The sequence below is a fragment of the Priestia sp. BR_2 genome, from assembly GCF_041954005.1.
Taxonomy (GTDB): Bacteria; Bacillota; Bacilli; order Paenibacillales; family Paenibacillaceae; genus Paenibacillus_AQ; species Paenibacillus_AQ lautus_A.
This window is the reverse complement of record NZ_JAVFHM010000351.1, coordinates 57,672-115,342: the sequence shown is the minus strand read 5'-3', so window position 1 is coordinate 115,342 and position 57,671 is coordinate 57,672. Positions and strand designations below refer to the sequence as shown.

General features: G+C 53.5%; 51 protein-coding genes (2 of these 51 cut by a window edge). 41 read left to right on the top strand and 10 right to left on the bottom strand.

Annotated elements, in window-relative coordinates; translation table 11 throughout:
- Both RB298_RS32290 and RB298_RS32285 read right to left on the bottom strand, forming a co-directional pair.
- Positions 1-215 carry the beginning of a proline dehydrogenase family protein gene (locus RB298_RS32290; protein WP_375120693.1) on the bottom strand. 763 nt of this gene lie to the left of the window's left edge, so only the first 215 of its 978 coding nucleotides appear in the window; it begins with the start codon at positions 213-215; its stop codon lies beyond the left edge, outside the window.
- A gap of 81 nt (positions 216-296) precedes the next feature.
- The gene (locus RB298_RS32285; protein WP_192569441.1) at positions 297-1,115 is read right to left on the bottom strand and encodes an AraC family transcriptional regulator; all 819 of its coding nucleotides are present in this window, start codon (positions 1,113-1,115) and stop codon (positions 297-299) included.
- A gap of 160 nt (positions 1,116-1,275) precedes the next feature.
- Between RB298_RS32285 and RB298_RS32280 the strand changes: the two genes are divergently transcribed.
- From RB298_RS32280 to RB298_RS32245, 8 genes are all read left to right on the top strand, one after another.
- A complete protein-coding gene (locus RB298_RS32280; RefSeq protein ID WP_015733844.1) occupies positions 1,276-1,593 on the top strand; it encodes an ArsR/SmtB family transcription factor in 318 nt (105 codons plus the stop codon).
- Positions 1,594-1,659: 66 nt separating this feature from the next.
- Positions 1,660-2,142: an SRPBCC family protein gene (locus tag RB298_RS32275; RefSeq protein WP_015733845.1), complete on the top strand. Its 483-nt coding sequence runs from the start codon at positions 1,660-1,662 to the stop codon at positions 2,140-2,142.
- A 129-nt stretch (positions 2,143-2,271) separates the two neighbouring features.
- Positions 2,272-3,303 carry a C45 family autoproteolytic acyltransferase/hydrolase gene (locus RB298_RS32270; protein WP_375120692.1) on the top strand — a complete coding sequence of 344 codons (1,032 nt, stop codon included), beginning with the start codon at positions 2,272-2,274 and terminating at the stop codon, positions 3,301-3,303.
- Entirely contained in the window at positions 3,296-3,886 is a 591-nt protein-coding gene (locus RB298_RS32265) for a hypothetical protein (protein WP_375120691.1), read from the top strand. The genes RB298_RS32270 and RB298_RS32265 overlap by 8 nt, the downstream gene beginning before the upstream one ends.
- 371 nt (positions 3,887-4,257) lie before the next feature.
- Positions 4,258-4,959, top strand: coding sequence for an ABC transporter ATP-binding protein (locus RB298_RS32260; RefSeq protein ID WP_009591627.1), 702 nt, complete (start codon positions 4,258-4,260; stop codon positions 4,957-4,959).
- A 10-nt stretch (positions 4,960-4,969) separates the two neighbouring features.
- Complete coding sequence (locus RB298_RS32255; protein WP_375120690.1) at positions 4,970-8,290, top strand: FtsX-like permease family protein; 3,321 nt, start codon at positions 4,970-4,972, stop codon at positions 8,288-8,290.
- A gap of 278 nt (positions 8,291-8,568) precedes the next feature.
- Positions 8,569-10,311: an ABC transporter ATP-binding protein gene (locus RB298_RS32250; RefSeq protein ID WP_375120689.1), complete on the top strand. Its 1,743-nt coding sequence runs from the start codon at positions 8,569-8,571 to the stop codon at positions 10,309-10,311.
- Positions 10,292-12,154 (top strand): ABC transporter ATP-binding protein, encoded by a 1,863-nt coding sequence (locus RB298_RS32245; protein WP_375120688.1) that lies wholly within the window; start codon positions 10,292-10,294, stop codon positions 12,152-12,154. The genes RB298_RS32250 and RB298_RS32245 overlap by 20 nt, the downstream gene beginning before the upstream one ends.
- 302 nt (positions 12,155-12,456) lie before the next feature.
- Here RB298_RS32245 and RB298_RS32240 read toward each other — a convergent pair whose 3' ends face one another.
- Entirely contained in the window at positions 12,457-13,851 is a 1,395-nt protein-coding gene (locus RB298_RS32240; RefSeq protein ID WP_375120687.1) for an MFS transporter, read from the bottom strand.
- Between the two features lie 120 nt (positions 13,852-13,971).
- Between RB298_RS32240 and RB298_RS32235 the strand changes: the two genes are divergently transcribed.
- The 11 genes from RB298_RS32235 to pepT all read left to right on the top strand — a co-directional run bounded on the left by RB298_RS32235 (position 13,972) and on the right by pepT (position 25,253).
- Complete coding sequence (locus RB298_RS32235) at positions 13,972-14,883, top strand: LysR family transcriptional regulator (RefSeq protein WP_192569434.1); 912 nt, start codon at positions 13,972-13,974, stop codon at positions 14,881-14,883.
- 301 nt (positions 14,884-15,184) lie between these two features.
- Positions 15,185-15,961: an ABC transporter permease gene (locus tag RB298_RS32230; RefSeq protein ID WP_036662442.1), complete on the top strand. Its 777-nt coding sequence runs from the start codon at positions 15,185-15,187 to the stop codon at positions 15,959-15,961.
- Positions 15,958-16,758 (top strand): ABC transporter permease, encoded by an 801-nt coding sequence (locus RB298_RS32225; RefSeq protein WP_375120686.1) that lies wholly within the window; start codon positions 15,958-15,960, stop codon positions 16,756-16,758. Before RB298_RS32230 ends, RB298_RS32225 begins: the two co-directional genes overlap by 4 nt.
- 15 nt (positions 16,759-16,773) lie before the next feature.
- The gene (locus RB298_RS32220) at positions 16,774-17,760 is read left to right on the top strand and encodes an ABC transporter ATP-binding protein (RefSeq protein ID WP_375120685.1); all 987 of its coding nucleotides are present in this window, start codon (positions 16,774-16,776) and stop codon (positions 17,758-17,760) included.
- A gap of 93 nt (positions 17,761-17,853) precedes the next feature.
- A complete protein-coding gene (locus tag RB298_RS32215) occupies positions 17,854-18,528 on the top strand; it encodes a response regulator transcription factor (RefSeq protein WP_192569430.1) in 675 nt (224 codons plus the stop codon).
- Positions 18,529-18,697: 169 nt separating this feature from the next.
- Positions 18,698-19,198, top strand: coding sequence for a DUF3995 domain-containing protein (locus RB298_RS32210; RefSeq protein ID WP_340964583.1), 501 nt, complete (start codon positions 18,698-18,700; stop codon positions 19,196-19,198).
- A 217-nt stretch (positions 19,199-19,415) separates the two neighbouring features.
- On the top strand, positions 19,416-21,386 hold the full coding sequence (locus RB298_RS32205) for a tetratricopeptide repeat protein (protein ID WP_096775264.1): 1,971 nt from the start codon (positions 19,416-19,418) through the stop codon (positions 21,384-21,386).
- A gap of 145 nt (positions 21,387-21,531) precedes the next feature.
- The gene (locus tag RB298_RS32200) at positions 21,532-22,293 is read left to right on the top strand and encodes a methionine ABC transporter ATP-binding protein (RefSeq protein ID WP_375120684.1); all 762 of its coding nucleotides are present in this window, start codon (positions 21,532-21,534) and stop codon (positions 22,291-22,293) included.
- Positions 22,286-22,984: a methionine ABC transporter permease gene (locus RB298_RS32195; protein WP_015733860.1), complete on the top strand. Its 699-nt coding sequence runs from the start codon at positions 22,286-22,288 to the stop codon at positions 22,982-22,984. The genes RB298_RS32200 and RB298_RS32195 overlap by 8 nt, the downstream gene beginning before the upstream one ends.
- A gap of 54 nt (positions 22,985-23,038) precedes the next feature.
- Complete coding sequence (locus tag RB298_RS32190) at positions 23,039-23,875, top strand: MetQ/NlpA family ABC transporter substrate-binding protein (RefSeq protein ID WP_096775266.1); 837 nt, start codon at positions 23,039-23,041, stop codon at positions 23,873-23,875.
- 145 nt (positions 23,876-24,020) lie between these two features.
- Positions 24,021-25,253 carry a peptidase T gene (gene pepT / locus RB298_RS32185; protein ID WP_096775267.1) on the top strand — a complete coding sequence of 411 codons (1,233 nt, stop codon included), beginning with the start codon at positions 24,021-24,023 and terminating at the stop codon, positions 25,251-25,253.
- 72 nt (positions 25,254-25,325) lie between these two features.
- Here pepT and RB298_RS32180 read toward each other — a convergent pair whose 3' ends face one another.
- The gene (locus RB298_RS32180) at positions 25,326-26,210 is read right to left on the bottom strand and encodes a helix-turn-helix transcriptional regulator (protein WP_096775268.1); all 885 of its coding nucleotides are present in this window, start codon (positions 26,208-26,210) and stop codon (positions 25,326-25,328) included.
- Positions 26,211-26,401: 191 nt separating this feature from the next.
- Here RB298_RS32180 and melA (RB298_RS32175) point away from each other — a divergent pair, with 191 nt between their 5' ends.
- Together melA (RB298_RS32175) and RB298_RS32170 are read left to right on the top strand one after the other, a co-directional pair.
- A complete protein-coding gene (melA, locus tag RB298_RS32175; protein ID WP_096775269.1) occupies positions 26,402-27,700 on the top strand; it encodes an alpha-glucosidase/alpha-galactosidase in 1,299 nt (432 codons plus the stop codon).
- 171 nt (positions 27,701-27,871) lie between these two features.
- Entirely contained in the window at positions 27,872-28,216 is a 345-nt protein-coding gene (locus RB298_RS32170) for a hypothetical protein (protein WP_096775270.1), read from the top strand.
- A gap of 67 nt (positions 28,217-28,283) precedes the next feature.
- On the opposite strand, the gene RB298_RS32165 is transcribed toward RB298_RS32170, so the two are convergent.
- Positions 28,284-29,537, bottom strand: a complete 1,254-nt coding sequence (locus tag RB298_RS32165) for a sensor histidine kinase (protein ID WP_228468782.1) — start codon at positions 29,535-29,537, stop codon at positions 28,284-28,286.
- Between the two features lie 246 nt (positions 29,538-29,783).
- On the opposite strand from RB298_RS32165, the gene RB298_RS32160 reads away from it, so the two are divergent.
- From RB298_RS32160 to RB298_RS32095, 14 genes are all read left to right on the top strand, one after another.
- Positions 29,784-31,607 (top strand): ABC transporter substrate-binding protein, encoded by a 1,824-nt coding sequence (locus tag RB298_RS32160; protein WP_375120683.1) that lies wholly within the window; start codon positions 29,784-29,786, stop codon positions 31,605-31,607.
- Between the two features lie 103 nt (positions 31,608-31,710).
- A complete protein-coding gene (locus tag RB298_RS32155) occupies positions 31,711-32,721 on the top strand; it encodes an ABC transporter permease (RefSeq protein ID WP_085981266.1) in 1,011 nt (336 codons plus the stop codon).
- Position 32,722: 1 nt separating this feature from the next.
- Positions 32,723-33,559, top strand: a complete 837-nt coding sequence (locus RB298_RS32150) for an ABC transporter permease (RefSeq protein ID WP_009591588.1) — start codon at positions 32,723-32,725, stop codon at positions 33,557-33,559.
- A gap of 7 nt (positions 33,560-33,566) precedes the next feature.
- Positions 33,567-34,577 carry an ABC transporter ATP-binding protein gene (locus tag RB298_RS32145; protein ID WP_015733868.1) on the top strand — a complete coding sequence of 337 codons (1,011 nt, stop codon included), beginning with the start codon at positions 33,567-33,569 and terminating at the stop codon, positions 34,575-34,577.
- On the top strand, positions 34,564-35,364 hold the full coding sequence (locus RB298_RS32140) for an ABC transporter ATP-binding protein (protein WP_009591620.1): 801 nt from the start codon (positions 34,564-34,566) through the stop codon (positions 35,362-35,364). The genes RB298_RS32145 and RB298_RS32140 overlap by 14 nt, the downstream gene beginning before the upstream one ends.
- Positions 35,365-35,771: 407 nt before the next feature.
- Positions 35,772-38,204: a sensor histidine kinase gene (locus RB298_RS32135; RefSeq protein ID WP_375120682.1), complete on the top strand. Its 2,433-nt coding sequence runs from the start codon at positions 35,772-35,774 to the stop codon at positions 38,202-38,204.
- A gap of 57 nt (positions 38,205-38,261) precedes the next feature.
- Positions 38,262-38,930, top strand: a complete 669-nt coding sequence (locus RB298_RS32130; protein ID WP_375120681.1) for a response regulator transcription factor — start codon at positions 38,262-38,264, stop codon at positions 38,928-38,930.
- A 219-nt stretch (positions 38,931-39,149) separates the two neighbouring features.
- Positions 39,150-39,272 carry a hypothetical protein gene (locus RB298_RS32125; protein ID WP_255250579.1) on the top strand — a complete coding sequence of 41 codons (123 nt, stop codon included), beginning with the start codon at positions 39,150-39,152 and terminating at the stop codon, positions 39,270-39,272.
- A gap of 6 nt (positions 39,273-39,278) precedes the next feature.
- Positions 39,279-39,593 carry a hypothetical protein gene (locus RB298_RS32120; protein ID WP_486050365.1) on the top strand — a complete coding sequence of 105 codons (315 nt, stop codon included), beginning with the start codon at positions 39,279-39,281 and terminating at the stop codon, positions 39,591-39,593.
- The gene (locus RB298_RS32115; protein WP_486050583.1) at positions 39,583-41,268 is read left to right on the top strand and encodes a methyl-accepting chemotaxis protein; all 1,686 of its coding nucleotides are present in this window, start codon (positions 39,583-39,585) and stop codon (positions 41,266-41,268) included. Before RB298_RS32120 ends, RB298_RS32115 begins: the two co-directional genes overlap by 11 nt.
- A 156-nt stretch (positions 41,269-41,424) precedes the next feature.
- Complete coding sequence (locus RB298_RS32110; RefSeq protein ID WP_486050363.1) at positions 41,425-42,342, top strand: AraC family transcriptional regulator; 918 nt, start codon at positions 41,425-41,427, stop codon at positions 42,340-42,342.
- A gap of 107 nt (positions 42,343-42,449) precedes the next feature.
- A complete protein-coding gene (melA, locus tag RB298_RS32105; RefSeq protein ID WP_375120679.1) occupies positions 42,450-43,949 on the top strand; it encodes an alpha-glucosidase/alpha-galactosidase in 1,500 nt (499 codons plus the stop codon).
- 291 nt (positions 43,950-44,240) lie between these two features.
- The gene (ald, locus tag RB298_RS32100) at positions 44,241-45,359 is read left to right on the top strand and encodes an alanine dehydrogenase (RefSeq protein WP_375120678.1); all 1,119 of its coding nucleotides are present in this window, start codon (positions 44,241-44,243) and stop codon (positions 45,357-45,359) included.
- 185 nt (positions 45,360-45,544) lie between these two features.
- The gene (locus RB298_RS32095; RefSeq protein WP_375120677.1) at positions 45,545-48,142 is read left to right on the top strand and encodes a TPM domain-containing protein; all 2,598 of its coding nucleotides are present in this window, start codon (positions 45,545-45,547) and stop codon (positions 48,140-48,142) included.
- A gap of 16 nt (positions 48,143-48,158) precedes the next feature.
- Here the strand turns inward: RB298_RS32095 and RB298_RS32090 are convergent, their stop codons facing one another.
- Entirely contained in the window at positions 48,159-48,719 is a 561-nt protein-coding gene (locus RB298_RS32090) for an SLOG family protein (RefSeq protein ID WP_375120676.1), read from the bottom strand.
- 125 nt (positions 48,720-48,844) lie between these two features.
- On the opposite strand from RB298_RS32090, the gene RB298_RS32085 reads away from it, so the two are divergent.
- Positions 48,845-49,726, top strand: coding sequence for a DUF6612 family protein (locus RB298_RS32085; RefSeq protein ID WP_375120675.1), 882 nt, complete (start codon positions 48,845-48,847; stop codon positions 49,724-49,726).
- A gap of 233 nt (positions 49,727-49,959) precedes the next feature.
- Here the strand turns inward: RB298_RS32085 and RB298_RS32080 are convergent, their stop codons facing one another.
- Both RB298_RS32080 and RB298_RS32075 read right to left on the bottom strand, forming a co-directional pair.
- The gene (locus RB298_RS32080; RefSeq protein WP_375120674.1) at positions 49,960-50,967 is read right to left on the bottom strand and encodes a DUF4871 domain-containing protein; all 1,008 of its coding nucleotides are present in this window, start codon (positions 50,965-50,967) and stop codon (positions 49,960-49,962) included.
- Positions 50,964-51,482, bottom strand: coding sequence for an RNA polymerase sigma factor (locus tag RB298_RS32075; protein ID WP_009591721.1), 519 nt, complete (start codon positions 51,480-51,482; stop codon positions 50,964-50,966). The genes RB298_RS32080 and RB298_RS32075 overlap by 4 nt, the downstream gene beginning before the upstream one ends.
- Before the next feature lie 154 nt (positions 51,483-51,636).
- Between RB298_RS32075 and RB298_RS32070 the strand changes: the two genes are divergently transcribed.
- Both RB298_RS32070 and RB298_RS32065 read left to right on the top strand, forming a co-directional pair.
- Positions 51,637-52,140 (top strand): LURP-one-related family protein, encoded by a 504-nt coding sequence (locus tag RB298_RS32070; protein ID WP_375120673.1) that lies wholly within the window; start codon positions 51,637-51,639, stop codon positions 52,138-52,140.
- 41 nt (positions 52,141-52,181) lie between these two features.
- The gene (locus RB298_RS32065; protein ID WP_096775285.1) at positions 52,182-52,697 is read left to right on the top strand and encodes a mismatch-specific DNA-glycosylase; all 516 of its coding nucleotides are present in this window, start codon (positions 52,182-52,184) and stop codon (positions 52,695-52,697) included.
- A gap of 216 nt (positions 52,698-52,913) precedes the next feature.
- Here the strand turns inward: RB298_RS32065 and RB298_RS32060 are convergent, their stop codons facing one another.
- Together RB298_RS32060 and RB298_RS32055 are read right to left on the bottom strand one after the other, a co-directional pair.
- Positions 52,914-53,771, bottom strand: a complete 858-nt coding sequence (locus RB298_RS32060; protein WP_375120672.1) for a 1,4-dihydroxy-6-naphtoate synthase — start codon at positions 53,769-53,771, stop codon at positions 52,914-52,916.
- Positions 53,768-54,478, bottom strand: a complete 711-nt coding sequence (locus tag RB298_RS32055) for a futalosine hydrolase (RefSeq protein WP_486050357.1) — start codon at positions 54,476-54,478, stop codon at positions 53,768-53,770. Before RB298_RS32055 ends, RB298_RS32060 begins: the two co-directional genes overlap by 4 nt.
- A 189-nt stretch (positions 54,479-54,667) precedes the next feature.
- Between RB298_RS32055 and RB298_RS32050 the strand changes: the two genes are divergently transcribed.
- The 3 genes from RB298_RS32050 to RB298_RS32040 form a co-directional block, all read left to right on the top strand.
- Positions 54,668-55,258, top strand: a complete 591-nt coding sequence (locus RB298_RS32050; RefSeq protein WP_486050355.1) for a TetR/AcrR family transcriptional regulator — start codon at positions 54,668-54,670, stop codon at positions 55,256-55,258.
- A gap of 244 nt (positions 55,259-55,502) precedes the next feature.
- Entirely contained in the window at positions 55,503-56,510 is a 1,008-nt protein-coding gene (locus RB298_RS32045) for a substrate-binding domain-containing protein (RefSeq protein ID WP_486050353.1), read from the top strand.
- Positions 56,491-57,671 carry the 5' portion of a cache domain-containing sensor histidine kinase gene (locus tag RB298_RS32040; protein ID WP_441007209.1) on the top strand. It continues 763 nt past the right edge of the window, so only the first 1,181 of its 1,944 coding nucleotides appear in the window; its start codon is at positions 56,491-56,493; its stop codon lies off the right edge, out of view. Before RB298_RS32045 ends, RB298_RS32040 begins: the two co-directional genes overlap by 20 nt.

The window sequence follows — 57,671 nt, the reverse complement described above, 5'->3', positions numbered from 1 at the left end:
GAAGTCCGATAACCTCGTGCATCCAGTGCATCCCGGCAGAACAAACCTCGATCCAGCACGTCTCCCGCGACAAAACGCTCCGCTGCACGCAGCAGGATCGGATACCATTCGGCGGATTGCCGGACGTATTGTTTGAGCTGCAGGTTACGGGCAACTGACTTCAGAGCGTCGGCAAAAGCCTGTTCAGATAAAGAATCAGATAAAGAATCGTTCAAGTTAAACACCTCGCAACATTGGGATCTTCATGATTCTATCAGCGTCTGCGCGAGGCGATATTGTATAAAATTGCGGTTAGTTTAAGATGACGCTGCTTTCGCATACCGAAGAGGCGTTGTCCCCACGCACCCGGCAAAAGCTCTCGTGAAATGGCTCTGATCGTAAAACCCGGACTCGGCAGCAACGTCGGCGATGGTCTTCCCCTGTAACAGCTGCTCTTTCGCATAATTGATGCGCAATAAATTTTGGTAGGCATGCGGAGCAAGATGATAGGTTTCCGTAAACATCCGAATGAGGTGGAATTTGCTGATCCCGGATATGTCCTGCAGGGTATCGAGTGTAATGCGGTCTTTGTAATGATGATCCAAATACTTCTTCGCTCGAAGCATAGCCCGGGATTCATGCACATTGCCGCCAGGCACCGAGGCGCTTTCCTCCTGAAGCAGGCCGGTTTCCCGCATTAATGCCATCAGCATGGATTCAATCTCCAATGGAGTGGCTTTTTGCTGAAGCCCAATTCTGCAGGAATGAACCAGATTTCGGCAGCGATCGTTTTGATATTTCGGCAGCAGGATGGGCATATCGGATTGGGAGGGATGATAGCGGGCAGGCGCAGGGTCGAGCCACCGGGGATGGATAAAAACCATCGTGTATTTCCAGTCGGCGGGATTCTCGGGATGGCAAGCATGAGGGAGCAGCGGCGGGAAATGCACAATATGTCCCTGAGCAGCCTCATACCGTTTCCCGGCAGACCATATGCGGGTAGCCCCTTGCTCAATGAGACCAATGGAGATTTCTTCGTGAAAATGCTTTTTATAGGCCAGATGATCCAAAGCATCGCATTGTTTGATTTCCAAAAACGGCAGAGCAGGGTCGCGCAAAAATATAATATCGGGCATTTTCGTCACTCCTCCTTTTTGACTGGGGCATTCCCGTATTACCGTGTTAAAACCGGACATCAATAGCTACATTATAAAGAAGGCGTTATGTTTGTTCAAAGACGGCGTGAGCCTATTATATAACTTTACGGAAATATAACTGTATAGTAATATAATAAACATGTTGAACGACAACCTTTTTGAAGTATTGGCAGAGCCGAACCGCAGGACGATATTGGACTACCTGCGCGTGAAAGAGTGTACGGTGGGGGAGATTGTAGATCTCATGCAGCTCAGCCAACCCGGCGTGTCCAAACATCTGCGCATTTTGCGGGACGCTGGCCTTGTCTCGCTGCGGAAAGAAGCACAGAGGCATGTGTACAGCCTGAATGCCAAGCCTCTGGAGGAGATCCACGACTGGCTGGAGCCCTATCGGCAGTTCTGGACGAACAAGCTGGATGATCTGGAGAGGCTGCTGGATGAGGATGAAGCTCCGTAATCTTCCTAAGGCCGCCGGATTGGATGATCCATTTTTGAATCAAACATTCCATGAGGAGGATGAGTGATGCTGGCTGTTGTACGGCAAGACGAGTTCGGAACGACCGTCCGATTTGAACGCCGCCTGAAGCATTCGGTTGAGAAGGTGTGGTCCTATCTGACGGATAATGACAAGCTGAAGCAGTGGTTTTCGGAGCTGAAGGTGGAGGATTTGCGCCAAGGCGGAAGAATTACCTTTGACATGCAGGACGGAACGTTCGAGGAGTTTGAGATTACGGACTATCGGGAGTTATCGGTACTGGAGTATACGTGGGGAGAGGACCGGGTGCGTTTTGAGCTGCATCCCGAGGCCGAAGGCTGCCGTCTGGTGTTGATCGAGACGATAACGAACATCACGGATCATACGCCGAAGGATATTGCCGGTTGGGACGTATGCCTGGACGTCATTGAGGCACTGCTGGATGGCAGGACGCTTGAATCGCGCAAAGACGCCTGGTCCGAAAAATACGAGCAATACGTTCACGTATTTGAACAATTGCCCCGAGCATAAATTTTGCTCCTTCCCAGCATGCAAACATGCGGGGTTGGAGCTTTTTTTATTGGAAGGAGGGTGAATTCCATCTATAATCGGATGAGGGATATATTCCCATATGGAATACGTCTGGGTGGAGGGATCAAAATGCCGGATTACAAGGTAAACATCTTGCAGCTTAGAGAAGATAACTATCATAACGGGCTTAAGCTGGGCCGCAGCCTGCGAAATCAGCCCATATTGAAAGCTTTCGAAGCGGCCACCAAACCGGAGATCGACACGGAACAGTTGAAGAGCATCTATAACGAGTTTGCCCCGCAGCTGCTAACGGAGCTTGAAGGACTGGCGGAAGGTTTGGAAATGTCCTTTCCCAAAGCCGCGGCGCTTTTGGGCGGATACGACGTCCCGAAAATCGCGGCCATGGGCTGCTCGGCGATGATCACGGCCTCGTATTACGTAAGAAATTACGATTTTACGCCTGCGTTTTACGATGGTTATTTTACTGTGGCTCAAGCCGATCAAGGCCTGGCAACCGCGGGCTATAATTTGCAGGCCATAGGCAGGCATGACGGGGTGAATGAGCAAGGGCTTGCCGCCGGGCTGCATTTTGTCAGCTTTGACGGATACGAGGCGGGACTGTCGCCTTGGGTCGGCGTTCGGATGATACTGGAATCGTGCAGTACGGCAGAAGAAGCGTCTTATATGCTGCGCCATATTCCCCATGCGGCTTGTTATAACTTTTCAATAGGAGATGCACGGGGCAACATGGCCGTTGTCGAGGCAAGCCCGGACCAAGTGATTTCCCGTGCGGGCGGGGAGGCGGCAATTGCCTGCGTTAACCATTATGAGGCGTTGACGGGCAAAAACAGGCCTGCCATCGAGCATTCCCTGCGGCGTAAACGTTACCTCGACAGCCTGGATGCGGAACGGTTAACCCAAACCGAGGCTTTCGGTTTGTTTAAGGATCCAAAGTCCCCGTTGTTTTTTACGGATTACGACGATTTGTTCGGAACGCTGCATACCTTTTCGTACGCCTTCGAAGATGGAAGGGTCATGACCTCGCTTGCTCAGGGCGGCGTGCTTGATTTTTCGTTCAGGGAGTGGATCCGGGGACAAGATATCCCCGAAGCGGCGTTGACGGGACATATCGATGGATATGAGGACGGACAGCGTGTTTAAAGCTCGGGCAGCAGGATTGCGCTTGGGTGCAATCGCGGCATTGTTAGTCCTCCTGCTGCTTTGTGCCGGAAAAGCCGATGAGGATATTACGCTTCAGAACGAGATCAACATTCCTTTTTTATATCGATTGCTAATGTCGTATGCCCCGGATTCATATACAGTAGAAAGCCAATACGGCAAACCGGATATCGTAAGAAAAGAACGGGACTATACGTATGAAATTCACGAAATGGCGGATGGCAGCAAGCTGGTTTCGTTCTTTTATCCCAGAGGTGGACATCTCACGGATCAATGGCGGCTTAGCCGCCTCCCGGAGCGGAGCGAGTTTGAAGCTTTGGTTCCAGGAGAAGCCCTTGCTCAAGAAGTCAAACGGATCGATCCCTATTTTAAGCTCATGACCGACGCGAGCCATGAGACGGGAACCAGCGAGCATCGTCTCCGAGATACCGGATTGGCCACGATTCAATACAAGCACGCAGGGGGCAGATGGATCGTGGATTCGATCGAGTACACGGCTCAGGACCCTTCCGGTTTCGTAACGAAGCTTCGTGCGGAGGACCGGGCAATCTTCTGGAAATCATAGGATGTTTATCATGGCTTTATTATGAGCGCTTCTTCCGGGTGAAGGAGCGTTTTTTGTGCCGTTCGTGCATGCCGAATTTGGAACATTCTGTGACTTAGCCGTCTGGGGCGGTTCAGCGTTTTCATTGGCGGATTTGTTTATGCTACACTGATTTTAAGGATGGATTCACGGATCAGGACAAGCCAAACAAGTGAATCTAACAACGAAGAACACGCAAATAGAATAGTCCGCTGCACAGGTTTAGGCAGACGCCGTATCCGTATAGACATTGACCATCTGCAGCTGACGCGCTTATAGACCGCTTGGGTTACCTAATTTTCTACATAACGTTCCAGGCCGATAAGGCAACGATGAGTTGGGAGTGGAGTGACATGGCTTTTGTGAGCATTAAGGATGGATATAAGCGCTATCGGATGGGCGAGACCACCATTGTAGCCAACGACGGAATCAACCTGGAGATCGAAAAGGGCGAGTTCGCGATTATCGTCGGTCCCAGCGGGGCAGGAAAATCCACGGTGCTGAACATATTGGGCGGCATGGACACCGCCGATGAGGGGCAAGTGCTGGTGGATGGAACGGACATAGCAAAGTTCAACAGCAAGGAGCTGACGGGATATCGGCGCAATGACGTCGGATTTGTGTTCCAATTTTACAACCTGGTTCCCAATCTGACGACAAAAGAAAACGTGGAATTAGCCTCGCAGATTTCGCCCCGAGCTCTGGATGCCGAGCAAGTGCTGCGGGATGTCGGCCTGGAGCAGCGCCTGAACAATTTTCCGGCACAGCTGTCCGGCGGCGAACAGCAGCGGGTGGCGATTGCCAGGGCGCTTGCCAAGCAGCCGAAGCTGCTTCTCTGCGATGAACCCACGGGTGCGCTTGATTACCATACCGGGAAGCAGGTGCTCAAGCTGCTCCAGGATACCTGCCGCCACACGGGAACGACCGTTATCGTCATTACGCATAATTCTGCCCTGGCACCGATGGCCGATCGAATCATCGAGATCAACAATGCCAAGGTTCGGAAGACGGTGGTGAATCCGAATCCCGTTTCCGTAGACAGCATTGAGTGGTAGGGAGACATCGATGATGAAGAAGAAAGCGTTATGGACTGATATTTTCCGGGAAATATCGCGGACAAAGGCACGGTTTCTGTCCATTTTTGCGATTATTATGCTCGGCGTTGGCTTTTTCGCGGGGATCAAGGCCACCGGGCCTGATATGCTGGATACGGCGGATCACTACTATAAGGATTTAAAACTGATGGACCTTAAGGTTCAATCGACCTTGGGTCTCGAACCAAGCGATATTGAAAAGCTGAAACGGGTTGCCGGCGTGGATGCGGTTCAACCGGGCTACGGCGCGGACGTATTTCTCGGCGACAGCGGGCGGATCGCGAAGGTGCTCTCCTATGACCCAGGTAATAATCTGAATCAATATGTGCTTACAGAGGGTCGAATGCCAGAGGCAGCAGGCGAAATCGTCATCGATGCAGGAGAGAGAGGAAACGAATTTAAAATAGGGGATCAGGTCACCTTTACCAATCCGGATCAGGAAGTGGATTTGGGGGAAACGTTTGATCATCTGACGTATACAGTCGTTGGAAGAGCGAAAAGCCCGCTGTTCATAAGCAGCATGAGCCGGGGAACGAGCGGTATCGGCAAAGGAACGGCGGATGTATTTGCCGTTATTCCGGAGAAGGATTTTAAACTGCCTGTTTATACGGAAGTCTACTTGACCTTTCATGACACGGCGGAACCTGCTCCTTATACAGCCGAGTATGACGAGAAAATCAGCCGGCACAAAGAAGCAGTTGAACTGGCGCTGGAGGCCATGCCGCAGGAGCGGCTGGCGGAAATCCGTGCAGAAGGTCAGAAGAAGCTGGACGAGGCGACGCACAAAATCGAGGATGCCAAGAGGCAGCTTGCCGATGCGGAGCAGGAGTTAACGGATGCGAGGCTCAAGCTGAATGAAGGCGAGCAAGCGTACCGCGATGGGGTGAACAAGCTTCAGGCCGAGCTGGCCCAAGGGCAGGCTAAACTCGATGCGGCGGAACAAGAACTTTCGCATGGCAGAGCGGAACTGAAACGCAATCAGCAGAAGCTGGAACAGGGCCGGAATCAGCTCAAGACGGGTCAGAGCCAATTGGATCAGCAAAAGGCGGAGCTTGCGCCGAAGCTGGCACAAGGACAGCAATTGGCGAAGGCGCTGCAGCAAATCTCCGGCTTGGACCCGGAGGTCATTCCTGACGAGCAGAGGCAAGAGCTGCTCTCGGCAGCTCAGTCAGCCGATCCGAAACTAGCGGTCGCCGTCGGCGGCTTCATGGACGGCGCATTGGACGGCGCTGCTTTGCGACAGGCGGCTTCCGCGTTCCAGCGTGGCCTGGGCGAGGCTTCGCTGCAGCTGGATCAGGCTGAGCAGAAGCTGGATGCAAGCGAAGCAGAGCTGAAGGACGGGCAGGCTAAGCTTCGGGAAGCCGAGCGTCAGCTCGCGCAGGGCGAGGCTTCGTTGAAGCAAGGAACCGAAGAGCTTGCAGCCGCCAGACGGGAGGGGGAAGCCAAGCTCGCGAATGCGAAAGCGGAGCTTGCCCAAGGACAGGCGGACTACCGGGAAGGTCAGGAGAAATTCAAAGAGGAAAAAGCAAAGGCTATGCGGGAGATCGCCGACGGCGAGAAGGAAGTGGCCGAGGGCCGGAAGGAGCTGGATCAGCTTGAGCTTCCCAAGGTCTATGTCATGGACCGCAGCGTCAACCCGGGATATACCGAGTACAGCGATAACGCGGACCGCTTATCTTCCATTGCGACCGCGTTCCCGGTTTTCTTTTTCCTGATCGCGGCCCTCGTCAGTCTGACGACGATGACCCGGATGGTTGAGGAGCAGCGGCTGCAGATCGGAACCCTGAAAGCCCTCGGTTACAGCAACCGGGACGTGATGAAAAAGTTTCTGGTCTATTCGACGCTGGCGAGCGTTGCCGCATCGGCTGCCGGACTGGCCGTCGGCTTTACCCTGTTTCCCGCCATCATCTATGATGCTTACGGCGCTTTGTATAATCTGCCCGATGTAAGAACCAGCTTCTATCTCAGCTATAGCATCGTCTCGGTTGTCGTGGCTGTGCTCTGTACCACCATGACGGCTTATGTGGCCGTGCGGGTGGAGCTTCGAAGCAACGCCTCGGTCCTGATGCGTCCAAGGGCGCCCAAAAACGGATCCCGCATATGGCTGGAGCGAGTGCCATGGGTGTGGAACCGGCTCGGCTTTATTGGAAAAGTAACCGCGCGAAATCTCTTCCGCTACAAGCAGCGGATGTTCATGACGGTCTGCGGCGTGGCCGGGTGCACGGCCCTCATTCTGACCGGTTTCGGTCTTAAGGACTCCATCGGGGATATCGCGCCGATGCAATACGGCAAAATCATGCAGCACCAGGCGACCGTGGTATTCCAAGAAGATAACGGCGAGAGCGGCGGGCTGGAGGACTATAACAAGCGCCTAGCGGGAGTTCCGGAGATTACGGGAATCCTGAACGTGACCCAGGAGGCGATGACCGCGGCGGCCCCCGGCGTGAACGGCCAGGATGTGAATTTGTTCGTGCCGCAATCGCCGGAGAAGATCGATTCGTTTATCGTGCTGAAGCCCCGCGAACAGGAGCAGACGCTGTCGCTGACGGATGACGGCGCGATCATTACCGAGAAGCTGGCCAAGCTGTTCGATCTCGGCATTGGCAGCACATTCACGGCTCAGAACAGCGATAATGAACCCTTTGAAATGCGCGTGGCGGGGATTACGGAGAACTATGCCTTGCACTACGTGTACATGACGCCGAAATACTACGAAGACATTTTTGACGCAGCGCCCGAAGCGAACAGCCAGCTGCTGACTTATGACCGTAAGGATCCGGGGTGGGAGGATCGGCTCGGGGAATCGCTAACCGCAAGCGAACGGGTCGCCATGGTGAGTTTCACGAGCGGCGTGAGCGACGCCTTCAGCGATACGATGGGCAGCATGAACGTCGTGGTGGTCGTCCTCATTGTGTCCGCTGCGGCCCTCGCATTTGTCGTGCTGTACAATCTGACGAATATCAACGTATCCGAACGGATACGCGAGCTGTCGACAATTAAGGTGCTTGGCTTCTACGACAAGGAAGTAACCATGTACATTTATCGCGAAAACATGATCCTGACCGTGCTCGGGATCATAGCGGGCAATCTGGCAGGCATATTCCTGCACCGCTTCGTGCTACTGACCGCAGAAGTGGATGCGATGATGTTCAGTCCCACCATCCATGAAATCAGTTATGGCTACGCGGCGCTGCTGACGCTACTGTTCTCGGCCATCGTCATGGCTTCCATGCATTACAAGCTGAAGCGGATCGACATGATCGAAGCGCTGAAGTCGTGGAATAACATATAGTTCGGCATGAGAGCCATTTTCGCGGGAGACGATCCTTGTGAACGGGCTCTCTTTTTCGCTGCCTGTTCATCCTGGTTTTTATGTTGCCGCCATGCGTGAAGAGGTATTGGAATGCGATTTCCGGCGATAATTTTCATCCGCCGGCAAGATCTAGGAGAAAATATATTATAATAGACATATCCAGCCATTGTACGAACTAATATTGCTACTACATGAAGACCTGTGGGTAAATGATGTAAGAAATAGGATAAGGGTCTTCGACACTCGGAGGAATGCATATGGGAATTGTCTTCTCGATCTTGAAAAAGTACCGCGTTGCAGCGATTGCGGCACTTGCCATGATGCTGATCGAGCTCACCGTCGAGCTGATTCAGCCGCTGCTTATCTCCAAAATCATCGACGACGGCATACAGAAGCAGGACATGTCCGTCGTATGGATGTGGGGAGCCGTTTTGACTGGAAGCGCTATTATAGCCTTCATCGCCGGGATATCCAGCTCTTTTTTTGCGGCGCATACGAGTCAGGGGCTCGGTTATGATCTTCGCGATCAATTGTATGACAAGGTGCAGTCTTTCTCTTATTCGATATTTAACCGGTTCGCCACTTCATCGTTGATTACCAGGCTTACGGGTGACGTCACCCAGATTCAGGACACGGTGTTCATGGGCTTGCGGTTCATGACGCGCGTTCCGCTGGTGGTGCTCGGCAGCATTATCATGGCACTGGTCGTGAATGTGAAGCTGGGCTTGCTGCTTGTGCTGACCGTGCCCGTATTGTTTATTTTCATCGCTTGGATCATGAAGCGGGCTGCCGATGCGTTCCGCAGCGTCCAGCAGCGGCTGGATGCGGTGAACGGCGTCATCCAGGAGAATCTGACCGGGATTCGATTGATCCGCGTATTCGTGCGCATGGGCCATGAAATTGAGCGCTTTGCCCGTACCTCCGGCAAGCTGATGAGCACCACCGTCTCGACCTTGCGATTAACGGAGACAACGATGCCGTTTATTCTCCTCGTCATGAACGCCGGGATCATGGCGGTCCTGTGGTTCGGCCGCAAAGATATTGCGTCCGGCAGTGCCAGCGTCGGCGAGGTGGTCGCCGTCGTCAACTATTCCCTGCGCTGCATCGGCGCCATGTCAGCCCTGTCTTGGGTCGTCGTTGCCTTTTCCCGCGGACGGGCTTCCGCCCAGCGTGCGCAGGAGGTGCTGGGCACGGAGGATATGGCGGCTGGCGCAAACAAGGACATAACCGGAAAAGTGGATATTCAGGGGGGCGTCAAATTCGAGCAAGTGAGCTTCAGTTATCCGGGCAGCGACATCGACGTCCTGACGGATATTTCCTTTGAAGCGAAGCCCGGTGAGCGCATCGCCATCATGGGAGCCACGGGTTCCGGCAAATCCTCGCTGGTCCAGCTGATTCCGCGGCTTTACGAGGAAGAGAAGGGGACCGTGCTCGTAGACGGCGTGGACGCCGCGTCGATCGATGAGGTGAACCTGCGCAGCAGCATCGGCTATGTGCCGCAGGAAGTGCTGCTCTTCTCCGGGACGGTGCGGGAGAATATTGCTTGGGGACGCGAGGATGCAACGATGGAAGAAATTCAGGAGGCGGCTCGCCGAGCTCAGATTCATGATACCATTGAGCATCTGCCTAACGGGTATGACACGATGCTGGGCCAGCGCGGGGTCAATTTGTCCGGCGGACAGAAGCAGCGCCTGTCGATTGCGCGGGCGCTCGTGCGAAAGCCCGCCATCCTCATTCTGGACGACAGCACCAGCGCTCTTGACGTCCGAACGGAAGGCGCCCTGCTGGATGCCCTCAAGGATTTATCCTGCACGACGTTTTTGATTACGCAGAAGATCAGCTCGACCACTTCTGCGGATTTGATTTTGCTGCTGGATGACGGGCGTTTGATCGGAAAAGGGAATCATGACGCTTTGATGAAAAGCTCCGCTCTGTATCGACGCATCTATGAATCCCAGTATGGAGAGGAGGCGCAGCATCATGCTCAAGGCATTCACTGAACCGTTTCGTCATCCGAAACCGAAGCTGGATCTTGACAAGAACAAGGATGGCGGCAGCCGTGGCGGCAAGCCGAAAGCCAAGGCGAAAAACTGGTCGGGCACCCTCTCCAGGATATGGACCTATCTTGCCCGGCGCAAAGGGAAACTCGCGCTCGTGCTGCTGATGGTGATGTTCAGCTCGGGCCTGGCGCTGCTGGGTCCCTATCTGCTCGGCGTCGGGGTGGACAAATTTCTGGATGATGTAAGAAATCCCGACAGCTCCATCGATTCCGCCTGGCTGTACTTTCTGGTTGGCCTGGCCGTCGTATATGTCCTCCAGGCCTTAACCACCTGGCTGCACAACGTCTGGATGATCGGCATCGCCCAAGAGACCGTGTACCGGATGCGGATGGATCTGTTCACGCATCTGCACCGGCTGCCGATTCCGTTCTACGGCAAGCGCCAGCAGGGCGAAATCATGAGCCGTCTGACGAATGACATCGAGAACGTGAGCTCGACGCTCAACAGCTCGGCCATTCAAATCTTCTCGAGCGTGCTGACCTTAATCGGCACGTTAACCGTCATGTTATGGCTTAGCCCGCTGCTTACGCTGCTGACGTTCCTGGTCGTGCCCCTGATGATGATGGGGATGCGCTGGATTACCCGCCGAACCGGCCCGCTGTTTAAAGAGCGTCAGCGCAATCTGGGGGATCTGAACGGTTACATTGAAGAAACGCTGTCCGGGCAGCGAATCATCAAGGCTTTTTCCCAGGAGGAACGGGTGGTCCGCGAATTCGATGAGCGCAATCAACGGATTCGTCTATCGGGCTTCTGGGCGCAGAGCATATCGGGCTTCATTCCGAAGCTGATGAACGGGCTCAACAATTTGAGCTTTGCGATCGTAGCAGGCATTGGCGGCATTCTGGCGATTCAGGGCCATATTACGATCGGCGTCATCATTATATTCGAAAGTTACGCGCGGCAGTTTACGAGACCGCTGAACGATCTGGCGAACCAATGGAATACGCTGCTCTCCGCCATTGCAGGTGCGGAACGCGTATTCGAAGTGCTGGACGAAGAGGTGGAAGCGAAGGATGAAGGAGCGGCTGTCACGCTGAAGAGCGTAGAGGGGGCGGTCAAGTTCGACAAAGTCTCGTTCTCTTACGATAAAGACGGGGACACCTTAGAAGGCATCAGCTTTGAAGCAAAGCCCGGCGAGATGATTGCGCTGGTCGGTCCGACCGGTGCGGGAAAAACCACCTTGATCCAGCTACTCTCCAGGTTCTACGATCCGGACAGCGGAAGCATTACCCTGGACGGCCGGGACATTTCTTCGATCCGCAGGGAAAGCCTGCGTTCGCAGATGGCTTTCGTGCTTCAGGATTCGTTCCTGTTTCAGGGCACCATCCGTGAGAATATCCGTTTCGGCCGGCTGGATGCGACCGACGAAGAAGTGGAGGAAGCCGCAAAATTGGCTAACGCCCACTCGTTCATCGTGCGCATGAAGGATGGTTACGACAAAATGCTCAAGCCTGACGGAAGCGGCATCAGCCAAGGGCAGAAGCAGCTGCTTGCGATCGCAAGGGCGATTCTGGCCAACCCCTCCATGCTGGTGCTGGATGAAGCGACAAGCAGCATCGATACCGTAACGGAGATCAAGATCCAGGAAGGGCTGCAGCGATTGATGAAAGGCAGGACGAGCTTCGTGATAGCCCATCGTCTGAATACCATCCGCTCCGCCGACCGCATCCTGGTGCTGAAAGACGGACGCCTGCTGGAGCAGGGCTCCCATGAGGAGCTGCTGAAGCAGGGAGGGTTCTACAGCGACTTATATCATGGACAGCTGAAGCGCGCCGCCATGTAATCTTAGAGTGGCACCATGAGGAAGAAGCGCATGTTCTTCTCTGCCCGCAGCCGCGTTTGGACGTATAAGGGTTACCAGGTATGGGCAGGCACCATAGTATCCACAGCATCGCCATCGCATTTAACAAATTAAAAGCATCAGGACATCATCAAAACCACCGGAGCGGCTTACAGCCAAGCGTTGCTCCGGTGGTTTTTGTGTCGGCATGCGCGGATCTGCGCAGCCTGTATGCGAATAGCCCCGATCATAATCGGATGGGCAGGCATATTTTCATCAAATGCCCCCGCATTGGCTGCCGTTCCTTATTTGGATCCGGTAGTTTGAACCTGCAGCTTATGCTGTGCCGTCCTGCCAAATTGCAGCATAAACAGCAGAAGGATTCCTGCTTGCAACGCCACCAAGACGATATAGATGTTGCTGTAGGTCGAAGCTCCCTGTACCATGTTCAGCGGGTTCCAGCGGGTGCCGGCGCCAAGGTCGACGGCTTTGCCGTAAACCCCGGTGGCAATCGCGCCGGACAGGAAGTTAAGCAGCGAGAACAGTCCCATGCCGACGCCGGTTTGCTCTTTGGGCAGCGATAAGGAGATCGTCTTGGAGAGCGAGATTTGCATAAACATGATACCGACATTGCCGAAGATCAGGAACAGTGCAATCAGGAGCGGCGATACGCCAGCAAAGGTGGACAACAGGGCAAAGCACAGCAGCAGCAGGGTGGAAGCCGCATAGAATAAATAGCGGGTTCCCTTGGTATCCGCGAGCTTGCCGCCTCTTCCGCCGAGCATGGCCGTGACGACGGCTCCGGGCACCATGACAAATCCGATCCATCCCGGTGCCAGACCGTTCAAATCCGACAGCAGCTGCGGAGTAAGAAAGGGCAGCGCATAGCCGACGCTCATGATGAACATGCCGAGGACAAGTCCGACCGTATAGCTTGGGTTGCGGAATAACCGGGGCTGGACAAAAGGCGCTTTAGCCGAACGAATGCGCAGAAGGAACGCAAGGAACAGGATCAGGCTGCCTAAACCGAATATCCAGCCGCCTTGGGTCACCGCCAGAAGCAGCAGCGCGACCGTTCCGGCCAGAAGGCCGCCGCCGAGCCAATCGATCCGTGCGCCCTGGCCCTGTTCATTGCCCAGATATTTGCGATAGAGAGGGAGGGTGACCAGGATGAGCAGCGGAATGAAAAAGAGCCATCTCCAATGGAACGTGCTAACGACCAATGCGGAAACCACCGGCCCGACCGCGTTGCCTATGGCGAGCCCGGTCGCCGTTATGCCGAGTGCGCGGCCCCGGTTTTCGGCAGGGAAGTAACGGACCGGAATGATCATGGCGATTGCCGGAATGACGGCTGCCCCCGCTGCCTGAAGGATCCGTCCCAGCAGCACCATCCAGTAGGCCTGTGCGGCCAAGCCCGTGATGGAACCGACAAAGAAGAGAAGCAATCCGAAGGTGACCAGATTTTTGAGTTTATAGGTGTCGGCCAATTTTCCGTACAGGACGGAGCCTATGGCATAGATGAGCATGTAAATCGACGATACCCAGCTGACCTGGGCGAAGGAAAGTCGGAATTCCTGGCTGATTTCCGGAAGCACGATATTAAACATGGTTGCGCTCATCGACGAGAGAATCATCGTAAACGCCAGAATGCGTATTAATTTTTCAGCCGGCGGCTGTTGCGGTTGTTGATGTTCGTTCATGTGATTTCCCCCTTTCCTTTGGTTACGATTTATTCTACAATCGATAGTTAATAAATAAAAATATATATTATGACATGCATTCATATACTCAAGGATATCAATGAAGGAGGAAGAACCCCCATGGAACTGCTTCAGCTGCATTATTTTCAGACGGTGGCCCGAATGGAGCACATGACCAAGGCCGCGAAGGAACTTCGTATTGCCCAGCCTGCGCTCAGCAAGACGATTGCCCGCTTGGAGGAAGATTTGGGCGTGCCTCTGTTTGATCGGCAGAGCCGGCAAATTAAGCTCAATTCATTCGGGAAGGCTTTTCTGAAAAGCGTCGATACGGCGTTATCGGCCCTAGAGGAAGGCAGGAGGGAAGTGTCCGATTTGGCAGGCATGGAGCGGGGGAGCATCCGCATAGCAACGACGGCATTGCCCCGGCTGTCCAAAGCCCTGGGCGCTTTCCGCGCGCGATATCCTGACGTGAATTTTCGCATCATTCAGATTCCGCCCGACTCCACGATGGAGATGGTGCAGATGCTGGAAAACGGAGAAATCGATCTGTGCTTTACCGCGGCGGCCCTGGACGAAGACCACATTCGGGAGATTCCGGTCCTCCATGCGGAGGTGTTCCTGGCGGTGCCTCACGGCCATCGATTGGCGGGACGGTCCCGCATTTCCCTTCAGGAGGTGGCGGGGGAGGCCTTCATCGAGTACAAGGCAGGCCATCCGTTTCGTAAAATGAACGAAGAGTTTTGCCGATTGGCCGGGATCAGCCGGGAAGTCGTATGTGAAGTAGATGAGCCGGCGGCATTGTCCAGCCTCGTATCGGCCGGGCTTGGAGCCGCATTTGTACCCGGATGCAAAGGGGACGACATGCCCCCGTACGCGATGGTGCGCATCGAGAAGCCTTCCTGCTACCGCACCTTTACCATAGCTTGGCTGGAGCGGCGCTACTTGTCCAAGGCCGCAACGGAGTTCCAGTCATTCCTGGTAGACTATTTCGGCGAGTTTCAGGAGCCGATGAAGCATAAAGACGTGATCTGACAAATCACGTCTTTTTTCTGTCCCGGCCGCCTCCCTTCTACATAAGGGGAGCATCCCCTTCATATGGTTACTCTTTATGACAATGAGGTCTTCGCACACCCATGACGGTTGTTCTCAACAGGCTTAGGGAGAAGAAGGCTTTATTTCATGCCGGATTTTCGGCCCGATGTTCACCCGATGTTCCTTGCGAAAAAATCCTTGCCTGAAATGGAACGTTCTGGTATGCTATTGTCCTTCTCTCATTTTCGCCTTGTCTGAAGTGGATGGGTCCGCCATCTAAAATGCTTATCGGAGGTGCTTCATGCTTTATTTCACATTGGCTTCCAAAGCCTATGCCCGCAATTTGCAGTACCGCGGCGCCCACATGGTGCACAATGTCGCCAGTGCGATGTTCGGCTTCATGTATGCCTGTATCTGGCTCGGTCTCGGCGCCGATTACGCGCTCGGAGATTACGGAACGCAGGGAATGGTCGGCTACATCGCCTTTACGCAAGCCGCGCTCTGGGTTTCCAGTTTCGTCACGAATGGCCTCGGCATCCCCCAAGCCGTGCGAACCGGCCATATCTCCCTGGATTTGATGCGACCCGTTCATTTGTTCAGTCATTTGATGGCCAAGGAATGGGGGCAAATCGCCTACCAATTCGTTTACAAATCAATCCCGATCTACCTGGTGTATTATTTTGCCTTCTCACTGCAGCTGCCTGGAAAAGCAGTCACCTTCCTCTACGTTGCCATTGCGCTCGCAGGCGCCGCCTACTTATCGATTTGCATCAACTATCTCATCGGCGCATCGGCATTATGGACAACGGAATCGTCTTGGTTGTATTGGGGCAACCACGCGATGATCAATCTCCTAGCCGGTTTCTTCATTCCCATCGAATGGCTGCCGGGCTGGCTTCAGGCGATTGCCTGGTGGTCGCCGTATCCGTATCTGCTCTATGTGCCGACCCGGATCTATCTGGGCTTCGATGACGTTTCCCATCTGTGGGGCACGTTGTCATGGTGCGTGCTGCTGACGCTGGCAAGCCTGCTGGCTACCGGATTCCTAAGGCGGAAAGTGGAGGTGCAGGGAGGATGACCGCGAGATCCTGGCTATCCCTGTATGCGCTGCTGATCCGTACGAGCATCAAAAGCCGCATGCAGTACAAATTCAATTTCATCCTGGCTTCGTTTCTTGCCGCATTGATCCAAATTTCCGAGTTTCTCATGGTCGCCATCGTCCTCTACAAATTCGGAGCCATTCAGGGCTGGTCCATGCATGAAATCGGGTATTTGTTTGCCGTCATGACGCTGTCGAAGACGCTCTACCGGACGTTTGGGGATGAAGTGCATCATCTTGAGAGTTATCTGGTCAACGGGGAGCTTGACCAGCTGCTGACCCGTCCCATGCCGGTGCTGCTGGCGCTCATGCCGCAGAAATTCCGGATCATGCTGGGCGAAGTGCTGCAGGGCGGTTTTCTGCTCTGGTGGTCGCTGCATGGCATGATGGCGGCAGGTCAGGTGGGATGGAGCGCGGTGCCGCAATCGCTGTACATTATCGTCACGGGTGCCGTCATCCTGTTCTCGATCGGCCTTGCGACCGCAACCTTCGGTTTTTGGACGACCCGGATCACCGAGCTTCAGAACCTGACGGAGGATGCGGCCCGGACGGCGGCCCAGTATCCGCTCACGCTGTATCCCAAATGGATGTCGTCGATCCTGCTGATCGTGGTCCCGGTCGGTTTGGTCAATTATGTCCCATCGCTATACATACTGCGGGGCGAGCTCGGAGCCTGGGTGCTGCCTGCGTTGGCTGGAGCGGCCCTGTTATGTCTCGGTTTAAGCCTGAGGTTCTGGCAGTTTGGTTTGACGAAATATCAAAGTACAGGGAGCTAAAGGAGGATTGCGTCCATGATTGAAGTGAGCAACATACGCAAGGAGTTCAAAACGCCGGTCGTGAAGGAGGGGCGCTTCTCCGGTCTGCGAACCCTGTTTACGAGAGAATACCGGACGAAGGAAGCCGTGAGGGGGATCAGCTTTCAAGTGGAGCCGGGGGAATTCGTCGGTTACATCGGTCCGAACGGCGCCGGCAAATCCACAACGATCAAAATGCTGACCGGCATTCTCCACCCGACCTCGGGCAGCGTATTGATCGGAGGTTTGAATCCGCACAAGGAACGGCGCAGCGTGGTGAACAATCTGGGCGTCGTATTCGGTCAGCGCAGCCAGCTGTGGTGGGACTTGCCGGTGAAGGATTCCTACGATATTTTGGCGAAAATGTACTGCGTGGATCAGGCGGACAAGGAGCGCAGACTCGGACAGTTTGCCGAACTTCTGGATTTACGGGCGTTCTGGGAAACGCCTGTGCGCAAGCTGTCGCTCGGGCAGCGCATGCGCGCAGACCTCGCGGCCGCGATGCTGCATGATCCGGACGTGCTGTTCCTGGATGAGCCGACGATCGGCCTGGACGTGAACGCCAAGCGGAACATCCGCCATTTTCTCAAGCTGGTCAACGAGCAATTCGGCAAGACCATCCTGCTCACGACGCATGACATGGACGATATCGAACAGCTCTGCAATCGCGTAATGGTCATTAACAACGGCGAGCTTTCCTATGATGGAACGGTGAAGTCCCTGCGCGAGACGATCGGGCTGCCTACGGTCATCACCGTGACCTTCCGCGGACCTTTTGTTATCCCTGAGCAGTTTCAGGGGGAAGGCAATCTTTCCGTCCCGATCCGCGTGACAGGTTCTCTGGATAACACCGTCACGATTGAGGTGAACCGCCGCGAGATGAACACGCTTGATATTTTTAAAGAGCTGGGCCGCTGGGGCGAGCTGGACGATATCGATATGGAAGATCCCGATTTTGAAGACGTGATTCATAAGGTATACTGACTAAATCAAGAGAGGGCTTCAAATAGGAGCCCTCGTTTCACTCCAATATGCTAAACTACCAGTATATCCCTCATAAGGAGTCAAACACAGACGATGAGTTTTACTATTTTATACATAGAAGACGATAAGGAGATCGGCGCTTGGTCCAAAGATTTTTTAATCGAACTTGGCTATAAAGTGATCTGGAGGACTTCAGGCCATGATGCTATGGAATCTTTTGAAACGTGCAGCCTGGTCATACTGGACATCATGATCCCAGGATTGGATGGCTATACGATCGGACAGCGGTTCAAGCAGCGCCGTCCGGATGTACCGATCTTAATGCTGACTGCCAGAACGTCAATGGAGGATAAACTGCAAGGGCTATCCTTTGCCGACGATTATATGACCAAGCCGTTTCATCCCGACGAACTGGCTGCACGCATTCAGGTGCTGTTAAGACGTTCTGGTTCAATGGCTTCGGATAACCTCCAGGTGAAGCATTTAAATATTGACCGGAGAACGAACCGTATATTAAATACGGAAACGATGGATGAAATCGTTCTTACGGGCAAGCAATTTCACATTTTCATGTATTTAATCGATCATTTGAATCAGATATTAACCCAAAAGCAAATCTACGAGGCCGTATGGAGGGAACCGTATATTCATGGCGACAAATCGCTTATGGTGCATATTCGCCATTTACGGGAGAAGATCGAGATCGATTCAAGCTCTCCTCAAATTATAGAAACGATCCGGGGGGTCGGATACCGGGTGTGCTCATGAATGTGGGTCGCTCGCTTATTCAGACAAAGGAAATGAACTTGCAATGGGAAGTGAAGTCCATTCTTAGCCGCACCTCAGCTATGGTTTGGGCGGAAATTTAAACGAAACTTAAACTCCGAGTCAACTTAATGCTCTCTTTAGATAGGTATGATGAGCTTGAGGTGATGAAATGAATGAATCAAGAATGAAAAAAGCGGGGGTTGTTGCTTGCATTGCTGCTGTGCTGTATGCCCTTCCCCATTATTGGTGGGGGCTTGGCTTCGGGTTTGCATTCCCCGGGGATTTCCAGGAGACGCCGGATGATTTTTGGTCACATGCGATCGGCTACTGGGGAATGGGAACCATCGCTATGTTGGCTGCCGTCTTCGCGCTTGCTTTCGCCAGGCCTTGGGGGAGACGACTGCCGAAATGGATGTTAGTTGTTCCGGCAACAGCCGGTTCGGTGTTGTTGTCATTATGGGGATTTATCTATTTCGCCCTGCAGTATCTGTTAGCGGTTGGACGCGTTCAGTCGGCCCCGATGCACGCTGCTCAAGATGCAAGCCCCATGGCGGCGTGGGGATACTTCTGGTATGCGCTCTTTCTGGTCTGGGGAATTTCGCTAGGCATTGCTGCATACCATGCCGGAAAAACCCGATGGCGCAAAATGGAAGAGCATTTCACTAAATAATCGGAAGTAATATTTTGGATTGCACATTTTTGGTATCTTTATACAATATAATAGGATACACACCGAAAGAGGAGCCTGCAGGAGGTTCCTCTTTAATTTGGGTGCAAATGGACATAGAGGAAGTATAATATAGAGATAAGGCGAAAGCTGCCCCGGCTCTAATCATAGGAGCCCAAGAAACCCAAGAATAACATCTACATACAAAGGATGAGCCACCATGAAGTTGATGAAGCGGATCTGGTTCCGTATCGGGAACCATTACAGGAAGAAGCGGGATTTTGAGCAAGCCCTTAAATATATGAGAAAAGGCGAAAGCGCCATTACAAGTTTTAATGACAAGCTGCACTATGCGGAACTGCTGCACAACAGCGGCTATTCGGATGAGGCCGTGGCTTATCTGGGACGCGTGATCGAAACGAGCGGCAGCCATCGCGCGTACGAGCGGCGCGCCCATATTCTGCGGGAGCTGAACCGGGAGCGCGAGGCCATCGAGGATTTGGATGAAGCGATTCGATTGAATGCGGACAATTATATGAATTGGTATACCCGGGGCATTGCGCACAAGGATCTGAACCAGTACGACGAGGCGATCCGGGATCTGAAGGAAAGCATCAAGCGGGAGGACGACAGCACGGTAATTTCGACCTACTATGAACTGGGCATGGCTTATTACGAGAGCGGGAATCCGGCGGAAGCGGCGCGCTATTTTCGTTTAAGCATCCAGAAGCCGGAGCGCGCCATTCCGATGTATTACTACATGCTGTCGGTTTCGCTGGATCTGATGGATCATGTGCAGGAAGCCGTGGGCGTCCTGCAGGAGGGAATCCAGCTGGCTGACCGGTATGAAGCGGAAGCGGATGGCGGATATGCGCTGTTCGCGGGAAGCACCAACTACAGCTATGGCGCCTTCCAGACGTTTCAGCGGCAAGCGCGCGAGGCGTATTCCTTCCGGAAGCCCATGGCGGATCTGTACGTGCAGCTGGGGGATTTGGGGCAGGCCGAGCACTATCTGTCGGAGGCCATTGAACGGTATCCGGATACGTACGAACTTTACTTAAAGAGGGCGGAGGTCTTGAACCGGTCCGGCAGCAAAGCTGCGGCCAAAGCCGATTTGGAGTGGGCGATCGAGGCGGAACCGGACGATTACCGCGCATATTTCGATTTGGCCCGTATCTACCGCGAGGATGCCCGGGAAGAGGAAGCCTTCGAGCTGATTTCGAAGCTGTATGCGAGACAGCCGGATTCTCCGCTGGCTTGCTACTGGATGGCCGACTGCTACTACCGGCTGGGTCGCCAGGAGGAGGCGCTGGCAATCAATGACAAGCTGCTTAAGCTTGAGCATGATGACGCGCCCAATTATGTTCAGCGTGCCGATATTTATATGGAGATGAACGATCTGCCGTCTGCGGAGCAGGCTTTGAAGGAAGCGGCCGCGCTCCAGGACGGGACCGAGATCCGCAACAAGCTCAGCTACGTGCTCTATCTTCAAGGACGCAACGAGGAAGCGCTGCTGGAGCTGCAGGAAGCGGTTAAGCAGGAGGAAGCCTTCTCGGAGCACCCGACGTACCTGGCGGCCAGCGGTCATATTTACAAGGAGATGGGCATGTGGGACCTTGCCATCGATGCGTATTCCCAGGCGATTCAAGCGCATCCGTCCAATCCGCGATTCTATGAATTCCGCGCCGTTTGCTTCGTGGAGACCGGCCAGCTCGAGCGGGGACTGGCGGACTGCGCTCAGGGGCTCAGCTTGAACCCGGGGCAGGGAAGCCTGTACAGCCTGCGAAGCGGAATTTATTATTCGATGGGAGACTACGCGCGCGCGAAGGAGGATACGCTGCAAGTGCTGGAGCTTTCGCCGGGTCACCCCGGGGCATATTTCAGGCTGGGGCAGATTTATTACAAGGATCAGGACGAAGATGCGGCATTGGCTGCATTTGACGAGGTGCTGAAGGTGGTGCCGGAGCATGCCGAAAGCTATCTGTACAAAGCGCATATCTATTACGGCCAGTTTGAGCATGAAGATGCGGTGCAGGCGATCGTGAACTGGAGTTTGCATCTTCAGAAGGAGATGCCGGCTGCGGAGAAAATTCAAGCCATCGAAGGCCTTGAGGGTTTTGAGGAAGGTTTGCTGGATAAGGCGGTTGAACGCTTAACGGGCATGTATGGACATCAGCTTTATTTATCTTGAGAGCATGCACTTTCTGGCAGCGGGCAAGGGGTGTCACATTTTGTCTAAAATTATGGTATGATTCAATTGTTGTTGCAGCATCATGTGCTCGCAGGCGGTATCGCCACGCGGGCTTTCTTCATGTGGCAAGGAGGGGGATTTTAGGATGATCTCGCTGCAAGAGGTCAGTAAAAGCTATGGCAACGGCGCGGACCGTTACCTGGCAATCGATGCCGTCTCTCTCGATATTGAAGAGGGCAGCATACACGGCATCATCGGCGCCAGCGGAGCCGGTAAATCGACGCTGCTGCGCATCATGAACGTACTGGAGAGACCGGACGCCGGCATAGTCTCGGTGAATGGACGGGAGCTGACCGCCCTTGGCAGCAGGGAGCTTCGGGAGGCAAGAAGGTCCATCGGCATGATCTTTCAGCTGTTCCAACTGGTCAGCAACCGGACGGTATGGGGCAACGTGTCCCTGCCGCTTGAACTGGCAAAGGTACCGAAGTCTGCCCGTGCGGAGCGCGTTCAGGAGGTCCTGCGCTTTGTCGGGCTGGAGGATAAAGCGAAGTCATATCCTGCTCAGCTTAGCGGCGGCCAGAAGCAGCGGGTAGCGATTGCCAGAGCTTTGGCCAATTCGCCGACCGTCTTGCTGTGCGATGAGCCGACGTCTTCCCTGGATCCGCGGACGACGGCGGATATTCTGGATGTGTTAAGACATATTAACCGGACGCTGGGGGTTACGATCGTCATCGTCTCGCACGAAATGGACGTGGTGAACGGCATTTGCGACCATGTGTCCGTGATGGAGGACGGCCGCTTGACCCGAACGTACCGTAATCGCCAACAGGATGGAGAGGTGCCTCGAGGTACCGGAACTCCAACTAACGGTGCTGAAGAAACGGGGGGACTGGGCTTCTATGAATGACATCATTCAATACGTGAACGATTATTTGGCCTATGTCCTCCAGTATCAGCATGAAATATGGCGGGCGATCGGCGAGACGTTCATTATGGTGGGCATTTCGATTGCTGCCGCTATAATACTGGGTCTTCCGGTCGGAACACTGCTATTTCTGTGCCGAAAAGGACAGCAGTATGAGAACCGGCTATTGTTCTCCATTCTGAATGCTCTGGTCAACGTTATACGGTCATTTCCGTTTCTGCTGCTTGTCGTTGCCATGATTCCGGTCACAAGGTGGATTGTCGGTACATCGCTCGGCACGGTGGCCGCTGCCGTGCCGCTATCCGTCGTAGCGGTTGCCTACTACTCCAGATTGGTTGAGCAATCCCTGCTGGAGGTGCCGAAGGAAGTGATGGAGGCCGCCTCTTCCATGGGGGCCTCCACGATCCAGATGATATTCAAGTTCCTGTATGTGGAGGCCAGGTCGGGTCTTGCGCTCGGACTGACAACCTCCACGATCAGTTTTATTTCGTACTCCACGGTCATGGGGATCGTGGGCGGGGGCGGCGTCGGGGATTTCGCGATCCGCTACGGGTACCAGCGATTCGAGGAAGAGATCATGACGTTTACGATCATCATCATGATCATTCTGGTACAATCGATCCAGTTCGGCGGGAACCTGGCTTCCAGGCTGCTGGACAAAAGAAAAGTATAATTGCGGTTTTGAACATGCTTGCACAGATTATTTTTTACCTGGAGGTAACCTAAAATGAATAAGAAATTATCGCTGCTTCTGCTGACCCTCATGCTTGCGCTTGCGGGCTGCGGACAGCAGCCAGCCAAGGACGAAGCCCCGGAGAGCGCGGCGCCCGAAGCGAAAGAAGAAGTGACGCTGAAGGTCGCAACGCTCATTCCGCCGATGACGGAAGTGCTAGAGCTGGTGAAGCCGATGCTGAAGGAAGAAGGCATCAATCTGGACATCCGGATTCTGTCCGATAATGTGCAGCCGAACAATGCGCTTGCCCATAAAGAGGTGGATGCGAATTTCTTCCAGCATGTACCGTACATGGAAGAGTACAATGCGAACAACGGGTCGGAACTGGTTCCGGTCACGCCGATCTATAATGCCGTTTTCGGCGCGTACTCCAAAAAATACAAAACCATCGAAGAGCTTCCGGACGGCGCAACGATAGCGATTCCCAACGATCCTTCCAACATCGGCCGATCCCTGGTGATGTTTGAGAAGAACGGTCTGATCAAGCTGAAGGAAGGCGTCGGCATCCAAGCGACGCAGGCCGACATCGTCGAGAACCCGCATCAATACAAGTTCACCGAGGTGGATCTGCTGATGCTGGCCCGCACCCTCGACGACGTCGATATGGTGGCCATGACGCCTGCCTATGCCAAACCGTTGGGACTGACGCCTAAGAAGGACGCCCTGGTAACCGAGGGCAACGACTCCGATTTCACCATTACGCTGGTGGCCCGCAAGGATAACGTGGATTCCGAGCCGATTCAAAAGCTCGCCCAGGCGATGACCAGCCCCGAAGTGAAGAAATTCTTCGAGGAGAACTATTCCGAGATCGCGCTGCCGGCTTTTGAATAAATCAACGTTTCATTTTGGCCATAGCCTGACCGTTCCCCTGGTTTTCGGGGAGCGGTTATTTTTTTGAGCGCAGGCAAATATGGTATACTCTTGATGGATTTGAGAGGTGCACCTTACATACCATACGTATTGGAGTTGAGAATTTATGAAAAAAGAAGTAGTCGACAGACTCATTACCTATGCGCAGATGGATACGCAATCCGACGAGAACAGCCACACTTGCCCTTCTACCCCGGGGCAGCTGACGCTGGGCCGGCTGCTGGTGGACGAGCTGAAGGGCATCGGCATGCAGGAGGTCACCATGGATGAGAACGGCTATGTGATGGCCACGCTTCCGGCTAACACGGATAAACCCGTCCCGACCATCGGCTTTTTGGCACATATCGATACGGCGACCGATTTTACGGGTGCCGGCGTCAAACCGCGGATCGTCGAACAATATGACGGACAAGACATCGTTTTGAATCAAGCGCAGAACGTGATCCTCTCCCCGCGCGATTTTCCGGAGCTGAGCGGTTACAAAGGACATACGCTTGTGACAACGGACGGCACAACGCTGCTGGGCGCCGACGATAAAGCGGGCATTGCAGAGATCATGACGGCGATGAATTACCTGATCCAGCATCCGGAGCTGAAGCACGGCAAAATCCGCGTGGCCTTCACGCCCGACGAAGAGATCGGTCGAGGACCGCATAAATTCGACGTGGAGGCCTTTGGCGCCAAATACGCGTATACGATGGACGGGGGGCCGCTGGGAGAGCTGCAATACGAAAGCTTTAATGCGGCGGCCGCGCTCGTGACTTGCAAAGGCAAGAACGTCCATCCCGGAACGGCCAAGGGAAAAATGGTCAACGCGGCGAAAATCGCCATGGAGCTGAACGGCATGCTCCCTGCGGAAGAAGCGCCTGAACATACCGAGGGATATGAAGGCTTCTTTCATCTCACTTCCATCGAAGGCGATGTGGAGGTGACCGAGCTTCGTTATATTATCCGCGACCATGACCGGGAGCTGTTCGAAGGCAGGAAAGCCAAGCTGGCTTCCATCGTCGAAGAGCTTCAGGACAAGTATGGAGCCGAGCGGATCGTGCTTCAGATGAAAGACCAATATTACAATATGCGGGAGAAAATCGAGCCGGTCAAAGAAGTGGTCGACATCGCGCAGACCGCGATGGAGAAGCTGGGAATCAAGCCGATCATCGAACCGATCCGCGGGGGGACCGACGGTTCCCAACTGTCGTACATGGGCCTGCCGACACCGAACATTTTTACGGGCGGGGAAAACTATCACGGACGATATGAATACGTGTCCGCCGACAATATGGTACTGGCCGTCAAGACGATTATCGAGATTGTCCAGCTGTATGAGGCGCAGGCATAAGTTAAAAGGCAGTTGTGTTATTAATAGAAGAGCTCCCGGCATTCATGCCGGGAGCTCTTTTCATTTGCAGGATCATGTTTTATTCGAGCTTTTTTCCAGGCTGTACTTATATTCGCTGGGGGTCATGCCTGTCCATTTGCGGAACTGCTTGGAGAAATAGAGAGCGTCGTTGAAACCGACGGAGGAGGCAATTTCATGGATGGAGAAGGACGATCTCATGAGTGCTTTGGCCTTCTCGATGCGTACCTTCATGAGGTACTGCATGGGCGAAAGGCCCGTATGCTGTTTGAACATCTTGGACAGATGGGCCCGGTGATAGCCGAGTGCCTTCGCCATCTGATCTATGGACAGCTGCTGGTGATATTGGGTCGAAATCCAGCGCTCCGTCTGTCTCACGCCCCGCTCAATATCCGGCACGTCATTGGAGCTCGACGGAAGAAACTCGCGGTTTAACATCGCCAGCTTATGGAGCAGCAATCGGAGCCACCCGGATGCCTGAAGATCCTCCAGCCAAGGGTGATCCGATTGGTTAAACCCGAGACGCAGATGACGGTACATCTCAGCCAGGGCGTTCAGTTCGGTTTCTTCCGTGCAGCGGATAATCGGCCTGACGGGTGTAACGCCCATATCAGCCAGCAGCAGGTTGGTGCCTTTCTCCTGCAGAGCCACCCAGTTGTAGTGCCAGGGATTCCGGTCGTCCGCTTCATAGCTGAACAGAACGCCGGGAAGGATCACGAAGGTATCGCCTGCCCGGCAGTGATGCACCGTGCCAGCGCATTCGAACACGCCTTGGCCTGTCAGGACGGTGTGAATAAGGCAGTAATCATGGATGATGGGCCCGATTTTGTGGCGGGGTACGGGCATGCCTTCGCCGCTGAACAGAATGTTCAGGTCATGGCCCCCGGGCGAAGGGTTCATGCCAATCGTGTAAAGGGTATGGTCCGGCAAAATGGACATCTTTTTGGCTCCTCCTTAAACGTATGCGAAATCGATCGATGAGCGGATATGAGATAGAGTTAGATTACATAATCGCACGACAAATGTCCATATGGCACTTGTTTTGCTCCATATTCAAAAAAGGCCGATTATCTTATAGTTAGTCATGTGAAAGCGTATTAATTTATGGAGTTTAAGGAGGGCATTTATTGATGTCTAAGATTACATTCATCGGAGCAGGAAGTACCGTATTTGCCAAAAACGTCCTGGGTGATTGCATGCAGACGCCGGCTTTGCAGGGGTTTGAACTTGCTTTGTTTGATATTGACCCCGTTCGTTTGAAAGACTCGGAGAACATGCTGAATAACATAAAGAAAACCAGCGGCAGCACCTGTGTCGTAAAATCATACGGCGACCGCAAGGAAGCGCTTCGCGGAGCAAAATACGTCATTAACGCGATTCAGGTTGGAGGCTATGACCCGTGCACGATCACGGACTTCGAGGTTCCGAAGAAATACGGGCTAAGACAGACGATAGCGGACACCGTGGGAATCGGCGGAATATTCCGCAACCTCCGCACCATCCCGGTCATGCTGGATTTCGCGGCTGATATGCGGGAGGTTTGTCCGAACGCCTTGTTCCTCAACTATACGAATCCAATGGCAGTGCTGACCAATGCCATGAACACGCTGGGCGGCGTGCAAACCGTAGGATTGTGCCACAGCGTTCAGGCATGCATCCCGCATCTGTTCGATAATTTGGGAATAGACAAGGAAGGCGTGCAGGCCAAAATCGCCGGCATCAACCATATGGCATGGCTGCTTGAGGTAACGAAGGACGGCGTGGACCTGTATCCGGAAATCAAGAAGCGCGCGGCGGAGAAGCAGAAGGAGAAGCACCATGATATGGTCCGTCTCGAGATGATGCTGAACTTCGGTTACTACATTACCGAATCGTCCGAGCATAACGCCGAATATCATCCGTATTTCATCAAGCGCAACTATCCGGAGCTGATCGAACGCTTTAATATCCCGCTGGATGAATACCCGCGGCGCTGCGTGAACCAAATCGAGGGATGGAAGGCGATGCGCGAGGATTTGGTCAACAACCAGGATCTGAAGCACAACCGTTCCCATGAATATGCCTCCTACATTTTGGAAGCAATCGAGACCAATAAACCGTTCAAAATCGGCGGCAATGTGATGAATACGGGACTGATCACGAACCTTCCGAAGGAAGCCTGCGTCGAGGTTCCGTGTCTGGTCGATGCCAGCGGCGTGACGCCGACCTATGTTGGCGATCTGCCTCCGCAGTGTGCCGCGCTGAACCGCACCAATATCAACACCCAGCTGCTGACGCTGGAAGCCGCGGCAACCGGCAAGAAGGAGCATATCTATCATGCGGCGATGCTGGATCCGCATACGGCAGCAGAATTGTCCATGGATGACATCAAGAGCCTGTGCGACGACTTGATCGAAGCGCACGGAGACTGGCTTCCTAAATACCAGTAAGGAAGAATGGATGAACGAAAGTAACGCAAGGAGCAGGGGATCCTCCCCGCTCCTTGCTTTTTTTTGAAGCGCAATGGATGGGCCGATGTTACACTAAACCTAATGATGACTCGTTTTGCCTGTCACTCTATGTTAATGAAAACTGCTTATGCAGGTATATGGGGGTGCGGTATGAAGCTGAGGCTATTTATGTGCCTGCTGTTCCTGTTTACGGCAGGATGTGCCCGTGATGTAACGGTGTTCGAGTCCGCGGTTTATTCGCTGGAAGACGACAGGATTGCCGTGGACTGCTCCGACAAAGTGAATCGTAACCGGAAGAATCACACGGATGAGGGGTACCACTGTGAGGTGCTGGTCACCGAATCGACTTCCCTGAAGGCAAGTGGAGGAGGAGCTATCACGCTGGATGAGCTAAAGGAAGGCGATCTTATCCGCATCACGTTAAAAAAGCCGTTGAACATAAGCAAGAACAACAGAAGTTTTGAGGCCAAAGAAATTATGCTGCAAGCCCAATAAAAGAGAGACGCTCTTTCGCTGCGAAAGACGTCTCTCTTTTTCGTTAACGGACCTCGTGCGTCATCCCTTACGGGTTCAGTTTCGCGCGCGGGAGCGTGATGAGAAACACGGTTCCCGATCTTGGCGAGCTTCGAACCGAGACGCTTCCGTTCATGGCGCGGATGGCTTGATAGGAGAAGGTGAGCCCAAGCCCGGTCCCGCTCATTTTGGTGGAATAGTAGATCGAACCGAGACGGCTTAGCTGCTCGGGGGTCATGCCGATCCCGTTGTCCTTGATTTCCACGGCCACCTGGTCCGTTTCTTCATAGACGGTAATGTTGACCATGCCGTTGTCGACGTCTTTGCACGCCTCGATCGCATTCTTAATAAAGTTGACCAGCAGCTGCTTGAGCTCTGCGGGACTCCCCGAAATGTAGAGGTTCGACTGGGGAGAGTCCGTGCTGAGGGTGACGTTGCTCATATTGGCATATGAAGTCATAAGCTCAACGACGGACTTGATTTGGGCGGTAAGCTCGATTCGCTGCTGAAACGGCAAGTGAGGCTTGCTGATCGAGAGGTATTCGGACAAGATCTGTTCGGTTCGGCGAATTTCCTCCATGCTGATTTCTAGGAATCGTTCGGTCTTTTCCGGAGGGAACGTGCCGCTTTTGATCAATTGCAGGAACCCCAGCACGGTCGTCAGCGGATTGCGGACCTCATGGGCAAGGGAGGCGGCGACATGATTCACGGCTTCGGCTTTTTCATTCTGGATATACCGCAGATAAAGCTCCTTGTCGGATACGGACTTGTTAAACAGGGTCACGAGAAGCCATATCCCGAGCGAGTTATGAACCGGCATGGCTAAAATATTAAAAACAAAGTAATTCATGATGTAGTCAGGCTTGGTTATATAGAGTACCAGGAGCGGAAGGACCGAGAAGCTGATGCCGGCTATAAAAATGATCCATAATTTGTGTTTGCTTCGGTGATACAGGAATGACAGCAGAACGGACAGCGGGAACGTAAAGATCAAGATTATAATGGCGTCGATCGTGCCGGATCCGCCAATGTACAATCTGTAGATTAGAAATTCCACGAGCAGAATTGCCCCAGTCAGGAACCCTCCGAACAGCATGCCGAAGAACATAATGACATACCGTACGTCAAAGATCAGACCGCTTTGGACAGACGAAGCAAAGGTCATGGACAGCAGCATGCACAGCGAACAAATGACAATGATGAAATTACGGGAATAGTTGACAGTCAGTTTTCTGTAATAGATGTTGTATGCAACAAAAGGCATCAATGCAAACAACAGCTGCAGCAAAACATCTTTGATCACAGGCAGTAGGCCCACCCCTTTGAAGAGTATCGGATCGTCCGCTAGATTACCATGTCCATTCAAGTTCGACGTCAAATGGAAAAATCCTTGAGGCTTGAATAAAAATGACAAAAAAAATAATTCGTACTCAGATTGAACCGAGGTACATATAAATCCATCAAGAAAGCGCTTGCAGACAACCGATGTTCGACTCGGATACTCAGCACTTAAGTGAGAACACATTTCCATGAATGGGAGGGTTCACAAGTGAAGCTGAAAACCGTTCTGAGACCCATGTTCATTCTATTGTTGGCCGCGTCTTTTTTTGTCGCGGGGTGCCAAAGCGTAACGCCGCCGCCGACAGCATCAGAAACACCGCCGCCTAATGAAGAAGTTAAGACGCCCGGAGGAAGCGAAGAACCGGCACCGCAGGGCGATGCGAAAGCAACGCCGAGAAACGAAACGCTTTACGTGAACGGCTTGCAATGGGGAGCGCCCACGAATTTCAACCTGCTTAGCGGAAACCCGGCGTTTCCGATCAACTACGGAAATTCGAGGGAACTGGTGTATGAAACGTTGTTTATGGTCAACCAGCTCACAGGCGAGTTAGAGCCGCTGCTTGGGACCAAGTACGAATGGACCGACGATCTCAACTTGCGGATCGAGCTGAACCAGGATGCCAAATGGAGCGACGGCAAGCCGTTCACCTCCGACGATGTCGTCTATACCTACCAGCTTGGCAAAAAGTATGACATCAACTGGAGCAGCTTCTGGACGTACATCGAGGACGTAACGGCAGACGGACCGCAAACGGTGAACATCACACTCAACAAAGACAATCCGAACAAGTTGACGGTGCTCGACAGCATTGAGATCATGCCGATGCTGCCTAAACATGTCTGGGAAGAGATAGAGAAGAAAGCCAACAACGATCTTGCCACCATTCGGAAGGAAGTCAACGAGGACCCGATCGGAACGGGGCCTTATAAAATGTATTTTTACAATGACCAGAAAATCACGATTATACGGGACGATAACTACTGGGGCCAGGCGCTCTTCGGCAAGCTGCCGGCTCCAAAGTACATCACCCATGTCATCTATAAAGATAATGCCGCGGGCGATCTGGCGTTCAAGAGCGGCCAGGTCGACGTATCGCAGCAGTTTATTCCTCAGGTATGGAAAATGTGGGAAGGCGGGGCTCCGGTCAAAACCTATATCAAAGAGGTGCCTTATTATGTGCCGGGCTCCATGCCGTCGATTTTCTTCAACATGACAAAGGAAGGGCTCGACAATGCGGATGTCCGCAGAGCGATTGCCATGGCAATTGACTACGGCAAAATCTCGGAGCTGGCCATCAGCGGCTACTCCGCCCCGATGGAGCCGTCATTGACGCTCAATACGGAGGCCGAAGCGAAATATGTGGACCAGGCGGCCATCAAACCGCTCCAGTGGACAACGGACGTGGAGGCGGCCAATGCGCTGCTCGATTCCATCGGCGCCGCGAAAGGGAAAGACGGCATCCGCGTTCTGAACGGTACCCGACTCGGTCCGTTTGAGATTGAATGTCCGTACGGCTGGTCGGATTGGAACGCTGCGCTTGAGATCGTCGCCCAGAACGCGAAAGCGATCGGCATCGAGATTCGGACCAAATTCCCGGAAGCGCCGGTATGGACCAATGATCTTCAGACCGGCAAGTTCGACATTATCATGAACACGCCTGCGGGCGGAGTCAGCCCGAGCCAGCCGTGGAACCGCGCCATGACCATCATGTACTCCAAAGGCGTTGCGCCAATGGGCGAAATGGCATTCTACAACTGGGGCCGATACAAGAACGATCAGGCGGATGCCATCATCGAGAAGATTCCTACCATTTCGGACGAAGCCGAATTGAAAGCGCTCTACACCGAACTGACCCAAATCTGGTTGAAGGATATCCCGTCGATTCCGCTCATGTATCGTCCATGGGTATTCGATACGGTTAATGAATCGGTCTGGAAGGGCTTCCCGACCGAAGGGGACGGCAGCAACATCCCTCCTCAAATTTCGATGGATGGGGCCGGCATCAAGTCGCTGTATCAGATTCATAACTGAGGATATAACTCAATGAACGAAGACCTGTATTGGTGGATTAGCACCCCTGATATAGGTCTCTTTTCCACCAAATTCGAAGGTGCGATTCATGGGGGTGAGCTGCTTGAGTGTTTACGGAAAATATATCGTCAAGAAGTTCTTCTGGTATTTTCTGACGCTGGTAATCGCCGTTACGCTGAACTTTCTGTTGCCCCGGATGATTGAGGGGAATCCGGTCAGCATGATCGTGTCCGAGATGACGCAGGGGATGACCGACAGCGATACGATTAAGCGGGTCTATGAGACCTTTCTCGTGGAGTTCGGCATCGACAAGCCTTTATGGGAACAATTCTTCATCTATCTGAAAAATTTGGCGACCGGCAACCTGGGCACTTCGTTCGGGCTGTATCCGAAACCGGTCACGGAGATTTTGGCCTCGGCAGTGCCGTGGACGATCGGTCTCCAGCTTCCGGCCATCCTGGTTGGCTGGATCATCGGCAACGTGCTGGGCGCCGTTGCGGCATACCGCAAGGGCGTGTTCGATAAAGTGATTTTTCCGGTGGCTTTATTCGTGAATTCCATTCCGTTCTTCACGCTGGCCATCATCATGCTGTACGTGTTCGCACTGTCCCTGAACTGGTTTCCGCTGCATGGCGGCTACGACTATCAGATGGTGCCGACGCTCAGCTTTGAATTCTTCGCTTCGGTGCTTCGGCATCACACGCTTCCTTTCCTGTCGATCGTGCTGGTGACCATCGGGGGTCAAGCCATCGGCATGCGCGAGATGTCCATCTATGAGCTCAATTCGGATTATGTGCTGTACAGCAAGCTGCTCGGGATACGGGATTCCAAGATCGCGAAATATGTATTCCGGAATGCCATGCTGCCCCAGATAACGGGACTGGCGTTATCCATCGGCACGATGGTAGGCGGCTCTCTGATTTGCGAGATCGTGTTCAGTTATCCGGGGATCGGAACCTGGATGTTCACGGCGATCCGTCAGCTCGATTATCCGTTAATTTCTGGCTGCACCCTCTTGATCGCCCTGGCTGTGCTGCTGGCCAACTTTACGATCGACTTAATCTACGGCTGGATCGATCCGAGAATCAAGGCCGCTCAGATGGAGGATCAATAATATGAACAGTTCCTTTCGCATATTGATCAAATCGCCAAAGTTTATGTTCGGAGCCTGCATGCTGCTGGCCATGATCGGCATGGTGCTGATCTACCCGCTCTTTAACCGCAATGACCCGCTGGAAATGATCGCGCTGGCATATCAACCGCCGGACTCGAAGCTGCTGCTCGGGTCGGATAACTTCGGCAGGGATTTATTTCTTGAATTGATCTACGGCATTCGGACCTCCCTGCAGGTAGGGCTGATTGCCGGCGTATTTGCTACCGTTATCGGCCTTGTGATCGGTTTAGCCTCAGGTTATATCGGAGGCATGATCGATAATCTGCTGACCGCGATCACCAACATTTTCATCGTGATTCCTTCCTTTGTCATCCTGATTTTGATCTCGGTCAGCATCGATTCGCGCAGCTCGTTTGTCACGGCGGTCATCATCGGCATCACCAGCTGGCCCTGGACGGCCAGGGCCGTAAGGGCGCAAACCTCCTCATTGCGAAACCGGGATCACGTGAACATCGCCAAAATATCCGGGTACAGCACGCCGCGCATCATTGTCTCGGAGATTTTGCCGTACATCGCCTCCTATGTCGTGATGGCTTTCGTGCTGCAGACGGCATCGGGCATTCTCTCCGAGGCTTCCATCTCGATGCTGGGACTCGGCCCTTACAACACGATTTCCCTCGGCATCATCATGAATTGGGCGCTCGTCTTCGAAGCGCCGGTTGCCGGGGCCTGGTGGGCCTTTATCCCGGCGGCGATTTCCATCGCCATCATCACCTTCTCCTTGTACATGATGAACACCGGCATGGATGAAATATTCAATCCGAAGATTAGGAGCTGATGGGGCCTTGAGCACAAATATACTGGAAGTTAACGAATTGAAAACCTTTTACCGTACCCGGCTGAAGGAGCATGTATATGCCGTAGACGGCGTGAGCTTCTCGCTCGAGAAGGGGAAGACGCTTGGCATTGCCGGCGAATCCGGCTGCGGCAAATCGACCCTTGCCCTCAGCCTGATGGGATTCTATTTTCCGCCGCTGCATTTCGGCAGCGGCTCGATTGTCATCAACGGCACGGACATTATGAAGCTCGGCAAGGAACAGCTTCGTTCCCGGGTGTCGGGAAGAGAGATATCGTATATTCCGCAAGCGGCCATGAATGCCCTGAATCCAACGCTCAAAATCATTCGATTCATCGAGGATATCATGAAGGAGCACCGCCCCGAGCTGAACAAGAAGCAGGTGTGGGATATGGCGGCGGAGCGGTTCGAGACCTTGAATTTGTCGACCAAGGTGCTGAACTCCTATCCGAACGAACTGTCGGGGGGCATGAAGCAGAGAACGGTCATCGCGATTTCCACCATTCTGAATCCGAAAGTGCTGATTGCGGACGAACCGACCTCGGCTCTGGACGTAACCTCGCAGAAAGCGGTTATCAAGCTGCTGAAGAGCCTGCTGGACCGCGGCTTTATCCAATCCCTTGTCTTCATCACGCACGAGCTGCCGCTGCTCTATCATGTAACGGATGACATCATCGTCATGTACGCGGGGGAAATCGTGGAGCGGGGAACCGCGGAGCAAATGATATTTGACCCGATCCATCCTTATACGAAAAAGCTGATGGGCTCCATCATCGTGCCCGAGGAGGGCATGAAGGGCCATAAGCTTGCCGCCATTCCGGGGACCCCGCCCAATCTGAAGAACGTGCCGGAGGGCTGCCGGTTCGCCGACCGCTGCTCCTATGTGCAGGATGCCTGCCGGAAGGGCAAGATAACGAGCCGGACCGTGGGGGATCGAATCTATCGGTGCATCGTGGAGCCTGATGTACTTAAGGAGTGGTATGCGAATGAAGGGGAATGACGTACTGATTCGGGGAGAGCATCTCACGAAGGTGTTCGGTTACGGGAAGCAGAAGACAACCGCCGTGGAGGATGTCAGCTTTACCTTTCATGAAGGCGAAATCATATCGATTGTCGGCGAGAGCGGAAGCGGCAAAACGACGCTGGCAAAAATGATCATGGGCTTGCTGAAAGAGAGCAGCGGGACGATTGAATATATGGGCAAGCCGAGACGGCTGAAGCGGCATGGAGACCGCAAGCGCTATTGGAAGAACATTCAGGCGATTTTCCAGGACCCGTTCTCTTCGTTCAACCTGTTCTACAAAGTGGAGAAGCTGCTGCTCGACTGCATTAAGCTGCAGGGAGATAAACTGACGAAGGAGGAGCAATTCCGCAAGATGAAGGAAGCGTGTTCCTTCGTCAATCTAAAATTCGAAGAGCTGCACAATAAATATCCGTTCGAATTGTCCGGCGGGCAGATGCAGCGCCTGATGATCGCCCGGATTTTCATGCTTCATCCGAAGCTGCTTATTGCGGATGAACCGACCTCCATGGTCGATGCGTGCTCGCGGTCCACGATCCTTGACATGCTCTTGAAGCTGCGGGATGAGAATAACATGACGATTATTTTTATAACCCATGACGTAGGGCTTGCTTATTATGTAAGCGATACGCTGTATATTATGGAACAGGGGAAAGTCGTGGAGCGCGGACCGGCGGAAGAGGTTATCCTGAACCCGCAGCATCCGTATACGCAGCAGCTGATATCGGATGTGCCCAAGATCCATTCCGAGTGGGATTTGGCATAAGGCCGTTAGCTATGGAACGCTTATGGAAAGCTCGAAGCGAGAAACCGCTTCGAGCTTTTATTTTTGGCAAGAGACAAGGAACGGGAGTATCTCCACAGGTTTACCCTCCTGAACACGCAATAAAACTCCCTTTGATACGTAGTCTGTCATCTTGGCATGTACGTCGATCAACCATTTTGACTTAGGGCATGCACTTCATAGGACTGCTGGCGCTTCGTGTATTTTCGCAGATATGACACTCAGAAACGTGACATAAAATTTCTTAGTCCCTGATCTTCGCATTTGTGAAGGATCTGCCGATAAATGATATGGCTGCCATTGGGTTCGTCCCGCAGCCTGCATTCGGCATAACGCAAAGCCCCTGACGTGGCTTGCGTGTATGCTTCATAAGGAGACTATCAAACATCATGCACAGCTACTTCTTGGGGGCAACCGTTTTGGTGTTGGCCGCCATGACGATTCTTTTCTTGATTATCTTATACAGATGTGGTTATCAGCGGAAGTTAAGCCATCGGGCCTTGGACATGGCCGAGAGCAGGTTCCGCATGCTTGACGATATGCTGCTTACGCTGGATGTCGGGATTTGGTCATACGATGTCGGCACCAGGACCATACGAAATACATCCTTGGCTTTTCATAAAATCACGGGTTATTCGCATCGCGATTTCTCGGACGGGCTCTCCTGGGAAACGATGATTCATCCCGAGGATATGGCGCTGTTCCGAACCTTGGTTGACAAGCTTCGGCAAGGCGAGGCGGTCCATACCGAATACCGCATCCTCCACGCGGAGGGCGACGTACGCTGGGTTCAGGTGAAAATGATTCCGACGATGAATGAGTCCGGGCAAATCGTCCGTACCGATGGCATTGCCATTGACATCACCACCCGATTCCGCATGGAAGAGGCACTGTATGATATGGCGGAATGCAAGAAGATGGAGCAGGCGCTCAAGGAAAGCATGAACCGGTATCGCCGCCTCGTGGAATTATCGCCTATTGCCATCGCGGTGTGCAAAGAACGCAAGCTGATGTACGTGAATCCCGCCGGACTTCGGATCCTTGGAGCCGCTGGACCCGACAAGATCCTGGGCACCGATCCTTGGGACTGGGTGTTTGATCCCTATGAGGAGTGGGCACGCAAACGGCTTACGCAGCTGATTCGCAGCAGGCGGGTCGTTCCCGAGGAGTTATCCATAAAGCGGGTGGACGGAGAGCGGGTCGATGTCGTGGCGACGGCCCTGTATGACGAGGAATCGGACGCCATTGAAATTTTCTTCGAGGATATTACCGCCCGTAAATCAGCGGAAAGGGCTCTGATGGAGAGCGACCGTATCAACCGCCACATTCTGGATATCGCACCGGTCGCGATGTTCCTGCACTCCGATTTTTCTTACATTTATGCCAATCCCGCTGGCTTATCCTTATTGGGAATTACGGACATCGCGCAATTGGACGGCACCTCCTTCCAGGACGTGATTCCTTCCGACCAGCTCGAGTTCGTGACGTCTGAGGTTGAACATGTGTACGAAAGCGGGAATACCTCCGAGCTCGCGGGAAATAAGCTGGTCCGGCTGGATGGAATGATCATCGATATCGAGGCCATCACGACACCGATCCCTTATATAGGCGATAATACGGCACTTACCATTATTCGGGATGTCACGGAACAGAAGCAGGCCGAACGCGAGCGGATTGCGGCAGAGCGCCTTGTCCGGGAGAGCGAGGAACGGTATTTCAGGCTTCAGATGAGTCTGGATCAATTCTCCTCGGATCTGTTCGGGATGGTGAAGATCAGCGAATTGAACGCCCGGATCGTGCAGGAGATCAGGAAAGTGCTGGGAACGGACCGGGTGAGCCTGATTCGGATCAACCACCACAGCCTGCATATCAAGATTCAAGGCGGCAGCAAAGAGCTGCCGCAAAGGGTGCTTCACTCGATCCATAAATGCGGCCCCGAGCATATTCCGCTTTGCAAGCTGTTTGAGACGTGCGACGGATATTTCGTCAAGATCGGGGAGATGAACGGGGACAGCAGCATCGTCTGCATCGCAGGCGAGGCTCCGCTGCTCATGATTCAGGCCAAGAAAATATGGCTGGAGACGATTACCCGCTATGCAAGCGTCCTGTACGATAATTTTCGCGTGATCGAGGACTTGACGAGGGAGCTGGAGAAGCTGGGATCCTCACAGCAGATCATGCCCCTTTGGCTGCTGCGGCTGATGCTGCATCTCTCCGAGAATGAGCGGAAGCGACTGTCCCAAGATCTTCACGATGCCGCGCTCCAGGAACAGATTATCTGGTACAGGAAATTGAATCAGATTACATCGGATCTTGATCTGCCGGAACATCTGCGTCCACAGCTGGAGGAGATTGAGCAGGGGCTTTTGGATGTCATTTATCAGATCCGAATCACGTGCAATGAGCTTCGCCCACCGCTGCTGAAGGAAGAGGGGCTGGAACGTTCGCTTGAGGCATTGTTTGAATTCACCCAGCTCCGCACCAATTACTCCATACAGTTCGACTGCTCGAACTTCGTTGATGATATCAGTGACGACCATTTGATCGGGTTGTACAGGATCGTTCAGGAGCTGCTGGCGAATGCCACGAAGCATTCCAATGCGACGGAGGTAAAGCTTCGTTTGTCCACCCAGTCGGATGAGGTCAATCTGAGTTATGAAGATAACGGAGTCGGAATGGATCCCAGCCAAAAGCCGGATCAATTCAACAGTATGGGAATCGGCGGCATGAAGGAAAGGGTGAGAAGCATGAACGGCAAAATCCAGTTCGACTCATCGGAGAGCGGGGGGCTCGCTGTCTATATATCGATAACGGCAAAGTAAGCATGGATACCGGCAAAGCAGCAAACAAGATACCAGACTAAAGGAGTCATGAGGGTTATGAAGATCGATATTTTATTGGTGGATGACCATCCCTCGGTGATGGAGGGAACCAAGGTGCTGCTCGAACAGGAAAAGGATATGTTCGTCAAGCTTGCGAATACGCCGGAGCGCGCGCTGGAGCTGGTCCATACGGAGCGCTTTGACGTGATGCTGATCGATATGCATATGCCGGGGATGAACGGAATCGATTTGGCCAAGCAGATCCTCCGGATCGCCCCGAACGCGGTGATGCTGATCTATACGGGCTTTGAAGTCAGCAATCATTTTAACCTGATCATGGAGGCGGGACTGGCTGGTTTTGTCTCGAAAACGTCAGGCAAAGAGCAGCTGGTGACGGCTGTTCGATGTGCGCTGCGAGGCGAAGTGGTTCTACCGTTGACACTTGTGAAGCAGCTCCGCCGCGTGACCGCGAATGGCCCGGAACGGACGACGGGTGCGCCGGCAGCCCAGTCTATAACCGATAAAGAATACAGCATTCTTAAGGAGATCGCTCGAGGAAAGAGCAATAAGGAAATTGCGGGGACGGTTATTATGAGCCAGCGTTCACTGGAGTACTGCTTAACCAACCTGTTTCAAAAGTTGAATGTGAAGTCGCGCATAGAGGCTGCGCTGAAAGCGAAGCAAATGGGGATTCTGTCGGATTCCGATTTTGTTCAGATGAGCTGATAAACTCGGTCTTTTTTCTATATGCTCAGACGATATCCAAAGCATGTTTCGACATGATTCCGATCATAACGCAATCATTCGACAATAAACCGCAAGGCATCCCGCAAAATTCTTGCGTGAGCACGCAACAGAATTTCGGTTACGAACGGTAAGCAAGTGTATATGCTTATGTTACTGGATGGATATAGTCTGTAAGTAGGAAGGGTGGTAACTTGCGGCATGACAAAGGACCTATTTGAATATGGCGTCGATGATCTCTTGTCACGGGAAGAGATTGAGGAAGTTTTGGCGCAGCTTGAAGAAGAGTGGAATGAATTTAACAGCCGGAAGAAGCGAGGGTGACTCATAATGAAACGATGGAAATCTCTGTTTGCGATGAAACTTCAAAGTCGCATGCTGCTTATTATTTTGGGAGCAATCACGATATTTTTAGGCAGCATGATGACCTATATCAGCATGACGACAACGGAAGAAGCTCTCGATTCGGCCAAGACGCTTGCAGTGACAACGAGTGAGAAGATCGGCGCGCTGGTTCAGGCCGAGCTTGACGATGTCATGAACTCTGCACGTACTTTGGCCGTAAGCTTCGTTGGCATGAAAGAGACCGACACAACGAATCGTCAAGCCGTTAATGAAATATTGAGAAAGAAACCTGGAGGATAATCCGTCCTGGAAAGGAATCTGGACGTTATGGGAGCCGGATGCTTTTGACGGCCGGGACAACGATTACCGAAACAAACTCGGCAGCGACCATTCGGGCCGCATGATGTCCTACTGGGCAAGGACAGAAGCGGGTCTGGAGCGTACGATTATAGAGGATTACGATCAGGAAGGGGAAGGCGACTTCTATCTTCTGGCGAAGAACAGCGGCAAAGAGATCATTATGGATCCGTACGAGTTCAAAGTAGGCAACGAGGATGTCATGATGACGTCGCTCGTCGTGCCGATTATCGATAACGGCAAGACCGTCGGCGTGGTGGGCGTCGATATATCCCTCGCACATCTGCAAAGCGTCATGGAGCAATTCCGGTTATTTGATACGGGGTATGCGCATATTTATTCGAATACCGGCGTGATCGTAACGTCGCCGGAGGACGGATTGATGGGACAGAAGCTGGAAGAAGCATATCCTGGCAAGACGGTTCCCCTTATACTGGATGCCATTCGGGAAGGGGATGTCTATACCGAGGAAGACTCCGCGCTGTACAAGCTGTATACGCCGATTAAGACCGGATTGACCGAAACGCCATGGTCGGCCGCCATCATTATCCCGATGGATGAGATTACGGCGAAATCGGATGCCTTGATCATCTCCATCATAGCGGCAGGCGTGATCACTTTGGCGGCCTTGGCGGTCATCGTGATCCTGTTAACGAGATCCATCGTGAAACCGCTGGGCGTTTCCGTAGCGATCGGCGAGTCCATGTCCAAGGGTGACTTCACGCAGGAGGTTCCCGCGGATTATCTTCGCAGGGCGGATGAGATCGGAACGTTGTCCCGGGTGTTCGCTCAGCTGCTGGAGAGCATGAGGGAAATGATCGGCAAAGTGAATATGAATGCATCCTCGGTTGCAGCCGCTTCGCAGCAGCTGTCGGCCGGTGCCGAGGAGCTTGCGGTGGGCAGCAGCAGCCAAGCTGAATCCGTGCAAACGGTCAGCGAATTGTTCCAGGAATGGTCCAATGCCATCAATTCCGTTGCAAGCGATGCATCGGCAGCGTCCGAGCTCGTGAACCAGACTTCCGGGATTGCAGCGGAAGGCAGCGGAATCGTCCAGCAGTCGGTGGAAGGCATGAATCGGATACGCGAGCATGTTGCCAAGCTTGAGACAGACTCCCAGCGGATCGGCGAAATCATCGAGGTTATCGACGATATCGCCAAGCAGACCAATCTGCTTGCGCTCAACGCCACGATCGAGGCTGCACGGGCAGGGGATCAAGGGAGAGGGTTCGCCGTGGTGGCGGATGAGGTGCGTAAACTTGCCGAACGAAGCGGAGGAGCCACGAAGCAGATTGCCGACATTATCAAAGGCATGCAGAAGAATACGGCCGATAGCGTGGAGGCGGTGCATCAGGGCGTCATCCATACGGAAAAAGCGGGCGAAGCCTTTGCTCATATTACAAGCATGGTGAATGAGTCGGCAGGCAAAGTCATGGATATTGCCGCCGCCAGCGAGGAGCAGGCGGCCCAGGCTGTAGAGGTGGCGACGGCTATCGAGACGATCTCTTCTTCCACGGAGGAAACGGCGGCTACAAGCGAGGAATCCGCTGCAACGGCACAATCGCTTGCCGAGCTTGCCGAAGAGTTGAACCATACCGTCTCCGCTTTCAAAATCTCGTAGCACCACTGCGATAATGATGATAAGCTTGGCCTAAGGGCCAGGCTTTTTTATATGCGCGTACCGTGGTCACCGAGTTCTGTAAGTTTGTGGCGTCGAGGGGCGTTTTTTATAAACCGAATGCTGTTCTGCTTATGACAAAGGGGAGGAGGAGTGGTTGTGAACGGCAGCTTGTTTCAGCAAATGCTGGAAGAGGGGGATTATGTCCCGCGCTTCTATGCCTATTATTATAAACAGTGGATGAATTATGAAATGCCCTACCATCAGCATGATTCAACCGAAATCATGTATATGATTTCCGGAGTATGCCGGATTGACCTGAAGGCAGGCGATACGGAGAAGAGCGTCATTTTGAAGAAAGGGGAGTTCATGGTGCTGGATGCCGGTGTTCCGCATCGGTTAATCGTGGATCAGGCCGCCTCATGCCGAATGCTGAACGTGGAATTCGGTTTTATGGAAAGTGAAGGGAAGGCGCCATCTTTAAGGCATATCGTCGGAGAAGAAGAAGAGGTATCTTTTCTCTTGAAGCGGCCGTTCCGCTATTTGGTGCTGGCTGATCAGGAGGAGGTATATCCGGTGCTGAAAAGCCTTGTGCTTGAGCTCGATCAGAGAGGTACTGACGGCAGGATGATGACGCATGCGCTGTTTATACAGCTGCTTGTATGCATCGCCCGTTTGTATGAAGAAAGAGAACGCAGCGACATGCAGCAGAGCGACTTCTATATTAAACGCAGCGTCGATTATTTACATCAGAATTATGACCGCCAGATTCAGGTGAAGGACGTAGCCGCGGAAGTGAATCTGCATCCCGGTTATTTGCACCGGGTATTCCGCAGAGGGACAGGCAGGACGATAACCGAGTACCTGACAACGATCCGAATGGAAAAGGCCAAGATGCTGCTGGAGCAGACGGACATCCCCATCCATGAAATATCGGATTATGTGGGTGTGGGCAGCAGGCAGTATTTTCATATGTTATTCAAGAAGTATACGGGCAGCACGCCGGTGGAATATCGTCTTCGGAAAGACCGGAATGCCTGGAACTACGGTGAAGACGATGTTGAAGATAAGAAGTGAGGATTTTTGACTCCGAAGGGTCCAAGAGGTCATGATTTTGATAACGCTTACCGTCCCTCCATTGCTACAATGGGTACAATCTAATTAGTAGCTTAGGAGAGGATGAAATGTCATTTAAGGTTGCTTTTATCGGAGCGGGAAGCATCGGCTTTACCCGGGGGATTCTGCGCGATTTGCTGACCGTACCGGAGTTCCGGGATATCGAGGTCGCTTTCACCGACATCAGCCAGCATAACCTGGAGATGGTCACGGAATTATGTCAGCGGGACATAAATGAGAACGGGCTGTCGATTGCGATCCAGTCCACCACGGATCGAAGGCAGGCACTGCAGGATGCCAAATACGTCATTTGCACCATCCGCGTGGGCGGTCTGGAGGCATTCCGCACGGATGTGGACATTCCGCTGAAATACGGCATCGATCAGTGCGTGGGCGACACGCTCTGCGCAGGAGGCATCATGTACGGCCAGCGGGGAATCCCCGAGATGCTGAACATCTGCCGGGATATTCGCGAGGTGTGCGCGCCCGATGTCCTGCTGCTGAATTACTCGAATCCGATGGCCATGCTGACATGGGCATGCAATCGGTATGGAGGCGTGCGGACGGTGGGTTTATGCCATGGCGTGCAGCATGGGCACCACCAGATTGCCGAGGTTTACGGTTTAAAGAAACAGGACGTCGATATTGTCTGTGCCGGCATCAATCATCAGACCTGGTATATTCAAGCTTCGCATCAAGGCAAGGACTTGACGGCCGGGCTGCTGGAGGCGTTCGAGCGCCATCCGGAGTACAGCAGAACGGAGAAGGTCCGCATCGATATGCTCCGGCGTTTCGGATATTACAGCACCGAATCCAACGGCCATCTAAGCGAATACGTGCCTTGGTACCGCAAACGGCCGGAGGAAATTACGGAGTGGATTGATCTCAGCAGCTGGATCAACGGAGAGACGGGCGGATATTTGCGAGTTTGCACCGAGGGGCGCAACTGGTTCGAGACCGATTTCCCGAACTGGATGAAGGATCCGGCAATGGAATTCAAGCCGGAGCACCGGGGAGAGGAGCACGGCTCCTACATCATTGAAGGCTTGGAGACCGGCAGGGTATACCGTGGACACTTTAATGTGGTGAATGAAGGCATCATCGCCAACCTGCCGGTGGATGCCGTCATCGAAGCGCCGGGATACGTTGACCGCAACGGCATTTCCATGCCGCTTGTCGGGAATTTGCCTCTTGGCCCGGCTGCCGTATGCAGCGTAAGCATATCCGTTCAACGGCTGGCGGTTGAAGCGGCGGTTCATGGAGACGACAAGCTGCTTCGGCAGGCGTTTATGATGGATCCGCTGGTCGGTGCGGTATGCAATCCGAAGGAAATCTGGCAGCTGGTTGATGAAATGCTGGTAGCCGGTGAAGCATGGCTTCCTCAGTATTCGGCTTCGATCGCCGAGGCGAAGGAACGCCTGGCGGCCGGCAATCTGATCCCGACCCGCTCGTATGAAGGCGCAGCCAGACTCAAGGTGAAAACGGTGGAGGAGATGCAGCTCGATCGGGAGAAAGCGAATAAAAACGCAGGTGAATCCGATAAAGGGAAAGATCGCGAAAAAGTGTAAGCCGATTGCACATCAGCGAAGGCAATCAGAGATTACAAGGCAAGTCTTTCATGTATACGCAAATATGGTATCACTTCTGGCAGAGGATGGTATAACGGACAAAAATCCGTTATAATCCGTCTGCCGGGAGTGATTTTTTTGCATGCCGTTCCTCTTGTACCGGCATATACTACGGATATATAGATAAAAATTCGGATGGACAATCCCTGACCTTAGACAGGTACACAGTTTGGGTAAAAATGGGTACAATGCAATTAGATAGGCAAAGCTGACCACGAAGGAGGCATGGGAATGATTATTGGGGTTCCCAAAGAAATCAAAAATAACGAAAACCGCGTAGGCATGACGCCGGGTACCGTTATCAGTTTCAAGAATGCCGGGCATGAAGTGCATGTCCAATCCGGAGCCGGTCTGGGGATCGGTTTTACCGATGAAGATTATGAGGCGGCCGGAGCCAAAGTGGTCGCAACGGCCGCGGAGGCTTGGAAAGCCGAGATGGTGGTGAAGGTAAAGGAACCCCTGCAGGAGGAATATGACTACTTCCAGGAGGAAATGATTCTATACACTTACCTGCACCTGGCCCCCGAACCGGAGCTGACCAAAGCGCTGGTGGACCGCAAGGTGAGCGCCGTTGCTTATGAAACGATACAGCTGGCGGACGGCAGCTTGCCGCTGCTGACCCCGATGAGCGAAGTGGCGGGAAGAATGTCCATTCAGATCGGGGCGCATTTCCTGGAGAAGGCGCATGGCGGCAAAGGCGTGCTGCTAAGCGGCGTCCCGGGGGTAGCTCCGGGCAAGGTCGCCGTCATCGGGGGCGGCATCGTCGGCACCAATGCGGCACGAATTGCGCTGGGACTCGGTGCGGACGTCAGCATTCTTGATATTAATCCCGTCCGGCTTCGACAGCTGGATGATCTCTTCCAAGGGCGGGTCAAAACGATCATGTCCGATCCGTATCACATTGCGGAAACGGTTAAGGCCGCCGATCTCGTCGTGGGTGCGGTGTTGATTCCCGGCGCCCGGGCTCCGCGCCTCGTCACGGAAGAGATGGTGAAAGAGATGAGCCCGGGATCGGTCATCGTGGACGTGGCAATTGATCAAGGAGGCTCGATCGAGACGATCGACCGGATCACCACCCATGATCATCCGACCTATGAAAAACATGGCGTCATCCACTATGCCGTTGCCAATATGCCGGGCGCCGTAGCCCGTACCTCCACCATGGCATTGACCAATGTAACGGCACCCTACGGGTTGAAAATAGCAAGCAACGGAATCCGGTCTGCCGCCCGCCATGACAAGGCGCTGGCCAAGGGCATCAATGTCATCGGAGGCAAAGTGACCTATGAAGCCGTGGCGGCAGCTCATGGTTATGCGCATACCAGCATTGACGACTATCTGCTGGCATAGAGAAAACATGAAAAGAGCCATTTTTCAAAAATTTGACACGATACCAAGGTTTATTGCGTAAATCTTGGGGGCGAACGATTTAGCCAGCGTGAGCAAAATTGAAAGATGGCTTTTTATGTTGGCCTGAATATCCGATATATATAGAAAGGTTTTTTGTTTGTAGCGAATGGGGGAGAAGGCTTGAAATGAAACGTATGCGATGGTTGATTGTTTTGCTGGTTCTGATCATAGGGACCGGCACATCGGTATGGGCTGCGGGTATTCCGTCCAAACTTGGGCTGGTGCGAGATACGGCCGGCCTGTTTGATTCGTCGCAGCGGCAGTATTTGAGTAAAATCGCCAAAGGGGAGCAGATCCGTGTCTTTGTTTTGACGGTTCCGAGTTTGGAAGGTCAAAGTCCGACGGATTATGCCAATGCAGCGTACGATGCATGGAATTTGGGCACGGCGGATGTTTTGCTGCTGATCTCTTCGGGAGACCGGAGCGTGGAATTCAATTTTAACAATCCGCGGCTGCAGCAAGCCATCGACGAATGGAGCAGCAATAAGGGGAAGGGTACCGGCAGTTCCGCCATAACCGCCATGCTGGACGCTTATTTCATACCGCATGCGAAGGAGGGAAGTTTCTCGAAGGCCAGCGCGAGCATGATCCACCAGGTCCATCGCCTGGCAGCTCTGCCCGTCGGTGAAGATCCTGTTCAGGGAGATGATCATAAGGCCGAGGCGGTATCACCGGCACCCGAGAACAAGGGGAGCGTCAAATCCACGGATGAAACAACCCGGTCAACGTCCACGGCAGATACCGCCGCTCCTCTGAAGATCGAGTTTCCGAAGCTCCCATGGATCGAAATGGTTGCTGGGGGATTGGGAATCACGCTGATCTTTATGTTGATCAGGGGTTACCTTAAAAAGCGCAAATTGTCCATGATTTCGGAGCAGTTCGCTGAATTGCTGGTCAAATGCAACGCAAGTCTCGAGAAGGTAGGCGCCTATCAGGGGATTGCTCAAGGCAAGACAGGCAGAGCGGTGCAGGAAATCGCAGATCGTTTGTCCGAGTTTATGGTGGCTGCCGCAGAGAGTAAAACCGAGCTGCAGGAGACCCGGATTTTCATCCTGCGTTATGCTTCCATGGATGAAGCCTTCCAGCGGTTTTCGAAAATCGCCGATCGGCTGGAGCATGGGATCAAGGCCGAAGATAACCGGATTACCGTCATCGAGCATGCCGATAAAACGGCGAAAGGGAGAACCACGGAGCTGCACGCGGATTACACGGTGCTTAAGCAAACCCTTGACCGGACGGCAGCCGATACGGGATATCCCTTCCCGATCTTGTATCAAGAGTTTGAAGGGCTGGAACAAGATATTCAGCGCGCCGTCGAGCTTCAGCTGTTTGACCCGCTGGAGGCGCAGGAGGTTCTAAAGGCAGCCGAGCAGAAGCACTCCATGAGCAAGAGCAACATCGAAGACGTGGCTGTTTATGTTAAGAAAGCTCATGAATTTTCGGATCAGTCGGCGGCTATTCGCGCCGAGATTGTTAAGATCATAGAAACCCACCAGTTGTATCGGATCAAGGTCCGGCCTTTTGAGCGGCTGGATGATGCCCGGGAGCAGATGAACCAACTGGAAAATTATCTCCGTCAAGGGAAAATGGGGGAAGTCCGCAAGTCTTCGGAACGTGCGCACGCTATGCTGAAAGAGGCGCTGGGCATGACTAGACGGCAGGCGGAGCTGAGAAGGCAGAATCGAAACGATCTGGATCGGTTGTATGGGCAAATACAACAATTTCATAACGAAAGCTCCGTGCTGCAATCGATGCTGAATCATTGCAGAAGCCAGTATGTACCGAGACATTGGCAAAGCTGGGAGCAGGCTTTGGCGAAGGAATCGCAGGAGGTCCGCATGGCGGACGGTAAACTTCCGGAGGCCGAACGCTTGACGCACGACGAGGTGCAGGAGTTCGAAGAGGCGAGCGAGATCATTGAGAACGAATCGATGACGATGGCCCGCGTGCTGCAATGGGTACGGGAAATGAAGGAAACGCTGGAAGGCCTGGATGATCGGCTGCAGGCTGTACGCCGTGAATTGGCAGCAGCTCAAGAAGTGTTTGTCAGTCAGCAGAAGACCCTGCAGATTCATAACGTCGTCACGAGCAACCACTCGCTTCTGTTAGGGCTGCCTGATTCATTTTGGAGAAATGTACAGACCGTGGGCGATGCGCTCTCATCCCCGTTGTATGATCTGGATTATCTGGAGAGCGCAGCGAGGAGCTGTACCCACGATGCCGAGCATTTTGCCTACGGGGTCCAAGACATTGTACGTCAGAAGGAGGAAGCCGAACGATTATCCGTTCAGATCGAGCAGCGTTTCAAACAAGTTTCGCGGAAGGCCAGCAGGGGATTCAAGAAAAATTACAAGTCTTATCGGCTTCGAGTCGAGCAGTTGTTTGAGCAGGGGATGTATGCGGAAGCCTCGCATGAACTGTTGAATACCGCGGAATATATCGATCGGGTAGAAAGGGAGATTCGCCATCAGGAAATGCTGGAGCAGCAGCGCAGGGCGGCCCAGCAGCTCCAAAGAGCGGCCGATCAAGCGAGAAGAGCCGCGGCGGACGCCCGCAAAGCGGCAGCGCAGAACAGCAGCCGGTCATCGGGCTCCAGCTGGGGAAGCTCCTCCGGTTCCTCGCATTCCTCGGGTGGTTCCGGCTGGGGGGATTCGTCATCCGGAAATTCGTCCGGCGGATCAAGCTGGGACAATAACAATTCCTCCGGTGGATCGAAGTGGTAACCGGAGGGCAGTCGACCTAGTAATCATCCTGCGACATGCTCTCTTCGTCGGCAACCGCTTGTATTTCCTCGGAACCGATGCTGATGAAGCGGTAGCCGTCCGCGGCCTGCCTCTTCAGCGCGCGTTCTTTGATGAACCTGGGACTGGCTTCCCCGCCGTCTTCGTCATACACGAGCAGAATGCCATCGGTTTTGCGGAGGAGCAAATCGTCTCTGGCCGTGAACTGCCATGGCCCCTGGTATGGACCCTTGCTGACCGGCGCATAGAAGTCTACCCCCTTCATGACTTCCTGAAAATAAGCTTTTTTATCATCGTTCCATTGTTCTTCGGGATTCTGGTACGCCGTCAAAATGGAGCATTTCAGGTGAGGGTAATGGGACTTTAGTTCTATTGCCACCTCAATGGCCCACAGGTCCACGCCGTATTGGCCGGGGGTGATTACCCACTGGAGGCCTTCTTCCAGAAGGGGAACCAGACGATTGGCGATCGCTTTGCGTATATAAGGAATGCCTTGATGTTTGTTATTGTAAATACCGAGCTCATGGGCTCGATATCCGGTAATCAGAATGTTTTCCAATCGAGCACGCCTCCTGAACAGAATTAGGTCTAGTGTACCTTTTTCGGAAATTTTGATCAACGGATGTTACAAATCGTATAGAATGGGTAAGTAATCCGGAATACATATTTTAGGAGGAAATTGGATTGAAGAAGTGGACAGCAGTATTACTAGGGGCAATTTTGGTAATGAGCATGACGGCATGCGGCAAAGACAACAAAGCAGCAGATGATGCCGCAGCAACACCGCCTGCAGCGGAACAAGGGACGACGACTCCGGCAGAGACGCCGCCGGCTAAAGAAGAGCCGAAGGAGGAGGCTTTGCCGACCGCTGACGAGCTTCTTCAAAAATCGGCCGAAGCTTCGAAAAACTTGAAGAGCTTTGCCATGAAAGCCGATGTCAAGCAGCACATCGTTGTTGAAGGCGCAGAGAAACAGGAGCAAAACGTTGATATGTCGCTCGATTCGGAGCTTACGCTCGAGCCGGTGGAGATGATGCAGAACGTCGTGATGGATTCGCCGGAAGGCAAGGTCGAGATGAAGCAGTATATAACGGAAGACGGCATTTACATGCTTATGGATGGTCAATGGATGCAGGTTCCGAAGGAATCGGAGCAGGAGATCCGCGACAGCCTGGATCCGAGCAGCGCGAGTCCTGAGCAGCAGGTAGAGCAATTCAAGACCCTCGCTAAGGACTTCAAAGTAACGGAGGACGGAGACGCATACGTCCTGACGGCGGATGTCTCCGGCGACAATCTGAAGGAGCTTGCCAAGTCTATGATGAGCCAAGCGGGCAACGATCCGCAGATGGAAGCCATGATGGACCAAATGGATATCAAGAGCATTCATATTACTTATGGCGTGCAGAAGGAATCTTACCTGCCTGTAACAACGGATTTGGACATGGTGATGGCAATGGAAGCCGAGGGTCAGAAGGTATCCTTGGATATGAAAATGAAGAGCGCATACTCCAAGCATAACGAAATCAGCAAAATCGAAGTGCCGAAGGAAGCATTGGAAGCGAAATAATGCATCTCGGCTGATGGAACAAGAGGAATATGAACCGTCATATTCCTCTTGAAAAAGGCTGCCCCGGTTCTCCGTAGATGTTCTACGGACCGGGGCAGCCTTATTTAATGAAATTCGTTTCATCTCAACGGCAGGGTCAAGGCAGCGGTTTCCTCCATGATTGCAAGAGGCTTGCCATGATGCGTGCTTGTGTTAACGGTCTGCGGCTCATATATCTTGCGGCATCGCCAAATTTAAGGTTTAGCAACTTCGACGATGACGCTGCCGAACAATTGACCGTCGATCGAGACCATAATGCGCCAAAGTCCAGGCGAAGGAAGTGACATCGTTGTCGGCAATGAGGCATCGGCACCGTTATGAGGATAAGGAGCGACGCGAGATTTAAATACATCGATGATTTCGGACGAATTTTGTTTCACGGCAGTGATGACCAGATCCCCCGTTAATTCTTCCTTGCTTCCCCAAAAGTGCCACATGTATTTATTGGGATGACCTGCGATAAACCCAGGATCAATAAAGCCGAGATGTCCCTTAATGCCGGTCATTTCAGTGGGAGGAAACTGGGAGGACAGCATCGCCTGGTCTTCAGAAGCAGCCGAAACGAAGTTCGGGCTCGGCTCCCAGCTGCTATCCGGCACATCAATAACGATATCGCCGTATTTCTCATGATCCACCATCACGTCGAAACGCCATAAACCGGAAAGCGGCAGAGCGAAGCGGGAAGAAACTCGCGTTAATTCATTGTAAGCCATATCGGAGGTAATCTTGGTCTCGGCAAGCTCCTCGATGATAGTTCCCGTATCTCGGTGAACGGCGGATATGCTGATCGTTTTCCCTTCAAGCTCTTGGATCGGGGTTAATAAATTCCACCAGGCTCCGGCCGGAGAGCCCGCGGCAGCTTCCCCGCCCGGAAAAACCTGAAGTTTATCCACGCCATCCACCGTGTATACGCTTCGGGGAGTCCACTTGGCAGCGTATCCCCAGCCCTGGATGGGGATCATCCGTTGAAGCGCAGGGGACTCGCGCCATCCCCATACCGCCGCTATGAGAAGCAGCGCCAATACGCCCGCGGTCATGCTGATAAGACGCGCTGGAGCTCTTCGTCGTTTACGGCTTATGACGCCGTTTGCGGCGCTCTGCGATACATCGGATTTCATCTTCGCGGTGAACATCGGCTCGTTGAACGGAGGGGAAGCAAGCTCCTGCATCCAATCCGGCTGCGGCTCTTGTTCGGTTTTCATGGGATATCCGCTCCTTTCAACATCGTTTCCATCCGGGCGCGCGCCCGGTGCAGTCTGGACTTGATCGTTCCTTCGGATAGGCCGAGCAGCTGGGCCATTTCTTTTCGCGGCAGCTGATAGTGGAATTCCAGGATCAGCACTTCCCGGTATTTGGGCGGCAGCTCCATCACGCATTTCCAGATCTGCGAGACGGCCGCAGCATCCATGAACTCTTTTTCCGCGGAAGGCTCGGTCTGCTTGGAGGTGATCCAGCCGGTTAAAGACACCCTTGTCATGAAGGAGGATTTGAGATAGTTCAGGGAAAGATTGCGGGTGATGGTTAACAGCCACGTTCTGACCGAGCTTCGGCCCTCAAAATCATTCCAGTGCTTATAAGCCCTAAGGAACACGTCCTGACTGATATCGTCCGCCGCATCTTTGCGTTTCGTTAAGAAGAACGCATAGTTCCACACGTCCTGGCCGAAGGACTCCATCCAGCCGCTCAGCAGCGTGCTTGGATCATTCACGGCTACCATAGATTTAAGGGTCTCCAATAGCATCACCTCGAATATTAGACAATCGAAACATGGATCGGTTCCCGAATTTCCCGCAAAAATTTGAAACAATTTAACCTGCAAATCGTTGTATGAATAACAGGGATGCAGGAAATCGAGGAAGGGGAGCAGGGGCATGCATTTGTATTTTAAGGATAACTTTTTTAGCTCGGGGATAACAGATATTATGGATAGGGAAGGCCGTGTAATAGGAAGCTTGGACTTGAAGAGCGCTTTCGGCTCCTCGCTGGACGTGTATAACGCCGGGGGAGAGACCGTATGCAGCGGCTCGTTCCGATTCTTCTCGAACAAATGGAATATCACGGGCGGCAATGGGGAAGAACTGGGTCTGCTGCGCATGCGGATGAGTTTCTTTACGAAAAAATTCGAATACGATGCGGGGGCGCGTGGCGTGTATGAGATCACTTCGCCTGCCTTTTCCAATGAATATGAAATAACGGATGAGACCGGAAGGATCATCGCGCAATTTTCCCGCATTAGCGGCTGGCTCCAAGCCGGAGCCTATCAGCTGCAGAATGAGAGCGATGTTCTCGATGACTGGGAGCTCGTTGCCGTCGTGATGGGCATTCACCAAATACGCAAACGCAACAACAGCGCCGCCGCATCGAGCTCTCATTAAACTTAAGGGAACCCAGATTAGATGATGAGGAGGAATCAAGCTTGGACGAAGTCAGCGATCATCTGGATTATGGATTAACCCTTGTATTTATCGGCTTTAACCCGAGTCTGCGATCGGGCGAAGTGGGGCACCATTATGCAAACCCGCGCAACAATTTTTGGAGGATCCTGCATAAGTCCGGTTTGACTCCACGTTTATATGAAGCCGCAGAGGACGGGGAATTGCTTAAACTGGGTTATGGATTCACCAATATTGTAGCCAGGCCCACCCGGGGCGCGGAAGACATTACCCGCGAAGAGTATAGGCTCGGAAGAGAGACGCTGCGGAAGAAGCTGGAGGAATACAGACCGGAGGTTGCCTGTTTTGTCGGCAAGGGCGTGTATACCGAATACAGCGGCAAGGCCAAGGCGGACTGGGGAATCCAGCCGGACTCCGTCGTAGACGGCGTCCATGAGTTTGTAGCTCCATCGTCCAGCGGGCTGGTGAGGATGCCCATGGATGAAATTATCGGAATTTACAGGCAGCTGCATGATTGGATATCGAGGAACGAGTTCTGACTTGGAAAGTTCGGATGAAACGATTCGCAGGCAGGAAAAAGAGGAACGCCAAAAGAGAAGCCGGACACGGTTGACCGGGCTCAGGGGCGTTCCTCTATTTTTAGAGAAATATAGTATTGACTTCGGAGGGAGCCCCTCCTACTCTCGCTGGAAAGACTTCCGCTGCCATGCAGTCGGTCTTTCAAGAGAAGATGTCGTTAGATGGTTATCTTCCGGCTATTCCGGACGTTTCAGCAGCGCGGGATCGATCCGCGGCACGAGCCCTTCATCGGCTGCGCGGTTCAGCAGGGCGGAAATTGCTGCATAGCCGTCTTCGCCCAGCTCTGCGGTAAATGGATTGACATATAAGTCAATGTGGGCATCGGCGACGTCCGGGTCCATTTCCTGTGCGTGCCGGAGGACATAATCCCGGGATTCCCCGGGATGTTCCCAGGCGTATTCGACCGAGGAGCGGATCCAGTTCGAGATGCTGGCCAGATCCAGCGACCTGCGGGCCACGATCGCTCCCAGCGGGATCGGCAGATTCGTATCGGATTCCCACCAGCTGCCGAGATCGGTCATCAGCTTCAATCCGTAGGACGGGTACGTGAATCGCGCTTCGTGAATGACCAGCCCGGCATCGATGGCACCGTCGCGAACAGCCGGCATGATCTGGTCAAACGGCATCACCACGATTTCGCCGAGTCCCCCGGGTACGTTTTGGGCGGCCCACAGGCGAAACAACAGATAAGCCGTGGAGCGCTCGCTCGGAACGGCTACTCGCCGGCCGGACAGCGCTGCCGGACTGTCCGGGGTCTTTCCGTCGGTCAGCTTGTCCGCCGTCAGAACGAGAGGCCCGCAACCGCGGCCGAGCGCTCCCCCGCAGGGCAGCAGGGCGTATTCATCCAGCACCCAGGGCAGTGCGGCATAGGATATTTTCAAGATGTCATGTTCCCGATCCTCGGCCGCCCAATGATTGGTGATATCGATATCCGCATAGGATACATCAAGCTCGGGAGCACCGGGAATAAGACCGTGAACCCAGGCGTGAAATACAAATGTGTCGTTGGGGCAAGGGGAAAAAGCGATTTTCATCGTAGCACCTCCGGTAGTAATGAACTTGCTGTCTCAAGCGCCTGCAGCGCCTCCTTGATCTTCCATGCGCCGCGGTCCCGCGGACCGACCTGATTGGATATGGTACGGATCTCAAGCACGGGTACCCCGGCTGCAGCGGCAGCGGTGGCTACGCCGAAACCTTCCATCGCTTCGGCGCAGGCGTTCGGCACCCGGCGGAGAAGGCTGGCGGCCGTCGCCGCCGTTCCCGTCGTGGTGGATACGGTCAGCACGGGGCCATGGGTCACGGCGGCGCCGGCATCCTCCAAGGCCTCGACGAGCTTGCCGGCCGCCGCAGCATCGACCGGAATCCGATCCGTTCCGAAGCCGAGCTCCTGAACGCTGCTGAAGCCGTCTTCGGTTTCGGATCCGAGATCCGCCGCAAGGATGAGGTCCGCAATGACGATGGAGCCAACCTCAGCTTGACCAGCAAAACCTCCGGCGATGCCTGCGCTGACAACGAAATCGTAGGAGGCTTGCATCAACCGGCGGGCAGTCGCGGCCGCCGTTGCCGCCGGACCGACTCCTCCCGCGATAACCTCGAATCCGGACGCATTGTTTAGTCCGCGCAACACGGCATCTTTTTCGGCATCAACCGCCGTGACGATAAGCACGTGCTTGGAGGAATGCGGGGCCGAGCTATATGACTCGATTGTATCTACCGAGTTGGATTGGGTATGTTCCTGCATGTGAGTAATCTCCTTTTTGGCTGAAACGTTAAGCATCTCATCCCTTTTACGTTATAACGTTCCGGGGGCGATGTAAAGTCTTCGGTTCAGGCGGGACACTTTATGTGTAGCAGCAACTTTCCGATATAGAGTATAATGAAGGGTAACTAGCATACATACATCATGGGTAGATTCGGAGGTTGGATAGCTTTGCGGAAGAAGGGTGCGAACGGACAAGAAAGCCGGGCAAGACTACTGATTGTTGCCGCCAATGAATTTGCGAAGTCAGGATACCATCAGACCAAGATCAGCACCATCGTTTCCCGGGCAGGATTGACGCAGCCGTCATTCTATTTGTATTTTGAGAGCAAAGAGGCGATTTTCAGGGAGCTGATGGAGAAATTTCGTTCGGAGCTTAAAGGCCTGATCGAGGGAAGCCGGTTGGAGAGCGGAATCGATGAGGCTCATGTGACCGGGCGTTTGCTTGGCGTGCTTACGGGGTTGTTCACGTTTCTTGGCAAGGACCCGGATTTGACGCAAATCGGTTTTTTCATCGGGGATGATTCCGTCATCGCAAAGGCTGAAATGGCAGCCATGATCGAGCAAAATCTGAAGGGAGAGCAGCAGGACGGGTACTTTGACCGTGATTCCGACATGCACATCGTTGCGGAGTGCCTGGTCGGCGCCATCGAAAGGCTGACCTCCCAGCAGCTGCTGACAGGCAAGCGGACTCCTGAGGATCTTGCGCGTCACGTGGTGAGTTTATTTATGCACGGCATTAGCATCTATCCGGCTAAGTGAGCAGTACGGGCAACCCAAGCCTCGTTCATGCAGGAACGAAATGCAGATGCTTGAAATCATAGAAACAGGCTGTGAACATGGTTAAGGGGAACCTGGAACAGCCTGTTTTTTGCTGCTGAACGCTGCCAAATTCTAGCAAACGTTTGATCTTTTTCAGAGAATTGCAGTATATTCATTATACGATATGTAACCGGTTGCAACTGGTGGATGGCACACGAAGGATCAAGAATCGGGGGACTCATTCATGAAGAAGATGATGCTGGTTTACGGCGCTCTTATATTGGCTTTTCTCACCTATGTGTTCATGTACAGGCTGGAAGACAAGCGCTCCTCGGCCTGGGAGGAAGGCGGGCTGCACGGCGGCATGGGCGAGAATTACGTCATGGTCACATTTCAATCGGGGATGGAATATTGGAAAAATATATTGAAGGGCTTCGAGGATGGAGGGGACGCGCTCGGCGTAACCGTCGATTATCGCGGGTCCACGCAATATGACGTGGAGGAACAGATTACCGTCCTGGAGCAGGTCATCGCGAAGCGTCCGGCCGGCATCGCCTTGTCGGCCATCGATTCGAAGGCGCTGACGTCCACGATCAATAAGGCCGTGGATGCCGGGATTCCGGTCGTCCTGTTCGATGCGGATGCACCTGACAGCAAAGCGTATTCTTTTCTTGCAACCAACAATTACAATGCAGGGGTTGCGGCCGCGGACAAGATGGCGCAGCTTCTCGGCAGGGAAGGCGAAATCGGAATTGTGACCCAGCCCGGGCAGCAGAACCATGACGACCGCTCGGAGGGCTTCCGGGACACGTTGGCGCAGAGATATCCTTCCATGTCCGTGGTGGAGATCAGGGAAGGAAAAGGGGATACCCTCGTTGCCAAAGAGGCTGCGGCGGACATGCTGGGCAAGCACCCGGATCTCAAAGGGATCTTCGTGACGGAGGCCAGCGGCGGAATGGGCGCGGCGGATGCCGTTATCGGCGCGGGTAAGGCGGGCCGGGTGACCATCATTGGATTCGATACGAACAAGGGGACGCTGGACCGGATTTCCGACGGAACCATTGCGGCTACGATCGCCCAGGGTACTTGGAATATGGGCTACTGGTCCTTGCAGTATTTATTTCACCTGCATCACGGACTTACCGTACCGGCCCCGACGCTCGGGAATGACGTGTCGCCGCTTCCCGTGAGGGTGGACACCGGAATCTCGATTGTGACCCGAGAGAATGTGAATGATTATTATGCGAAATAACAGAGTGGAATCCTGGCGCAAAGGCATTTCCCGTTGGCTGCGGTTCGGGGATTTGCCGCTGAGATACAAGCTGGTCATCCTGTTCCTCATGGTTGGGATCCTGCCTTCAATCGCCCTTGGCGTTCTTGTCAATTGGACGGTAAACCGCATTGTGGACCAGCAGGTAACCTCGAATACCATTCAACTGATCGGAAAGGTCAACCAGACCCTGGACAATGATATGGAGAATTTGCAGAACATTACGTATTTGATCGGCTTCGACCCTCGCACGGAACGGTTTCTGCAAGGGGACATTCAGGGGGATAAGCCGGCGGCAGGAGCCGATGTTCCTTCGGGAACCTATCGCCCGCAAACGTCCCCGGTCAAGCAGGATAATGAGGAAAATTACGAGATTAAGCGATACCTTCAAGGCTTCACGACGCTGTATCCGGAAATCGCCTCCATTCTTCTGGTCAATCGCGAAGGAGCCTATATCAGTAACGAAATGTATGCGCGCAGTCCGGCGAATTTGACGGAGGAAGAATGGTACCGCGAGGCCGTTTTAAACGAAGGGATTTTTACCGTGCTCGGCCATCCGGCAGACCGTAACGTCACCACCCACGTTCATTACGCCAACGAGGAGCTGGTGTCGGTCGTACGCTCGTTTGTGGATCCGGATACGAGGGAAGTGACCGGTGCGGTATTGATCGACTTGAAGCTGCGGGCGGTTGCCAGGGCGGTCCGGGATGTCACGCTCGGGAAAAGCGGATATTTGATGGTGGCAGAGGCCGGCGGCTCGAGCATTTATACCCCGGAGGATTCCATCATCCCGTCCATTCCGCCATCGTGGTTTCCGGAAGAGGAGAGCGGCGCTTTGATCCGCGAGGTGAACGGGGAACGGCTGCAACTGATATACGGCACGTCCTCCTTTACCGGCTGGCGGACGATCGGCGTATTTCCAACCAGCGAATCGGTGTATGAAGTGCGGGAGATTCGTTTTTATATGATCTGTTTCTTGTTTATAGTGTGCTTGTTCGGGGTTACGGCGTCCTACACGCTTTCGCAGTCCATATCCAGGCCGATCTGGCAGCTTATGTCCTTCATGCAAAAAGCCGAATCCGGGGATTTGACGATCCGCTACTGGGGAAACCGGCAGGATGAGGTGGGCATGCTCGGCCGCAG

Excerpts from the sequence above, each read along its gene's own strand:
- RB298_RS32285 (WP_192569441.1), bottom strand. The coding sequence starts at position 1,115 with ATGCCCGATATTATATTTTTGCGCGACCCTGCTCTGCCGTTTTTGGAA.
- RB298_RS32280 (WP_015733844.1), top strand. The coding sequence starts at position 1,276 with ATGTTGAACGACAACCTTTTTGAAGTATTGGCAGAGCCGAACCGCAGG.
- RB298_RS32275 (WP_015733845.1), top strand. The coding sequence starts at position 1,660 with ATGCTGGCTGTTGTACGGCAAGACGAGTTCGGAACGACCGTCCGATTT.
- RB298_RS32270 (WP_375120692.1), top strand. The coding sequence starts at position 2,272 with ATGCCGGATTACAAGGTAAACATCTTGCAGCTTAGAGAAGATAACTAT.
- RB298_RS32260 (WP_009591627.1), top strand. The coding sequence starts at position 4,258 with ATGGCTTTTGTGAGCATTAAGGATGGATATAAGCGCTATCGGATGGGC.
- RB298_RS32255 (WP_375120690.1), top strand. The coding sequence starts at position 4,970 with ATGATGAAGAAGAAAGCGTTATGGACTGATATTTTCCGGGAAATATCG.
- RB298_RS32250 (WP_375120689.1), top strand. The coding sequence starts at position 8,569 with ATGGGAATTGTCTTCTCGATCTTGAAAAAGTACCGCGTTGCAGCGATT.
- RB298_RS32245 (WP_375120688.1), top strand. The coding sequence starts at position 10,292 with ATGCTCAAGGCATTCACTGAACCGTTTCGTCATCCGAAACCGAAGCTG.
- RB298_RS32240 (WP_375120687.1), bottom strand. The coding sequence starts at position 13,851 with ATGAACGAACATCAACAACCGCAACAGCCGCCGGCTGAAAAATTAATA.
- RB298_RS32235 (WP_192569434.1), top strand. The coding sequence starts at position 13,972 with ATGGAACTGCTTCAGCTGCATTATTTTCAGACGGTGGCCCGAATGGAG.
- RB298_RS32230 (WP_036662442.1), top strand. The coding sequence starts at position 15,185 with ATGCTTTATTTCACATTGGCTTCCAAAGCCTATGCCCGCAATTTGCAG.
- RB298_RS32225 (WP_375120686.1), top strand. The coding sequence starts at position 15,958 with ATGACCGCGAGATCCTGGCTATCCCTGTATGCGCTGCTGATCCGTACG.
- RB298_RS32220 (WP_375120685.1), top strand. The coding sequence starts at position 16,774 with ATGATTGAAGTGAGCAACATACGCAAGGAGTTCAAAACGCCGGTCGTG.
- RB298_RS32215 (WP_192569430.1), top strand. The coding sequence starts at position 17,854 with ATGAGTTTTACTATTTTATACATAGAAGACGATAAGGAGATCGGCGCT.
- RB298_RS32210 (WP_340964583.1), top strand. The coding sequence starts at position 18,698 with ATGAATGAATCAAGAATGAAAAAAGCGGGGGTTGTTGCTTGCATTGCT.
- RB298_RS32205 (WP_096775264.1), top strand. The coding sequence starts at position 19,416 with ATGAAGTTGATGAAGCGGATCTGGTTCCGTATCGGGAACCATTACAGG.
- RB298_RS32200 (WP_375120684.1), top strand. The coding sequence starts at position 21,532 with ATGATCTCGCTGCAAGAGGTCAGTAAAAGCTATGGCAACGGCGCGGAC.
- RB298_RS32195 (WP_015733860.1), top strand. The coding sequence starts at position 22,286 with ATGAATGACATCATTCAATACGTGAACGATTATTTGGCCTATGTCCTC.
- RB298_RS32190 (WP_096775266.1), top strand. The coding sequence starts at position 23,039 with ATGAATAAGAAATTATCGCTGCTTCTGCTGACCCTCATGCTTGCGCTT.
- pepT (WP_096775267.1), top strand. The coding sequence starts at position 24,021 with ATGAAAAAAGAAGTAGTCGACAGACTCATTACCTATGCGCAGATGGAT.
- RB298_RS32180 (WP_096775268.1), bottom strand. The coding sequence starts at position 26,210 with ATGTCCATTTTGCCGGACCATACCCTTTACACGATTGGCATGAACCCT.
- melA (WP_096775269.1), top strand. The coding sequence starts at position 26,402 with ATGTCTAAGATTACATTCATCGGAGCAGGAAGTACCGTATTTGCCAAA.
- RB298_RS32170 (WP_096775270.1), top strand. The coding sequence starts at position 27,872 with ATGAAGCTGAGGCTATTTATGTGCCTGCTGTTCCTGTTTACGGCAGGA.
- RB298_RS32150 (WP_009591588.1), top strand. The coding sequence starts at position 32,723 with ATGAACAGTTCCTTTCGCATATTGATCAAATCGCCAAAGTTTATGTTC.
- RB298_RS32140 (WP_009591620.1), top strand. The coding sequence starts at position 34,564 with ATGAAGGGGAATGACGTACTGATTCGGGGAGAGCATCTCACGAAGGTG.
- RB298_RS32135 (WP_375120682.1), top strand. The coding sequence starts at position 35,772 with ATGCACAGCTACTTCTTGGGGGCAACCGTTTTGGTGTTGGCCGCCATG.
- RB298_RS32130 (WP_375120681.1), top strand. The coding sequence starts at position 38,262 with ATGAAGATCGATATTTTATTGGTGGATGACCATCCCTCGGTGATGGAG.
- RB298_RS32125 (WP_255250579.1), top strand. The coding sequence starts at position 39,150 with ATGACAAAGGACCTATTTGAATATGGCGTCGATGATCTCTTGTCACGG.
- RB298_RS32120 (WP_486050365.1), top strand. The coding sequence starts at position 39,279 with ATGAAACGATGGAAATCTCTGTTTGCGATGAAACTTCAAAGTCGCATG.
- melA (WP_375120679.1), top strand. The coding sequence starts at position 42,450 with ATGTCATTTAAGGTTGCTTTTATCGGAGCGGGAAGCATCGGCTTTACC.
- ald (WP_375120678.1), top strand. The coding sequence starts at position 44,241 with ATGATTATTGGGGTTCCCAAAGAAATCAAAAATAACGAAAACCGCGTA.
- RB298_RS32095 (WP_375120677.1), top strand. The coding sequence starts at position 45,545 with ATGAAACGTATGCGATGGTTGATTGTTTTGCTGGTTCTGATCATAGGG.
- RB298_RS32080 (WP_375120674.1), bottom strand. The coding sequence starts at position 50,967 with ATGAAAACCGAACAAGAGCCGCAGCCGGATTGGATGCAGGAGCTTGCT.
- RB298_RS32075 (WP_009591721.1), bottom strand. The coding sequence starts at position 51,482 with ATGGTAGCCGTGAATGATCCAAGCACGCTGCTGAGCGGCTGGATGGAG.
- RB298_RS32070 (WP_375120673.1), top strand. The coding sequence starts at position 51,637 with ATGCATTTGTATTTTAAGGATAACTTTTTTAGCTCGGGGATAACAGAT.
- RB298_RS32060 (WP_375120672.1), bottom strand. The coding sequence starts at position 53,771 with ATGAAAATCGCTTTTTCCCCTTGCCCCAACGACACATTTGTATTTCAC.
- RB298_RS32055 (WP_486050357.1), bottom strand. The coding sequence starts at position 54,478 with ATGCAGGAACATACCCAATCCAACTCGGTAGATACAATCGAGTCATAT.
- RB298_RS32045 (WP_486050353.1), top strand. The coding sequence starts at position 55,503 with ATGAAGAAGATGATGCTGGTTTACGGCGCTCTTATATTGGCTTTTCTC.